The 57182-nt window shown below is 34.4% G+C and carries 63 protein-coding genes and 1 tRNA gene (2 of these 64 only partly in view); 36 read left to right on the top strand and 28 right to left on the bottom strand.

All coding sequences use genetic code 11. The annotated features are described in order from the left end of the window. Positions 1-1211, bottom strand: partial view of a M1 family metallopeptidase gene (locus LB449_RS07040; protein ID WP_224454361.1) — the 5' portion only. Its footprint begins 442 nt before the window's first position; only the first 1211 of its 1653 coding nucleotides appear in the window; its start codon is at positions 1209-1211; the stop codon falls past the left edge of the window. Positions 1212-1243: 32 nt separating this feature from the next. On the opposite strand from LB449_RS07040, the gene LB449_RS07035 reads away from it, so the two are divergent. Next, a complete protein-coding gene (locus LB449_RS07035; protein ID WP_224454360.1) occupies positions 1244-1549 on the top strand; it encodes a carboxypeptidase-like regulatory domain-containing protein in 306 nt (101 codons plus the stop codon). Here the strand turns inward: LB449_RS07035 and LB449_RS07030 are convergent. From LB449_RS07030 to LB449_RS07010, 5 genes are all read right to left on the bottom strand, one after another. Beyond that, positions 1515-2036 (bottom strand): outer membrane beta-barrel protein, encoded by a 522-nt coding sequence (locus LB449_RS07030; protein ID WP_224454359.1) that lies wholly within the window; start codon positions 2034-2036, stop codon positions 1515-1517. The genes LB449_RS07035 and LB449_RS07030 overlap by 35 nt on opposite strands. 36 nt (positions 2037-2072) lie before the next feature. Beyond that, positions 2073-3122, bottom strand: coding sequence for a TlpA disulfide reductase family protein (locus LB449_RS07025; RefSeq protein ID WP_224454358.1), 1050 nt, complete (start codon positions 3120-3122; stop codon positions 2073-2075). Between the two features lie 78 nt (positions 3123-3200). Then, positions 3201-4547 (bottom strand): MBL fold metallo-hydrolase, encoded by a 1347-nt coding sequence (locus tag LB449_RS07020; protein WP_224454357.1) that lies wholly within the window; start codon positions 4545-4547, stop codon positions 3201-3203. A gap of 15 nt (positions 4548-4562) precedes the next feature. Then, positions 4563-4832: a heavy-metal-associated domain-containing protein gene (locus LB449_RS07015; RefSeq protein ID WP_224454356.1), complete on the bottom strand. Its 270-nt coding sequence runs from the start codon at positions 4830-4832 to the stop codon at positions 4563-4565. A 141-nt stretch (positions 4833-4973) separates the two neighbouring features. Further along, positions 4974-5609, bottom strand: coding sequence for a Crp/Fnr family transcriptional regulator (locus tag LB449_RS07010; protein ID WP_224454355.1), 636 nt, complete (start codon positions 5607-5609; stop codon positions 4974-4976). A gap of 48 nt (positions 5610-5657) precedes the next feature. Here LB449_RS07010 and LB449_RS07005 point away from each other — a divergent pair, with 48 nt between their 5' ends. Next, positions 5658-6218 (top strand): pseudouridine synthase, encoded by a 561-nt coding sequence (locus tag LB449_RS07005; protein ID WP_224454354.1) that lies wholly within the window; start codon positions 5658-5660, stop codon positions 6216-6218. Positions 6219-6220: 2 nt separating this feature from the next. Here LB449_RS07005 and LB449_RS07000 read toward each other — a convergent pair whose 3' ends face one another. The 3 genes from LB449_RS07000 to deoC are packed head-to-tail and all read right to left on the bottom strand — an operon-like array spanning position 6221 to position 8425. Then, positions 6221-7066: a DUF1853 family protein gene (locus LB449_RS07000; protein WP_224454353.1), complete on the bottom strand. Its 846-nt coding sequence runs from the start codon at positions 7064-7066 to the stop codon at positions 6221-6223. Further along, entirely contained in the window at positions 7056-7757 is a 702-nt protein-coding gene (gene deoD / locus LB449_RS06995) for a purine-nucleoside phosphorylase (RefSeq protein WP_224454352.1), read from the bottom strand. The genes LB449_RS07000 and deoD overlap by 11 nt, the downstream gene beginning before the upstream one ends. 11 nt (positions 7758-7768) lie before the next feature. Then, complete coding sequence (gene deoC / locus LB449_RS06990; RefSeq protein WP_224454351.1) at positions 7769-8425, bottom strand: deoxyribose-phosphate aldolase; 657 nt, start codon at positions 8423-8425, stop codon at positions 7769-7771. A gap of 140 nt (positions 8426-8565) precedes the next feature. On the opposite strand from deoC, the gene rpsF reads away from it, so the two are divergent. From rpsF to LB449_RS06945, 9 genes are all read left to right on the top strand, one after another. Beyond that, on the top strand, positions 8566-8904 hold the full coding sequence (gene rpsF, locus LB449_RS06985; protein WP_224454350.1) for a 30S ribosomal protein S6: 339 nt from the start codon (positions 8566-8568) through the stop codon (positions 8902-8904). Between the two features lie 2 nt (positions 8905-8906). Then, positions 8907-9203: a 30S ribosomal protein S18 gene (rpsR, locus tag LB449_RS06980; RefSeq protein WP_224454349.1), complete on the top strand. Its 297-nt coding sequence runs from the start codon at positions 8907-8909 to the stop codon at positions 9201-9203. 12 nt (positions 9204-9215) lie between these two features. Continuing rightward, the gene (gene rplI, locus LB449_RS06975; RefSeq protein WP_224454348.1) at positions 9216-9665 is read left to right on the top strand and encodes a 50S ribosomal protein L9; all 450 of its coding nucleotides are present in this window, start codon (positions 9216-9218) and stop codon (positions 9663-9665) included. An 87-nt stretch (positions 9666-9752) separates the two neighbouring features. Further along, the gene (locus LB449_RS06970) at positions 9753-12917 is read left to right on the top strand and encodes a TonB-dependent receptor (RefSeq protein ID WP_224454347.1); all 3165 of its coding nucleotides are present in this window, start codon (positions 9753-9755) and stop codon (positions 12915-12917) included. 66 nt (positions 12918-12983) lie between these two features. Then, the gene (locus LB449_RS06965) at positions 12984-13457 is read left to right on the top strand and encodes a DUF6495 family protein (protein ID WP_224454346.1); all 474 of its coding nucleotides are present in this window, start codon (positions 12984-12986) and stop codon (positions 13455-13457) included. 36 nt (positions 13458-13493) lie between these two features. Next, entirely contained in the window at positions 13494-14867 is a 1374-nt protein-coding gene (gene hisS / locus LB449_RS06960) for a histidine--tRNA ligase (protein ID WP_224454345.1), read from the top strand. A 147-nt stretch (positions 14868-15014) separates the two neighbouring features. Next, positions 15015-15626, top strand: coding sequence for a WG repeat-containing protein (locus LB449_RS06955; RefSeq protein ID WP_224454344.1), 612 nt, complete (start codon positions 15015-15017; stop codon positions 15624-15626). A gap of 183 nt (positions 15627-15809) precedes the next feature. Then, complete coding sequence (locus LB449_RS06950; protein ID WP_224454343.1) at positions 15810-16001, top strand: hypothetical protein; 192 nt, start codon at positions 15810-15812, stop codon at positions 15999-16001. Between the two features lie 134 nt (positions 16002-16135). After that, positions 16136-16972 carry a universal stress protein gene (locus LB449_RS06945; protein ID WP_224454342.1) on the top strand — a complete coding sequence of 279 codons (837 nt, stop codon included), beginning with the start codon at positions 16136-16138 and terminating at the stop codon, positions 16970-16972. A 115-nt stretch (positions 16973-17087) separates the two neighbouring features. On the opposite strand, the gene LB449_RS06940 is transcribed toward LB449_RS06945, so the two are convergent. The 6 genes from LB449_RS06940 to LB449_RS06915 all read right to left on the bottom strand — a co-directional run bounded on the left by LB449_RS06940 (position 17088) and on the right by LB449_RS06915 (position 21846). Continuing rightward, a complete protein-coding gene (locus LB449_RS06940) occupies positions 17088-17537 on the bottom strand; it encodes a hypothetical protein (protein WP_224454341.1) in 450 nt (149 codons plus the stop codon). Between the two features lie 227 nt (positions 17538-17764). Next, complete coding sequence (locus tag LB449_RS06935; RefSeq protein WP_224454340.1) at positions 17765-19138, bottom strand: MBL fold metallo-hydrolase RNA specificity domain-containing protein; 1374 nt, start codon at positions 19136-19138, stop codon at positions 17765-17767. An 11-nt stretch (positions 19139-19149) separates the two neighbouring features. Further along, positions 19150-19989 carry an ATP cone domain-containing protein gene (locus LB449_RS06930; protein ID WP_224454339.1) on the bottom strand — a complete coding sequence of 280 codons (840 nt, stop codon included), beginning with the start codon at positions 19987-19989 and terminating at the stop codon, positions 19150-19152. A gap of 102 nt (positions 19990-20091) precedes the next feature. Further along, positions 20092-20937, bottom strand: a complete 846-nt coding sequence (locus tag LB449_RS06925) for a universal stress protein (RefSeq protein WP_224454338.1) — start codon at positions 20935-20937, stop codon at positions 20092-20094. Positions 20938-21030: 93 nt separating this feature from the next. Further along, on the bottom strand, positions 21031-21333 hold the full coding sequence (hpf, locus tag LB449_RS06920; protein WP_224454337.1) for a ribosome hibernation-promoting factor, HPF/YfiA family: 303 nt from the start codon (positions 21331-21333) through the stop codon (positions 21031-21033). Between the two features lie 126 nt (positions 21334-21459). Then, complete coding sequence (locus LB449_RS06915; RefSeq protein WP_224454336.1) at positions 21460-21846, bottom strand: hypothetical protein; 387 nt, start codon at positions 21844-21846, stop codon at positions 21460-21462. Positions 21847-22219: 373 nt separating this feature from the next. Here LB449_RS06915 and LB449_RS06910 point away from each other — a divergent pair, with 373 nt between their 5' ends. The 6 genes from LB449_RS06910 (at position 22220) to LB449_RS06885 (ending at position 27402) form a co-directional block, all read left to right on the top strand. Beyond that, on the top strand, positions 22220-22828 hold the full coding sequence (locus LB449_RS06910) for a WG repeat-containing protein (protein ID WP_224454335.1): 609 nt from the start codon (positions 22220-22222) through the stop codon (positions 22826-22828). Positions 22829-23008: 180 nt separating this feature from the next. Further along, a complete protein-coding gene (locus LB449_RS06905) occupies positions 23009-24127 on the top strand; it encodes an efflux RND transporter periplasmic adaptor subunit (RefSeq protein WP_224454334.1) in 1119 nt (372 codons plus the stop codon). Next, the gene (locus tag LB449_RS06900; protein WP_224454333.1) at positions 24124-25386 is read left to right on the top strand and encodes an ABC transporter permease; all 1263 of its coding nucleotides are present in this window, start codon (positions 24124-24126) and stop codon (positions 25384-25386) included. The genes LB449_RS06905 and LB449_RS06900 overlap by 4 nt, the downstream gene beginning before the upstream one ends. A gap of 1 nt (position 25387) precedes the next feature. Then, positions 25388-26059, top strand: coding sequence for an ABC transporter ATP-binding protein (locus tag LB449_RS06895; protein ID WP_224454332.1), 672 nt, complete (start codon positions 25388-25390; stop codon positions 26057-26059). A gap of 160 nt (positions 26060-26219) precedes the next feature. After that, positions 26220-27104, top strand: a complete 885-nt coding sequence (locus tag LB449_RS06890; protein WP_224454331.1) for a DnaJ C-terminal domain-containing protein — start codon at positions 26220-26222, stop codon at positions 27102-27104. Position 27105: 1 nt separating this feature from the next. Beyond that, positions 27106-27402: a chaperone modulator CbpM gene (locus tag LB449_RS06885; protein ID WP_224454330.1), complete on the top strand. Its 297-nt coding sequence runs from the start codon at positions 27106-27108 to the stop codon at positions 27400-27402. Positions 27403-27726: 324 nt separating this feature from the next. On the opposite strand, the gene LB449_RS06880 is transcribed toward LB449_RS06885, so the two are convergent. After that, the gene (locus LB449_RS06880) at positions 27727-28593 is read right to left on the bottom strand and encodes a universal stress protein (RefSeq protein ID WP_224454329.1); all 867 of its coding nucleotides are present in this window, start codon (positions 28591-28593) and stop codon (positions 27727-27729) included. Positions 28594-28676: 83 nt separating this feature from the next. Between LB449_RS06880 and LB449_RS06875 the strand changes: the two genes are divergently transcribed. From LB449_RS06875 to LB449_RS06865, 3 genes are all read left to right on the top strand, one after another. Continuing rightward, positions 28677-29207 (top strand): hypothetical protein, encoded by a 531-nt coding sequence (locus LB449_RS06875; protein WP_224454328.1) that lies wholly within the window; start codon positions 28677-28679, stop codon positions 29205-29207. Between the two features lie 31 nt (positions 29208-29238). Further along, entirely contained in the window at positions 29239-29457 is a 219-nt protein-coding gene (locus tag LB449_RS06870; RefSeq protein ID WP_224454327.1) for a hypothetical protein, read from the top strand. A gap of 65 nt (positions 29458-29522) precedes the next feature. Further along, a complete protein-coding gene (locus LB449_RS06865; RefSeq protein WP_224454326.1) occupies positions 29523-32021 on the top strand; it encodes a cation-translocating P-type ATPase in 2499 nt (832 codons plus the stop codon). Positions 32022-32164: 143 nt separating this feature from the next. On the opposite strand, the gene LB449_RS06860 is transcribed toward LB449_RS06865, so the two are convergent. From LB449_RS06860 to LB449_RS06850, 3 genes are all read right to left on the bottom strand, one after another. Beyond that, positions 32165-32524: a hypothetical protein gene (locus tag LB449_RS06860; RefSeq protein ID WP_224454325.1), complete on the bottom strand. Its 360-nt coding sequence runs from the start codon at positions 32522-32524 to the stop codon at positions 32165-32167. An 84-nt stretch (positions 32525-32608) separates the two neighbouring features. Continuing rightward, complete coding sequence (locus tag LB449_RS06855) at positions 32609-33022, bottom strand: hypothetical protein (RefSeq protein WP_224454324.1); 414 nt, start codon at positions 33020-33022, stop codon at positions 32609-32611. A 53-nt stretch (positions 33023-33075) separates the two neighbouring features. Next, positions 33076-33336, bottom strand: coding sequence for a heavy-metal-associated domain-containing protein (locus LB449_RS06850; protein WP_224454323.1), 261 nt, complete (start codon positions 33334-33336; stop codon positions 33076-33078). Positions 33337-33474: 138 nt separating this feature from the next. Here LB449_RS06850 and LB449_RS06845 point away from each other — a divergent pair, with 138 nt between their 5' ends. Together LB449_RS06845 and LB449_RS06840 are read left to right on the top strand one after the other, a co-directional pair. Next, positions 33475-34068: a S24 family peptidase gene (locus tag LB449_RS06845; protein WP_224454322.1), complete on the top strand. Its 594-nt coding sequence runs from the start codon at positions 33475-33477 to the stop codon at positions 34066-34068. Between the two features lie 2 nt (positions 34069-34070). Then, positions 34071-34538: a DUF4468 domain-containing protein gene (locus LB449_RS06840; protein ID WP_224454321.1), complete on the top strand. Its 468-nt coding sequence runs from the start codon at positions 34071-34073 to the stop codon at positions 34536-34538. A gap of 3 nt (positions 34539-34541) precedes the next feature. Here LB449_RS06840 and LB449_RS06835 read toward each other — a convergent pair whose 3' ends face one another. Both LB449_RS06835 and LB449_RS06830 read right to left on the bottom strand, forming a co-directional pair. Continuing rightward, positions 34542-35726, bottom strand: a complete 1185-nt coding sequence (locus LB449_RS06835) for a tyrosine-type recombinase/integrase (protein WP_224454320.1) — start codon at positions 35724-35726, stop codon at positions 34542-34544. 127 nt (positions 35727-35853) lie between these two features. After that, positions 35854-35927 (bottom strand) — tRNA-Met (locus tag LB449_RS06830). 128 nt (positions 35928-36055) lie between these two features. On the opposite strand from LB449_RS06830, the gene LB449_RS06825 reads away from it, so the two are divergent. Together LB449_RS06825 and LB449_RS06820 are read left to right on the top strand one after the other, a co-directional pair. Beyond that, a complete protein-coding gene (locus LB449_RS06825) occupies positions 36056-36448 on the top strand; it encodes an START-like domain-containing protein (RefSeq protein ID WP_224454319.1) in 393 nt (130 codons plus the stop codon). Between the two features lie 13 nt (positions 36449-36461). Next, a complete protein-coding gene (locus LB449_RS06820) occupies positions 36462-37316 on the top strand; it encodes an aminotransferase class IV (RefSeq protein WP_224454318.1) in 855 nt (284 codons plus the stop codon). Here LB449_RS06820 and LB449_RS06815 read toward each other — a convergent pair. From LB449_RS06815 to LB449_RS06795, 5 genes are all read right to left on the bottom strand, one after another. After that, complete coding sequence (locus LB449_RS06815; protein WP_224454317.1) at positions 37313-37876, bottom strand: YqgE/AlgH family protein; 564 nt, start codon at positions 37874-37876, stop codon at positions 37313-37315. The genes LB449_RS06820 and LB449_RS06815 overlap by 4 nt on opposite strands. A 108-nt stretch (positions 37877-37984) precedes the next feature. Continuing rightward, entirely contained in the window at positions 37985-38257 is a 273-nt protein-coding gene (locus tag LB449_RS06810; protein WP_003438613.1) for an HU family DNA-binding protein, read from the bottom strand. 164 nt (positions 38258-38421) lie between these two features. Continuing rightward, the gene (gene fmt, locus LB449_RS06805; RefSeq protein WP_224454316.1) at positions 38422-39375 is read right to left on the bottom strand and encodes a methionyl-tRNA formyltransferase; all 954 of its coding nucleotides are present in this window, start codon (positions 39373-39375) and stop codon (positions 38422-38424) included. Next, the gene (locus LB449_RS06800) at positions 39372-41288 is read right to left on the bottom strand and encodes a RecQ family ATP-dependent DNA helicase (RefSeq protein ID WP_224454315.1); all 1917 of its coding nucleotides are present in this window, start codon (positions 41286-41288) and stop codon (positions 39372-39374) included. The genes fmt and LB449_RS06800 overlap by 4 nt, the downstream gene beginning before the upstream one ends. Then, positions 41285-41836: an AAA family ATPase gene (locus tag LB449_RS06795; RefSeq protein ID WP_224454314.1), complete on the bottom strand. Its 552-nt coding sequence runs from the start codon at positions 41834-41836 to the stop codon at positions 41285-41287. Before LB449_RS06795 ends, LB449_RS06800 begins: the two co-directional genes overlap by 4 nt. A 65-nt stretch (positions 41837-41901) precedes the next feature. Here LB449_RS06795 and LB449_RS06790 point away from each other — a divergent pair, with 65 nt between their 5' ends. The 4 genes from LB449_RS06790 to LB449_RS06775 all read left to right on the top strand — a co-directional run bounded on the left by LB449_RS06790 (position 41902) and on the right by LB449_RS06775 (position 45692). After that, positions 41902-42198, top strand: coding sequence for a DUF493 family protein (locus LB449_RS06790; RefSeq protein ID WP_224454313.1), 297 nt, complete (start codon positions 41902-41904; stop codon positions 42196-42198). A 53-nt stretch (positions 42199-42251) separates the two neighbouring features. Beyond that, positions 42252-42893 (top strand): DUF4290 domain-containing protein, encoded by a 642-nt coding sequence (locus tag LB449_RS06785; protein ID WP_224454312.1) that lies wholly within the window; start codon positions 42252-42254, stop codon positions 42891-42893. Beyond that, positions 42894-44207 (top strand): UDP-N-acetylglucosamine 1-carboxyvinyltransferase, encoded by a 1314-nt coding sequence (gene murA / locus LB449_RS06780; RefSeq protein ID WP_224454311.1) that lies wholly within the window; start codon positions 42894-42896, stop codon positions 44205-44207. 165 nt (positions 44208-44372) lie between these two features. Then, a complete protein-coding gene (locus tag LB449_RS06775; protein ID WP_224454310.1) occupies positions 44373-45692 on the top strand; it encodes a DUF2254 domain-containing protein in 1320 nt (439 codons plus the stop codon). 23 nt (positions 45693-45715) lie between these two features. Here the strand turns inward: LB449_RS06775 and LB449_RS06770 are convergent, their stop codons facing one another. Continuing rightward, positions 45716-46315, bottom strand: coding sequence for a hypothetical protein (locus tag LB449_RS06770; RefSeq protein ID WP_003438632.1), 600 nt, complete (start codon positions 46313-46315; stop codon positions 45716-45718). A gap of 484 nt (positions 46316-46799) precedes the next feature. Here LB449_RS06770 and LB449_RS06765 point away from each other — a divergent pair, with 484 nt between their 5' ends. The 8 genes from LB449_RS06765 to LB449_RS06730 all read left to right on the top strand — a co-directional run bounded on the left by LB449_RS06765 (position 46800) and on the right by LB449_RS06730 (position 56957). Then, complete coding sequence (locus LB449_RS06765; RefSeq protein WP_003438638.1) at positions 46800-47255, top strand: LexA family protein; 456 nt, start codon at positions 46800-46802, stop codon at positions 47253-47255. Next, positions 47255-48559 (top strand): Y-family DNA polymerase, encoded by a 1305-nt coding sequence (locus LB449_RS06760; protein ID WP_224454309.1) that lies wholly within the window; start codon positions 47255-47257, stop codon positions 48557-48559. The genes LB449_RS06765 and LB449_RS06760 overlap by 1 nt, the downstream gene beginning before the upstream one ends. Positions 48560-48715: 156 nt before the next feature. Beyond that, complete coding sequence (locus LB449_RS06755) at positions 48716-49696, top strand: lipoate--protein ligase (protein ID WP_224454308.1); 981 nt, start codon at positions 48716-48718, stop codon at positions 49694-49696. Positions 49697-50319: 623 nt separating this feature from the next. Next, positions 50320-51414, top strand: a complete 1095-nt coding sequence (gene ychF, locus LB449_RS06750) for a redox-regulated ATPase YchF (RefSeq protein WP_224454307.1) — start codon at positions 50320-50322, stop codon at positions 51412-51414. A gap of 232 nt (positions 51415-51646) precedes the next feature. Further along, on the top strand, positions 51647-52975 hold the full coding sequence (locus tag LB449_RS06745; RefSeq protein WP_224454306.1) for a DEAD/DEAH box helicase: 1329 nt from the start codon (positions 51647-51649) through the stop codon (positions 52973-52975). Positions 52976-52981: 6 nt separating this feature from the next. Continuing rightward, positions 52982-54301 (top strand): DEAD/DEAH box helicase, encoded by a 1320-nt coding sequence (locus LB449_RS06740; RefSeq protein ID WP_224454305.1) that lies wholly within the window; start codon positions 52982-52984, stop codon positions 54299-54301. Between the two features lie 306 nt (positions 54302-54607). Continuing rightward, entirely contained in the window at positions 54608-56416 is a 1809-nt protein-coding gene (locus LB449_RS06735) for an ABC transporter ATP-binding protein (RefSeq protein ID WP_224454304.1), read from the top strand. A gap of 94 nt (positions 56417-56510) precedes the next feature. Next, positions 56511-56957 carry a KTSC domain-containing protein gene (locus tag LB449_RS06730; protein ID WP_224454303.1) on the top strand — a complete coding sequence of 149 codons (447 nt, stop codon included), beginning with the start codon at positions 56511-56513 and terminating at the stop codon, positions 56955-56957. Between the two features lie 126 nt (positions 56958-57083). Here LB449_RS06730 and LB449_RS06725 read toward each other — a convergent pair whose 3' ends face one another. After that, positions 57084-57182, bottom strand: partial view of an acyl-CoA desaturase gene (locus tag LB449_RS06725; protein ID WP_224454302.1) — the final stretch only. Its footprint extends 642 nt past the window's final position; 99 of the gene's 741 nt are visible here — the last part of the coding sequence; the start codon falls outside the window, past its right edge; it ends in the stop codon at positions 57084-57086.

Raw genomic sequence — 57182 nt, 5'->3', positions numbered from 1 at the left:
GAACCTTCATGATTTAAGCCATATTCACCTATGATTGGACTGTCATTGGCTATTATTTTTCTTAAGCCGTGTAGATAAGTAATCGCTTCTTTTTTTCCAAATTCACATTCTACAAATACAGACTCTGCATAGGCGGTAAAGCTTTCGTGTATCCACATATCAGCTATGTCTGATGCCGATACTGAATTCCCAAACCATTCATGAGCAGATTCATGGATAATTATAAAATCCCATTTTAATCCAATACCAGTATTTGACAAATCATTTCCCAAATACCCATTTTGATATCCATTTCCATAAGCAACAGCACTTTGGTGTTCCATGCCCAAATAAGGCGTTTCAACTAATTTATAACCGTCTTTTTTAAAAGGATAATCACCGAATTTTTCATAAAAACAATCCATCATAGGTTTTACCTGTTCAAATTGCTCTTTTGCCTTTTCCAAATTTTCTTTTAGGACGTAATAATTTATAGTCAAACCTTTGTAATTGTCTTCAAAATGAGTGTAGTCTGCAACATTCAAAGTGATATTGTAGTTATTGATAGGATGTTCAACTCTCCAGTGCCATTTTGTATAGCCGTTTTCTAGAGGTATTTCATCAATTAGTCTTCCATTGGAAACATTCATTAACCCATTGGGTATGCTTACTTTGATGTCAGCAGAATCGGGCTCATCACTTTGATGGTCTTTATTAGGATACCATAAACTAGCTCCTGTTCCCTGGACTGCAACTGCTATAAAGGGCTTTCCATTTTTATCTTCAGAAAATACAAATCCTCCATCCCATGGAGCATTCTTGGCGACAATTGGATACCCTGAATAGTAAAATTTCAGACTTTCAAGGTTTCCTGCCTTCAGTTGTTCGTTGAATTTAAGAAAAACAGCATTTTCTTCTCTTTCATAAATTAAATTTTTACCATTAAAAATAATAGAATCTATGTTCATATTCTGAAATAAATCAAGCTGAATTTTGGATGTATTTTCAATAACTTTAAAATCAATTTTATTAAAACCGCTTAAAAACTTTGTTTCAGGATCTAGTTTTATATCTAAATCATAAGCGAGAACATCAAAGCTTGTACGTTCTGGTCGTAAACTTCCGCGGAGTGTATCTGCTCTGGTAAATTTCTCTTGATCTCCCGATAATAATTGAGACTGCCCGTTGATTGTAAAGCTAAAGATGAAAAGGAAAATGTATATTCGTTTCATAAATGATCAGTATAATTTATTACTATAAAACTATGAAAAAAGTTATTTTTTTATTGCTCTCTATTGTATTTCTTTCTTGCGGGAAAGATAGTAATCTTATTGATGGTGAAATTAAAAACTCAAATGGTAAAGGCATTGAGGATGTGCTGGTTCAAGTCATGGGTACAGATTTAAATTCAAAAACAAATGCTAAAGGTGTTTTTAGAATCAATACAAAAGATAGGGGAGATGAACTTATTTTCACTCACCCGGAATATGAGATGTTTAGAATAAAATTAGATGATTCAGAGGTATCAGTTATTCTTAAAGAAAAGAATACCCAAGAGCAAGAGAAATAAATCTATTATTTCCCGAAGCTCCTTTAAAAGCATCGGTGAAACCGAAATTGTACCTTGCATCGATTCTTAGTCCGGATCCCAAACTCAATCCAAGTCCGGCAGCACCTGAAATGTCAAGTTTTTCAGATTCAAGAATTTCTGATCCATTAATGAGATAACTGAATTGCGGTCCAAACTGAAGATTGAACACTCTAAGAAAATGTAATTTCAAAATCACAGGCACCAAAGCATAATCTGTTTCAATATCATCTCCATTGAATTCACCTCCTTGCTGAGAAAACAAGACTTCTGTTTGTAAGGCTAAGGCATTGAATCGAACACCAGCAAAAATGCCTCCAGTAAAACCTAATCTTCCTTCGGCATTAATTTCAGAAATAGAGGCATAATTGATACCACCTTTTATACCTAAATCAAAATTTTGTGACTGAGAGTTTAGACTGTAGAGACTTAGAAATGATATAAAAATTAATTTAAATACAAATTTCATAACTATTGTTTTTTCAATAACGTTGATTAATCAAATTTAGTTTAGTAAAGCTGATAATATGATGTCCAATTCGTCAATACTTAGGTTGATCTCTATAATTCTTCCACTCTTATCGACAAGATAATATTGTGGTAAATCTGTGATTCCTAGTTCCGTTGGTAATTTGCCCGTGAAGCCGTTTTTCACTCTCAAGGATTTCCAGGGAATAGATTGCTCGGAGACAGAATTTACCCAGTCTCCTCGATTTGTATCTAAAGAAACACCAATAATTTCAAAACCCTTAAACTTATGTTTTTGATAAACGTTAAGTAATTGCTCCTGTCGTTCTTCACATTCTTTACACCAACTATTCCAAAATTGAATAAGATTATATTTAGAAAAATAAGATTTCAAATCAACTGTTTCAGATGTAATTGAAATCAAATCAAAAGATGGAATTTTACTTCCGATTTGGTATTTTCTCCGTTTGTGCTGATATTTTTCTAGAATATCAACATCTTGAGGATTTAGATTATCAACATCAAGCTTTGATACCAAACTTTTTACATCATTATAGAGTAAGGTTTGATTCATGCTCATCTTAGAAAGTGTTTTACCAAGGTAATCGTGATTGGGATGAGCCTTTATCAAGCTATCCATTTCATCTAAAATCAGATCCCGATTTCTTTTAGATTTTGAAGTTGATTTGAGAAATTCTGCCAAGTAAGCTTTTAGTTCTATAGTTTCCCCTCCACTTAGTTGATTGACCTCAAAGTCTTTAATCACTTCATCTCCAAGTTTTAAATCATCTACTATGATATCAAAAATTAAAGTATCATTTTCTAGATAAAACGCTTCTGAAGAATTAATAGAATCAAATTGAAATTGAAAAGCTGTAGGAGATGTTACTGCGCCTTCAAATAGAAATGCATTATTAGTGACTTGGGCACTATCAAGTTGATTCTTGTACTTGATGTTGATGTAGTCTTTAAATTCACCATTAATAGTTCCTCTGACCACATAATTTTGAGTTGAAGAAGTCTTTTCTAAGGGTTGCATACACGATAGCAACGTGAGACTAAGAATAAAAAAGAAAATTTTGTTCATGAAGTCAAAACTAAGGTAAAATAAAAGACCGATGAATTTTCATCGGTCTTTTAAAAGCTAAATAATTTAATTAGTCAATTAATTGAAATCATTTATTCTTTCGCTTAAGTCATAAATTTTAGCATCTGCTGGTAAAACTTTTTCAATAATGCTGCTTCCAGCTGCACTTCTATAGCCACCTGCACAATGAACTACAATAGGCTTATCTGTAGGAATATCTTTTGCAGAATCTCTTAATTCATTAAGTGGATGATTCTTAGCAGATTCAAATTTTTTCTCTTCATTGAACTCACTGATATTTCTTATATCGATGATTGTATAATGATTTGGATTTTGTTTAAAGTCTGTATAATCAAAGTCATCCGAAGATTCAAATTCAACTTGACCTAAAGTTAACACTGCTTTAATTTGTGACTCATAGCCAATTTTAGCAATTCTTGAAACAACTTCATCATATTCAGAAATCGAATTCAATACCAAATAAAAGTTTTCATTAGGCTTTATAATCGCTCCAATCCATGTCTCAATTTTGTCATTTTCAGACCTTGCCATTATGTTTATACTACCAGGGATATGATTGGCCTTAAAATCAGCTTGAGGTCTTGTATCAACAATCGTAGCATCTGCGTCAAACTTTTCTACGTTTAGGTGAACAAGAATATTGGAAACGGAAGCTCTAAAGTTTTCAGCTCCTGTTTTATTTATATCTACATCATGTCCAAAATAAGCTGGAATGAAAGGTTGTCCATCAAGAATTTCACTTACAAACTCTTCTTCAGTTTGTTCCTGGAAAGCCCAATTACCAATTCGCTCGTTGCCTAGTGTACTTGTTGTATCATCACTCATATTTTTTCCACATAAACTACCAGCACCATGAGCTGGATAGACCCAAACATTATCTGACAAGTGATTGTACTTCGTGGTCATAGTTTTATACATGGCCTGGGCAAGTTCTCTACGTTTAGCGGTCATGTTACCAGCTTTCTCTCTTAAATCGGGTCTTCCTACATCACCTATAAATAAAGTATCACCAGTGAAAATAGCTTCTTTAGTCGTAGCAGCATCTACAGCATGAACAGTAATTCCATCTGGAGAATGTCCAGGGGTGTGGAGACATTTAAAGGTAACGTCTTCCATTTTCAACTCGTCGCCTTCATCAAATGGGTGATGAGGATAGTCAGCACCAACTAGTTTACTTACATAAATAGTAGCTCCTGTTTCTTTATGGATTTGCAAATGACTACTCACAAAATCTGCATGAGGATGTGTTTCGAACACAGCTACAATTTTGGCATTGTTTTCTTCTGCAAATTCATAATAAGGCTGCGGATCCCTTGCAGGATCAACAACTGCCATTTTTCCATTGCTTACGATAGCGTAAGAAAGATGCGATAAAGGTTTGTCGTTATATTGTTTAATTGTCATAGTAATTTCTTTTGATTATTGATTCATTTTTCCGGTGGCACAACTTATGAATGATTTTGCCTTATTTAAATAAGTGTTGGCATTTCCCAGTACCGGATATCCTAATTGTTTTAATTTCTCTTCAACTGTAAATAGTGAGGATTCTTCAGCATAGGTAAATTCTTCAGATGATTCTTCTGCATCAACATTAATATCTGAAATTCCATTAAGAGATATAAGGTTTTTAGAAATTGTATTGGCACAGCCGCCACATTTTAAATTTTGTACTATTATTTTTGTTTGCATTTTATTTAGTTTAAATATCAACACTTGAATTTAATTGTTTTGAATTCAGAATGAAACTGAATTCAAGTCTAAACTAGGTGTCAAATTTTAAACAAAATAAAGGAATTATATGAACTGTGGCAGTAACAAAAGTTACGGATACTAATCAATATCAATTAATTTAATAGAATTTCTATTCAGTTTTATTCGGTTGGTTTTTTCGAGCCTTTTTAGAAGTCTGGAAATCACAACGCGACTGGTGTGAAGGTCGAATGCAATGTCTTGATGTGTAACCTTAATTTCTGAATCATTATAATGTTTGGATTTGTTTCTCAGGTATTCCAACAAACGTTCATCCATTTTTTTGAAGGCAATAGTATCAATAGTTGATACCATTTCCATTAAACGCTGGTGGTAGCTGTCGAAAATAAAATTCCTCCAAGATTTGTATTTTCCTAACCACTCTTCCATTTTTTCAATGGGAATCATCAACAACCTGGATTCTGTTTCAGCAATAGCTCTTATTTCACTTACCGCAGAGCCAGTACAGCAGGATAAAGTCATAGCACAAGTTTCACCTTTTTCTAAATAATAAAGCATAAGCTCAAAGCCATCTTCATCTTCTCTCATCACTTTAATAACCCCGTCTATAAGTAGTGGCATTGCAGATAGATATTGACCAGTTCTGATTAATTCATCACCAGAATTTACCTGCTTAATAACTCCAATGTCATTGATTTCCTGTAGCAATTCTTCTTCAAAAATATGTCCGTAGTTTCTTTTAATTTCTTCTTGCATGTGCTTAATTGTATTTTTGTATAAATATAAAACCCATGACTTATTTAAATGGCAAATTTTAAAATTTTTAAGCCTTATGGCATGTTAAGTCAGTTCATCAATAACCAAAAGCGAAGAAGAAACAAAAGACTTCTTGGTGAACTCGGCAATTTTCCTGAAGGAATTATGTCTGTTGGACGACTGGATCAGGACTCTGAGGGTTTATTGTTTCTTACTACGGATGGAAAATTCAGCCATAAAATTACATCAACAGGTATCGAAAAAGAATACTGGGCTCAGGTAGACGGACAAGCTACAGAAGAGCATGTTGATGAACTTTCAAAGGGCGTCGAAATTAGTATTTACGGGAAACCTTATCAAACTAAATCCTGTGAAGTTCGCTTGATGACTCCACCAGACGATTTGCCTAGACGCGCAAAAGACATCAGAAACGAAAATGAACATGGAAGAACGTCATGGCTTTCGATTACACTCACAGAAGGAAAGTATAGACAGGTACGCAAAATGACTGCTAAAGTGGGTTTGCCAACCTTGAGGTTAATTCGCTACAGAATAGGAGAGGAGACGATTGAAAATATGAAGCCTGAAGAAGTAAGAGCTTTAATTTAAAACTACCACCAAACAACAAAACATTTGCTGGTTTCACCTTTTTGATTTTTTCTGAACAGCATAACAGATTGCTTTTTATCCATAAATTCTTGAAGTTGATATAAAACTTTTGAATAGGAGTGCCAATCAGTATGCTGAGTTTCATCTGTAAACCAATTTATTTTTTTTGGAATATAAAATATATGATGCTTCCACTTTTTATTTAAAAATTCTTCAAGTGTATAAAAATAACCAGCTACGGCTTTTAGATTTGTTTTAAAAAAGCGGGTTCGGCAATTTTCAGGAAGAAAGAGAATCGCCTTAAAACAAACTTCCTGTTTAACTTTCCAGGGATCTATATGATACTTACTTAAAAAACTTCCTGCCATAGGGTGATAAAGCAGTGGGAATTGCTGTGATCTTAATTTTTCAATTTTGTCAATAAATCTATCACGCCTGTTTGGACCAATCCAGCAACAGTCGGGATCTTCATGAAGACTATCATCATAAAGATAAATCTTATTAATTAACTCGGTGTGGATGATCTTATCTTCAGTGGTATCTCGAAAAATGAAATCAAATTCACCAATTGTGGTCTTATTATCAATTACCTGCAAGCTGTAAGCTAATTCTTCAAAATGTTGAGATTGTTCCAAATAGTATTTGAAAAATATTTCAGCTCTTTTTCCTACGAAATTGAAGGTTCTGGCTTCTTCGAACGGAAAACTTTCGATTTGCTTGATTTTTGAAAGTAAATCAAATTCAAAAGTTAAAATGCCTGTGTTAGGAAGTTGATCAATCATCAACTCCGTATTCATAAAGCCTTTAAATTGTTTTAATATTTGAAGATCAGTATCTTTAGTCTGCAAGTTCTAAAGCAATTTTTATCATTTGATTGAATGTGGTTTCTCGCTCTTGAGCAGATGTCTTTTCACCAGTGATCAACGAATCTGATATCGTAAGAATGGCCAGGGCATTGACATCGTGTTTTGCAGCAATGGAATATAAGCCTGCAGCTTCCATTTCTACGCATAAGACATTATAAGCAGCCCACATCTGGTGATCCAATGGATCGTCTGTATAAAATAAGTCTGATGACAGCACATTTCCTGCTTTAAATGAAATATTGAGCTCTCTGGCAGTAGTAATGGCTTTATCAAATAACTTAAAACTAGCCGTAGGTGCAAAATCACCACCATTAAACCTATTTCTATTTAAGGATGAATTGGTGGAAGCGGCCATAGCTATAACTACATCTCTCATTTCTACTTCTTTTTTAATAGCGCCAGCACTACCTACCCGTATTAAGTTTTTGACACCAAATTCAGTAATAAGTTCATGGGCGTAAATACTGATGGATGGGATTCCCATTCCAGTACCCTGAACGGATATGTTATGTCCTTGATAAGTACCCGTATAACCAAGCATTCCACGAACTTCATTATAACAAGTGACATTTTCCAGGAAAGTTTCGGCTATCCATTTTGCTCTTAGCGGATCCCCAGGTAAAAGTATAGTTTCGGCGATATCGCCTTTTTTAGCATCAATATGTATACTCATATTTTTAAAATTTAATAGGTTGAGTTAGATGATTTTCCTTTTACAATAGCAATTCCCGCAGAAGCACCAATTCTAGACACACCAAGGTCGATGTATTTTTTTGCAGTCTCTGAATCTCGAATGCCCCCGGAAGCTTTAATTTTTACTTTATCGGATATATTGTCTTTCATAATTTTTACAGCTTCCAAAGTTGCTCCATGACTACCAAAACCAGTAGAGGTTTTCACATAATCGGCATTTGCTTTTTCTGAAAGCTTACAGGCTACAGCGATTTCTTTATCAGAAAGATTACAAATTTCTAAAATCACTTTTAGAGTGTGTTTTCCTATGGCTTTCTTGACAGCTGAGATATCAGTTTGTACATAATCAAAATCTTTGGCTTTCAATTTCCCTTGGTGGATGACCATATCTATTTCAGAAGCTCCATCTGCTATGGCTTGTTTTGCTTCTTCAACTTTGGCTCTGGTAGTACATGCGCCTAAAGGAAAACCAACTACAGTACAAACTTTAGATTCTGAATCTTTTAATAGTTCACTCGCTTCTTTCACATAGCTTGAATTAATGCAAACCGTTGCAAACTTGTAAGCGATAGCTTCCTCACATATATTATGTACCTGTTTTAAAGTAGCGTCGGCGTTTAGTAAAGTGTGGTCTATATAAGTGTTCATAGTGGGTTGAATGAATTTTTAGTAAATATAAAAGTTTGAAATTGATATTAGTAATAATACCAAAAGAATATTGATATCAAGGGTTTGCAGTATTAAGAATATATTGTACTTTTGCAGGCATTAAAATAAAACAAATATTTATGAATCATTATGAAACTGTTTTCATCTTGAATCCCGTTTTATCTGAAGACCAGATAAAGGAAACAGTAAAGAAATACGAAGATTTTCTTGTTTCGAAAGGTGCAGAGATGGTAAACAAAGAAGATTGGGGCCTAAAAAAATTGGCTTACCCGATCCAGCACAAAAAAAGTGGATTTTACCACTTACTTGAGTACAAAGCAGATGGAACTACCATCGAGCCTTTAGAAGTCATGTTTAGAAGAGACGAGAGAATGATGCGTTATTTGACCGTTAAATTGGACAAACATGCTATTGATTGGGCTAAAGAACGAGTTAAACGAATTAAAACTGGCGCGTAATTATGGCAACAATTGAAGAACAATCGAAAGGAAAGAACGACGGTGAGATAAGATATCTGACTCCGTTAGATATAGAAACTAAAAGTAAAAAGCGTTTTGATCGTTTCAGAAGAGCTGGCATTAAGTATATCGATTACAAAAATGCTGACTTCTTGATGGAATTTGTAAACGAACAAGGTAAAATTTTACCAAGACGTTTAACAGGAACTTCTTTAAAATACCAAAGAAAAGTATCACAAGCTATTAAGCGTTCTCGCCACTTAGCTTTGATGCCATACGTTGGTGATTTATTAAAATAAAAAAGGCAAAAAATGGAAATTATACTAAAAAAAGACGTTGATAATCTTGGTTTTGCCGATGACCTTGTCTCTGTAAAAAATGGATACGGTCGTAACTTTTTAATACCTCAAGGACTTGCTGTATTAGCAACACCCTCAGCTAGAAAAGTTTTGGCAGAAAATCTTAAGCAACGTGCTTATAAAGAAAAGAAAATTGTAGATGAAGCTAAATCATTAGCTGAAAAAGCAAAAGAACTTGATATCAAAATATCTTCCAAAACAGGAGCAGGTGACAAGCTTTTCGGAAGTATTACCGCTGGTAACCTTCAGGACATATTAGCAAAACACGATGTCGATATTGATAAGAAATATATTACCATTCTAGGTGGAAACATCAAACGTTTAGGTCAATATGACGCTAAATTGAGATTCCACAGAGATGTAATTTTAGACTTCACTTTTGAAGTCATCGCTGAAAACTAGCATGATTAATAAAACAACAATTTTTTAATTATAAAGCCGACCTATATGGTCGGCTTTATTTTTTCAAACACTTAAACAATTCATAATATGAAAAAAAGCTACATTTTAATTTTAATGTTTTTTATTGGGCTATCAACTTCTATGGCTCAAGTAACAACATCGACCATGTCTGGTCTTGTAAAAGATGATGCTGGAATTACATTGCCTGGAGCCAATGTTGTAGCAACTCATACACCTACAGGTTCAGTATATGGAGCTATGACCAATATTGATGGAAGGTTTAGACTTAATAATATGAGAATCGGTGGTCCTTACCAAGTAAAGATCTCTTATGTCGGATTTGAAACTAAAACTCTTGAGAATATCAATCTAGATCTTGGTGAAACTTACAATATTGACGTAACTCTTGTAACGACTTCCAATGCTCTGGATGAAGTCTTAATTACAGTTTCAGATAATCCAACGTTTTCAAGTGAAAGGACTGGCGCAGCGACGCAAATTACCAGCAAAGATTTAAAAAGGCTGCCAACTATTTCCAGATCTGCACAGGATTTTACAAGATTGGAGCCTTCTGCAAGTGGAAATTCGTTTGGAGGTAGAAATGACCAGTTCAATAACTTCAGTTTAGATGGTGCTGTTTTCAACAACCCTTTCGGATTGGATTCTCCTACACCAGGAGGTCAAACAGGAGCACAACCAATTTCTTTGGATGCTATTGAACAAATAAAAGTAACAACAGCACCTTATGATGTGACTTTGTCTGGTTTTACTGGAGCTTCTGTAAATGCTGTTACCAAAAGTGGTGATAATACTTTTAAGGGTACGGTGTACTCCTTCTTCAGAAATGAAGATTTGACTGGCGGTAAAATTGAAGGACAAGATGTCCCTAGAAACGATTTGGAGCAAATTCAATATGGTGTAAGTGTAGGTGGACCTATCGTTGAAAACAAATTATTCTTTTTTGCCAACTTCGAAAAAGATGACAGAACAGATCTTGGTGCTCCTTTTGCACCCAATCGAGGAACAGGATCGATCAACGAATCCAGAGTTTTAGCCTCGGATATGATGGCGGTTTCTAATGCTTTAGGACAACTTGGTTACGATACTGGTAGATTTGAAAATTTCAATTATAATTCTGAGTCTACCAAAGGCATTTTAAAATTGGATTGGAACATCAATCAAAACCATAAAGCAGCACTTATTTACAATTTCTTGAGAGCTTCCAAAGACAATGCAGCCAATAGAACAGCTTTAGGCTTTAGAGGACCGAGTCCTTCCGTCATTCAGTTTGAAAATTCTGGTTATGAAATCAACAATAATTTGAATTCAGTTCAATTTGAATTAAATTCTACTTTCGGTAATAAATACTCCAATAAACTTCAAGCTGGATACACTTATTTTGATGACTTCAGAAATCCGTTTTCTACACCGGCACCTCCTATCACTATTCAGGATGGTAGTGGATCAAACTATATCATTGCAGGGCATGAGCCGTTTTCTATAAACAATGAGTTGCAGCAGAAGGTATTTCAAGTCACCAACAACTTCAACATTTTTGTTGGAGATCACTCGGTAACCCTTGGTGCCTCATTTGAACGTTTTGAATTTGATAATTCATTCAATTTAGGGGGGTATGATAATTTTGGAAATCCTAATGGTTACTTTGGTACCTTCAATGCGTATCCATCTGTCGATGCTTTTTTGGCAGATGCAAATGCAGGTAGCCAAAGTGCAATTGCCCAGAATCTAGCTTTTGCTCAAAATGTATTTGACTCCAGGAATGGAAACGGCGTTGGGAATGACGGAGGCTTTAGATTGTCTGAAACCAATGTAGGTCAATTGTCTTTTTATGCTCAGGATGAGTGGAGCATGACTAATAATTTCAAGTTCACTTACGGTTTAAGATTAGACAAGCCATTATACTTTGATACGGATGAAAAAATTCAAGAATTTATTGATATCGATAACGGTGCAACTGTAGACCCTACGACTGTGTATTACGATCCTGAAACCAATTCAGAAACTACACTAAATTCAACACAATTACCGACAGATGAATTTTTGATTTCTCCAAGACTTGGATTTAACTGGGACGTTAGAAACGATAAAACTTTACAGATAAGAGGTGGAACTGGAATATTCACTGGAAGGTTGCCTTTCGTTTGGATTGGTAACCAAGTTAGTGGTGCAGATCAAGGGTTCTTCCAAATTGTTGATCCGGATTTTAAATTTCCACAAGTATGGAGAACCAATGTAGGATTGGATTATAAATTTGATAACGGTATCATCGCTTCTACAGACATTTCTTACACTGAAGACATAAATGCAGCACACGTTCAAAACTGGGGGTTAAGAGAACCAACACAAACTTTGGCTGGAGTAGATAGCAGAGCTGTTTACACTGAATCTGATAAAGGTGAGAATAATGCTTATGTATTTACAAATTCTAACAAAGGAAGAATTTTTAATGCTGTTGGTACTTTAAAGAAAAGTTTTGATAATGGTTTATATGTAAGTACTTCTTATAGTTACTTAAATGCCAAAGACGTCAATTCCATTGAAGCTGAAATTACTGGAGATGCATTTACTTTTAATCCAACAGTTGGTAATGCTAATAATGATGTTTTAGGATTTTCCAAATATGGAGATACTCACCGTTTTATTGCTGTGATCTCTAAAAACTTTCAGTATGGATCGAAAAACCAATGGGAAACAACAGTTTCCAGTTTTGTAGAATATGCTAAAGGAGGTCGATACAATTATACATACGGTGGTGACATCAATAATGATGGATCCAACATTAACGACCTTATTTATATTCCAACCACCGAAGAATTAGCAAGAATGCAATTTTCTGGACCAGGTCAGGCAGATGCTTTCAATGCTTTTATAGAGGATAACGATTACATGAAAGATAACAGAGGAAGTTATTTTGAAAGATATGGAGCTTTAGCGCCATGGAGAAGTACAGTGGACGTAAGAGTTTTACAAGATTATAACTTTAAAGTATCTGGGGGAAGAACCAATACCATACAGTTGAGTTTGGATATCCTTAATTTCGGCAATTTGTTAAATTCAGACTGGGGAATAGTTCAAGAACCATTCAACCAACAACCTATTGGCGTAAACGTCGATACAGTAACCAACGAACCTGTTTACACATTCGATCAAAATAGAACAGATTCTTTTGCTGTAAATACAAGTCTAATTTCACGTTGGAGAATGCAAGTGGGCTTGAGATATATTTTCTAATCAACTTATAAATTACAATCTTAAGATCGGTAGAGCTTCTACCGATCTTTTTTTATTTTTGCACTTATGAAATACGAAAGACTTACACAGGAACAGCTCAAAGAAATGCACAAAGAATTCGTCAATTTTTTGGCAAGTCAATCCATTACCAATGAAGAATGGGAGGACATTAAAACAAATAAACCACAAGTTGCTGAAGATGAACTCGATGTCTTTAGTGATTTGGTATGGGAAAGGGTTCTGAACAACGTAAATTATCTTGAGCATTTTTCTCCACAGCAGTTATTTTTATTTGAGTTTACAGATCAATTTATCAATTTAATTGGTCTAAAAATTGAAAATGAAGCTGTGGATATCAACACCAAACAAGGTTTTCAATGGCTAAGAGATAATCTTTTGAATGATGATGTTCAGATTTATACTTCTAAAAAGCCAATAAGTGAAGACAGAAATAAAGATATTTTTGCACTCATAAAGCAAGGTGCCCACATTACCAAAGGTAAACTTTACGAGTATTTTAATGGAATGGTGGAAAAGTAAAATTATTTTAGTGGTTTTTAATATTTAAAAAATAACATGGCAAGTAAAGCGTCAATACCAAAAGGAACTCGTGATTTTTCACCTTTGGAAGTCAGTAAAAGACAGTATATAATATCTACCATTCAGAAACATTTCAAAACTTTTGGTTTTCAGCCCATAGAAACCCCAACCTTTGAAAATTCAGATACCCTAATGGGAAAGTATGGCGAGGAAGGGGATCGTCTCATCTTTAAGATTTTGAATTCTGGTGATTATCTAAAAAAAGCTAATGCTGAAGCTTATGAAAGTAAAGACAGCGTAAAGCTGTCTTCTTCAATTTCAGAAAAAGCCTTAAAATATGACCTTACAGTACCGTTTGCCAGGTATGTAGTTCAACATCAAAATGAGATTGATTTTCCGTTTAAACGCTACCAAATTCAGAATGTATATAGAGCAGATAGACCACAGAAAGGGCGATTTAGAGAATTTACACAGTGTGACGCCGATGTGATAGGCAGTGACAGTTTATGGCAGGAAGTAGAGTTTATTCAACTCTATGATACTGTGTTTTCAAGCTTAAAACTTGAAGGTGTAACTATAAAGATGAATAACAGGAAAATCCTTTCTGGTCTGGCTGAAGTTATTGGCGAAAGCGACAAACTGATAGATTTTACGGTAGCTCTAGATAAACTTGATAAAATAGGAGAGGAGGGCGTTAAAAAAGAAATGCTCGAAAAAGGTATTTCTGAATCTGCCATAGAAAACATCAAGCCTATATTCAATTTTACAGGTGATTTCTCAAAGAAAATCAATCTTCTCAAATCACTGTTATCCAATTCTGAAATTGGACAAAAAGGAATTGAAGAACTTGAATTTATTCAGAAAGCCTTAGATCAAATGCCTTTACAAACAGCAAGATTGGATCTGGACGTGACGCTTGCCCGTGGTCTCAATTACTATACAGGTGCTATTTTTGAAATTTCAGCCCCTGAAGAAGTGAAAATGGGCTCCATTGGCGGGGGTGGAAGATATGATGACCTTACTGGCATTTTTGGACTCAAAAACATGAGTGGTGTAGGTATTTCATTTGGATTGGATAGAATCTATCTTGTGCTCGAAGAATTGAATCTTTTTCCTCAAGAGATCGAAGAAACTACGAAAGTTCTTTTTATAAATTTTGGAGAAGAAGAAGCACTTTATACGCTAAAGGCAATTTCAAAACTTAGAACTTCATCAATTTCTTCTGAATTATATCCCGACACCGCAAAGATGAAGAAACAGATGACTTATGCTGATAGGAGAAACATACCTTATGTTGTGCTTGCCGGAGGCAGTGAAATGAAGGAAGAAGTCTACAATCTCAAAAACATGAAAACTGGAGAGCAGAATAAATTCAGTTTAAAAGAATTGGTAGCTCACTTTTCTAATTAAATGAGTTAAAATAGATAGACCTATTCATTACATTAAAATTAATTACTTACTAAAGAAGCTATAACTTGCTGAAAACATGACTGATATCATTTTAAAATTTTGAATTGATCATTATATTTAAAGTATAAATCTTAAAATATTTAAATCATGAAAAAACTTAGAATGATAAGTTGTATTATATTAATGTTTCCGTTTATAGGCTTATCTCAAACATTAGAGAATTTAGATTTTGTATCTCCATTTCATGAAGATTTGGCTGCAGTTCAAAAAAATGATCAATGGGCATTCATCGACAGAAATGGAGATATCGTGATAAATTTTAGATCCGACCTTGTTAGTACAAAAACTGAAAATGGTTCTTATCCACTATTTAGTAATGGTAGGTGTTTAATAGAATCCAAAAAAGATGGAATATCTTATTTTGGTTACATCGATGTGTCTGGAAAGAAAAGCATTGAACCCCAATTTCTGAACGCAAAGAATTTTCATAACGGAAAAGCAATTGTTCTTCAATTGATTAAAGAATCAGCAGGGGTAAATACAGCTTTAGGTAAAAATGTAATTTATTACAAGTACTATGAAGTTTTAATCAATGTAGATGGACCTTTGGAGGCTTATTTATCAAAAGAACCTCAAAATGTAGTTTTGGATAAATCTTATTTAATAAATCCACCAGAAATTTCTTTTACACACTTCTCTGAATCTTTATACATCAAAAAAGGTAAATCGAATAAAATAACTTTGGTTAAAATAGATTGATCATGACTAGAACTTAAGTTCTTAGGTAAGTTTTTTATGTTTAATCTTATCATTTACTGAGATAACCAAAGATGATTTTTTAAAAACTATTTATCGATTGATGAGACTTTTGGGATTATCGAATACTTTTAACTTTTGTTGTGAACTATTCATTTCTTTTAATTTTACTTTTAAAGAAAAACTATGGGATCAAATAGAGATATCAAACCTTGGGAAGATGCAAGTAAAAGTGAAGAACAAGTTCATCTATCTGATATGCATGGCGATGGAGTACATTTTAATAGAGAGCTCCAAGCTAAAGCTAAACGCAACAAACAAATCGCTAAAGAAAAGGCGGTAAAAGCTCAAAAAAAGAAAAATAACCTGAAAGGTTAAATTGAAGTACATTTCTTTAAATATTCAAACTCTGCATTTGCAGGGTTTTTTTGTGATTCTAAATTAAATAATCTGACGGACGTCAGTTTTTTCTATTAGCCTTTTTCTTAATTTTAGATTATAATAAATGTATTATGAAAAATATTTTAGCGCTTACCGACTTTTCTCCTAGTTCTATCAATGCTATCAAATATGCATTAAAGCTTTTTGAGGGTGATTCATTAAGCTTTTATATTCTCCACTGTAAAGTTCCAGATTCAACATACTCTACAGCCGAAGTGATAGCTTCAGGTAATGTAAGTTTCTATGATTCCTTGTTGAAAGTTGCTAAAGATAATTTAGATGCTTTAATATTTGATCTCAAACAAAACTTAAGTATTGATTCTATCTCGTTTCATCCCATTGTTGCTTATGATAATTTGATCGATGCAGCTGAAAATGTTATAAAAACAAACAACATTGAATTATCTGTCATGGGAACCAATGGAGTGACCAATGCAAAAGAAGTAGTTTTCGGAAGTAATACTGTAAAAATGATAAGACATATAACTGATCCTATTCTTGCAGTTCCGTTGGATTTTAAGTTTCGTCAACTTAATAACATAGCCTTACCCTTACATGATTTCGATAAATTGAGCGATCAATCTTTCAAAGGCATAGTGGATTTTATAAAGCAATATGGTGAAATGGTACATGTTTTAAGAATTTGTCCTGAACAAGTGGTAACCCAAGAAGCTAAAAACGATTCAAAAGTTTTAAACACTTTACTCAGCCCTGTTAAGTTTCATTATCATACGGTTCAAAATGTACCCTTAAACCATGTTGTGGATTGTTTTATACAAACTCACGACGTAGATTTAATTATGCTTTTAGTAAAGTCTGAAAGTATTTTTGAACGCTTTTTTACAGGCTCATCTACTACTAAAATAGCTAATGACCTAAGAGTTCCCTTATTGGTTTTTCCTAATTAAAACCCAAGAAACATAACAAAAGGGTATTAGTTTAAGAGATGATAAAATTTAGTTGACCATGGTATTTTCTCATTCATAAAAGCTTATACTCGAAAAGTATCTTACTGGACTGATTTTATTTCTTATTTAATAGGTGTCTAGTTTTATTCTCTTTTTTAATACTATTAATGATATCGAAAAGTTGTTTTTTTAGTGTTTTATATTCTTTTAAAACCTCTTTAATTGTAAGGATTAAGCGCTTATGTTCTGTCCTGTAAGCTTTTTCTTCTTGAGGTTGATCAATACCATCCACCATAATTTGCAGACCGTTTTCATGCTCTTTCACCTCTTCTATCAATTCATCATTGCGTTTTTGAGATTTGTAAATGGCATTCATTATTTCTTTGTTATTGGAAAAATGGTTAAAGGCTATTAGTTGAGGTGTAAATTCTGTCACTAAATCCTCAAAAAAAAGATGTTCATCTTTCATAAACTTAAGTTCAGATAACCATTCCTGAGAAGTTAAGTGCATGTCTTCAGCATTTAACTGATTTACAAATTTTAAAAATTTTGGTATAGTTTCCATGATTAATCATTTATTAGAATTTGAATTTCTTCTATTTCCTAAGTTTTACATCTTTTTTACATTCACTGTAGTACTAGGTATATCATTATACAAGCCACCAACTCTTTTATATACTTCAAGCCACAAGAAATATCTATAAATTTGATTTTGAAGGTTATCACTAAGTTATGGCTTTAATGAATTTCAAGAACTGATAAGGATCAGTCAAAGTAATTATTATCAGAGTGTTATATCATGATTTCCTCTACATCATCAATTTTAGGAAGAGTAGAGTCCCAACCATAAGTGACCTTAAGTTTAACCCTCAGGGCATCCAAGCCCGGAGACTCTCCATGGATAAGGAAAACCTGTTCAGGGACATTTTTAATTCTGCCGAGCCAGTTTACAATTTCTTGCTGATCTGCATGCGCAGATAGGCTTTCAATGCTTTTTACGCTTGCCTTCACGGGATAGTATTTACCAAAAAATCGAACTTCATGTGCTCCGTCGAGAAGTTGTCTTCCTCTTGTCCCTTCCGCCTGGTAACCTACAAGTAGCACTGTTGTTGAAGGCTCATCGATAAGCTGTTGCAAATAGGTGAGAACTCTTCCTCCAGTCACCATGCCACTTCCAGCTATTATAATTTTGGAGCGATGATCATCTATTGTTTCCCAGGTTTCTCTAAAGGATTGTACAATCTTAAAATGATGACACATGGCATTATATTCATCCATAGGGAGCTTATGCCATTTTGGAAAACGCTGAAATACTTCTAAAACATTATTTCCCATTGGACTGTCAATAACCATGGGGATATTGGGGATTTTATTCTTTTGATATAACTTCCATAAGATAAACATGAGCGTTTGCAGACGTTCTACTGCAAAACTCGGAATGATGAGGTTTCCTTTTTTTTCTAGGGTTTCTAAAATTAGCTGGGTCAATACCTCTTCAACGTTTTCTTTTGGATGTAATTTGTTCCCATAAGTACTTTCTAAAAATAAGACATCTGCCCATTCTGGTTGTTTTGGCGCATTTAGTAAATAATCTTGTTGACGGCCGATATCCCCTGAAAACACAAATCGCTTCTCATTGATATTCAATTCTATAAATGTAGCTCCAATGATATGACCATTGTACTGAAACCGATAAGAAATATGTTCAGAGAGTTGGATCCATTCATCTTCGATATCTACAACAAAACGCCTAATGGTCTCCTCAGCTTCAACGATTGTATAGAAGGCTAGGGCAGGGCTATGTTTGCTGTAATTTTCTTTATTAGCTTTTTGAGCTTCCTCTTCCTGAATCTTGGCACTATCTTTCAATATAATTTCTGCTATAGCAAGCGTTGGTCCTGTTCCTTTTATTTCCCCCTTAAACCCTTGCTTTACCAATCGAGGTAAATAGCCTACATGGTCCAAGTGACCATGGGTAAGTAAAACCACATCGATCTCTGAGACATCAATTGGTAAGTCTTGCCAATTGAGTTGCCTCAATTCTTTTACCCCTTGAAAAAGTCCACAATCAATGAGGATATTTTTCTCTGAAGTTTCAATTAAAAACTTGGAGCCAGTTACCACTCCAGCTGCACCAAGAAAATGAATTTTTGCAATGTTGTCCATATAACTTACGTTTACTCACATAGTTGAGATATTTCTTTAAAAATCTTTTTTTTCCTGAGTTCAGAAACTCCCAAATGGTCTAAGTAAAACTTATCATTGATCAATTCTCTTAGTAAAACCACAGACCTGCTCAGGAGAAACTGCTTTTCTCGTTGGGTAAGAAGTGTTGAAACCGTAATAGGATAAAGTGCTAAACGGTCTATTCTATCTTTCAATCCATTTTTCAATGGATAATCCCAACTTATTAACGATAACCCGCAGCACCTTCCGTACTGAAGGGCATCTTCTGTAAATCTTGTATTGGTGACCACCCAGCCAGGCTCAAGTAAAGCATCTTTTTTTGAAACCTTACTCCAATTCTCTTTAATGTCTTGGAATCTAGAATTGATATATAATGGAACTTTTACATTGCAATTGTAGCCTTGTTCGCTGTGAAATTTACATTCTATAACCGTAGTTTTAGAATTTTTATGAGCAATCACATCAATCTCATGAGACACACATTTTCCTTTTAGAATAGTACCAACTTCGGTTGTATAGCCTGAATAATTTAAAACAGCACTTATGAACCGTTCAAAAGGGAACCCCGTTGGACCTAATTCGTAGATGGCTTTTTTGAGTTTATATTTAGAGGCAAAAGAGCGTTTATTCTTTTTGAGCAAGCCAAAAGCACGGTTATAGATTTCTTTTGTTGAAATACCTTGGTAGAGTTCATCGCGCACTTTATCTAAAATCTGACTTATAGTCTTATCGTCGGCTCCTGTTCTTTTGAGTGAAGCTCTTAATTTACTTAAAGAAAATCTAACTTTTTCACCAGAAGATTTTATAATGTCTATTTGAGGTGTTTCCATTCGTTTTATATTTATGAAAAAGTCATTTTCTAAACTTTCTTAAGGCTAGAATTATTTGTTGAATAAGTCTTCTTTCTTTTAGACTCACTTAAAGTTTGTACTTTAAGTGAGTGTAGGAATCACTAAAAAGGGAATTTTTAAATGAAAACCGATTTGAGTGATGGTATTCTTAAAAAATATATTTTGAAAAAAAGAGTGTTTGTTATTGATCATGACCAATAGGTTAGTCTTGTTTTTTATTTGAAATTCATTTATAGCTTCCGTTACACTCATAGTTTTTATATTATGAAATAAATAAGCAGAATGCTTGAAAATGTCTTCTAGCAATTGCTGGTTCTGTTTTTGACTATTTGAAAGTTCGTATCCTGAAGAAACATGCATCGCATTTAACCTGGCATGGTGATGAGTTACTATTTCCTTAAGTATGGAAAGCTGAGATGAGTTAAAAGATACATTTAGATCTGTTGGGAATAGAATTTCGTGTGGATTTTCGTATGAAAAATTTGAAGGTATGGCCAAAACAGGACATTTTACAGATTTGAGAACGTGAACTGTAGTAGATCCAAAGAGAACCTCTTTGGCCCCAGTTGCTCCTTGAGTTCCCATAACAATTAGATCTATTTCCAAAGACTTCAAAAACTCACTTATAAGACTAGATATAGACTCAAATCTTGCATAAGTTTTGAAGGTATGCTTGGAAGATTTAGTTTTTACCTTTGAAATCTTGGCAAGTAATTTATCCAGCTCTTCTTTAGATTCATCTTCTGCTTTATCAATATAACCATATTCTGAAGGGTATTCTAAAGCATAATCTACTTTATAGATGGTAGGTGTATAAGCGTTAAAAACGTGAAACGTACACTCATCTCCTTTGAATAAATGCACTGCATAAGAAATTGCATTCCATGAGTTATCTGAAAAATCTGTAGGTAATAGGATCTGTTTCATAATTATTGAATTGAAGATTAATAACCGAGTGTAGTATTCAAAAACTCAAAAAGTAAGCTCATTATATAACCACTTAAAGGCTAAGCCTCTCTTTTACAGATAGGGCTTTATTTTACCTTTTCTTTTTTCAAGCTGATCTTCTAGATCACCAATGGTATTTTTGAGGGCGAGTTCATAATTTTTTTCATTGGAAGAAGCAAAAATTCTTGGTCCAGAGAGACTCAATTCTATGTCACAAATATGACCTAGTCCTTTAGGGTCGTTTTCCTTCTTAATGTATACTTGTGCCCGAATAATACTTTCGTATTTATTGTTTAATTTATTTAATTTCTTTCTAGCGTAAGTATCGAAGCTTTCGCTGGTGTCCATGTTTACAAATTGAATTTCTATATCCATCATTTTAAGTTTATATTATTTATCTAAAATTAAAGAATAGAGTAGCGTCTACAAATGATAAAAATCAGTTTAGAGAAGTTTATACATTTATACTTCAAATGCATAAACTTAAATATTAGTATAAGGTTATACAGGGACTATGTCATAAACAACATTAAGAAGATATAAGCCTACTAAAAATAAAAGGCTATAAATAACTTGTACTAATTTAACGTTGAGTATGATAAGGAACTTTACTGTACGTTGTGGAAAAATAAATAGAGCTAAGCCAAGGAAGAGTGATGACCATCCAATAAGCGTTGCTATGAGTTTATAATTTGGTTCCCAAATATTGTGAATTATGATATTGAGTAACCCAACAGTTATGGCAAAAAAGGCAAAGATGATTAAGAACTTCTCATCTTTTAAATCGTCAAAAATTTGTTTAATTCGTCTTGGATTTAGGCTTAAGATAAAAAAGAAGATGAGTAAATACCAACCCCAAAATTTTGCTAAAAAGAGTGAAATTTCCATGTTGAAAATATTAATATATTAGTATTTAAAATTAAGAGGCTAGTAGAACTTAATAAATGATATAAATCAGATTTAGTAATGTTCTGATAACCAATGACTGATTGTACTTTAGAATTAAGGCCAGTTTTTTATTTGTATTATTATGAAGAGCATTTGAAATGTATATGATGATATACTACTGATTATCGGTTGACATTGAAAAGTGACTGTCTCTAGAGTTATTTTTTCGCTCTGGCTGAGCGATTAATTTAGTTTTTCCTTCAGCTTATAATGATACCTTTCGAAAGCTATAATCCACTGAATGTATGATTAATGTCATTTCATAACATTTGTTTTAGAGTTACTTTTGAGAAGTAACTCTAAAACAAATGTTATGAAAATTGACAAATTATTTTTTTTCTTCTTTCTGATTCCTTTATTAGTGTGTGCTCAGACTCAAGAGAATTTAGATAAAATAGCTCCTTTCCATGAGGGTTTAGCAGCCATTCAAAAAGGGAGTCAATGGGGGTTTATGAATACGGAAGGTGATCTCGTTGTCGACTTTAGGAATGATTTGTTTCCAAGTCCCGAACATAAGAACTATCCTGTATTTATTGATGAACGCTGTTTAGTAACCCAAAAGAAAGATGGTATTACATATTTTGGATACATTAATCCTACAGGTAAAACCGCTATTGAACCTCAATTTTTGAACGCGACCAATTTCAAGGACGGCAAGGCCATTGTCTTAAAATTAATAAAGGAGGTTGCTGGGAAAAACGATGCTCTTGGTAAGAACGTGGTCTATTATAAATACAACGAAGTTGTGATCAGTAATGATGGCAATATTATTAAATACTTAACTCCAGAGGGAAAAAATATAGCTCTAGACAGGTCTGTTTTAAAAAACCCACCTCCTATTACTTATAAACAAATAGCTGCATCTTTATACGCTCAAAAGGATGAGAAAAACAAGTGGACTGTGCTTAAGGTTGATAAATAATTCAAGGCCTAAACCTACTCTTCTAAAAAAAATACAAAATTTAGTTTTGTGATATGCTAGATAAATGCATTACTTAAAGAATTTGATTTCCAAAAATAATAGTATGGATTTCAAAATGGATAGATAAATTTTTGCTTAAACTAAAACCTGGAATTTACATTATAACTAATATATTGATCAATGGGTTTTAAAACAGATAGAATTAGTGGTGTTTGCATACAAAGTTTAGCTTTAGTAGTCTTGTGGATTTCATTGATATCTTGTTCAGAAAAAACTGAAAAAATACAACCAGTAGAACGAGACCTTACGGAATCTGTTTATGCATCGGTAACAGTTCAGCCCGATAGTCTTTATAAAGTTTATGCGTCTGTGTCGGGAATCCTAGATAAGCTTTGGGTGGTTGAAGGAGATTTGGTAGATAATGAAGAACCTATTGCTCAAATTGTAAATAGCACACCTTTATTAAATTCTCAAAATACAAAATTCGCATTGGATCTCGCTAAAGAAAACTACAAAGGACGAGCTGCCATATTATATGGTCTGGAAGACGAAATTGAAGCTGCAAAATTGTCTGTCATAAACGATTCTATCAATTTTTTTAGACAAAAGAGTTTATGGGCTCAAAAGATAGGATCCCATTTTGATTACGAGACTAAAAAATTAAATTATGAACTTGCTACCAACCAGTTAAGTCGCCTTATAAATAAGTATGAGAGGACCAAAAATGAACTTAAAACGGCTATAAGTCAAGCAGAGATTAATCACACTACTGCTACAATTGCTACAAATGACTTTACGGTGACTAGTAAACTTAAAGGAAAAATTTACGCTTTGCTTAAAGAACCTGGAGAAATAATAAATTCTTCAGAACCTATAGCTTCCATAGGAAGTGCAAATCGTTTTGTAATGCAGTTGCTGGTAGATGAAGTTGATATCGTAAGTATTACTTTAAATCAAGAAGTGCTTATTGATCTCGAGGCGTATAGCAACACTATTTTTGAAGGAGAAATTTCAAAGATTTATCCTAAAAAAGACGAACGCAACCAAACTTTCACTGTAGAAGCTGTTTTTAAAACTTCTCCAGAAATATTATATCCTGGACTTTCTGGCGAAGCTAATATTATAATATCTACAAAAGAAGATGTTCTAACCATCCCTAAAGCTTACCTCATAGGCAACAATCAAGTTAAGACCAAAGATGGATTGGTTACCATAAAAAGTGGTTTGCAAAACATGGATTATGTCGAGGTTCTATCTGGAATAGACAAGGAAACTTTTATATACAAACCCAAGCAATGATAAACTGGAACATCATATTAAGCATAGCAAAAACACATTTGGTGACCAAGCTAAGGCAAACACTTGTTGCAACTTTGGGTGTAACTTTTGGTATTGGATCTTATATAACCTTGGTCAGTTTTATGACTGGATTAAATGCTATGCTGGACGACTTGATACTAAATCAAACGCCTCACATTCATATTTACAATGAAATTGAACCTTCAAAAGATCAACCGGTTTCTATTTATGATGATTTTGCAAGCCATTTGAACTTTGTACGTTCTATTAAACCCAAAATAAGTCAGAAGAAAATACATAATGCGTTACCAATTATTGACTACTTAGAAAAAGACAAAGATGTACTTGGGGCCTTACCTCAGGTGGTGACGCAGATTTTTTATATTGCTGGTTCCATAGAATTAGGTGGTAATCTTACGGGCATAAATCCTTTAGAAGAATCTAAATATTTTAATCTTGAAGATTATATTATTGAAGGTTCTGCAGAAACTTTAGAAAATACAGATAACGGAATCATACTAGGAATTGGTATAGCAAAGAAAATGGCTTTAAACGTTGGTGACCGCATTCAAATAAGCCCCATCAGCGGCGACTTTTTTCCATTAAAAATCGTTGGCTTTTACCAAAGTGGTATTTCAGACCTTGATGCTATTCAAAGTTTTACCAATATTTCAACTGTCCAAAGAATATTGGGTGAAGCCAATAATTATATTACAGATATTAATGTGAAGCTTAAGGATCTAGAAAAGGCTTTACCTATGTCTCAACTTATAGAGCAACAGTTTGGTCTCAAGGCAGTCGATATAAAAACAGCCAACGCCCAATTTGATACAGGAACCGATATACGAAACCTTATTACTTATGCCGTCTCTATCACGCTTTTAATAGTGGCTGGCTTTGGAATTTATAATATTTTGAATATGCTTATTTATGAAAAAATGAATGACATAGCTATTCTGAAAGCTACAGGATTTTCAGGTAAAGATGTTCAACTTATATTTATGAGTCAGGCTATGATAATTGGGATCCTTGGAGGTTTGTTAGGCTTACTTATAGGCTTTGGATTGGCTTCCTTTATAGGTACAATACCTTTTGAAACGGAAGCTTTACCAACAGTAGATACATATCCTATTCATTTGCAGCCTTCCTATTTTATCATCGGATTTTCTTTCGCAATGGTATCTACCTTTTTAGCTGGATATCTTCCTTCCAGAAAAGCAAAAAAAATAGATCCCGTAACCATTATAAGAGGACAATAAGATGGATATAGTTTTAGAAGCAAAGCATATCGATAAATATTTTAAAAAACCAGTAAAGTTTCAGGTGCTGAAGGATATTAACTTTCAGATCAAAACAGGAGAATTCACCTCTATTATGGGTAAATCTGGTTGTGGAAAGTCAACATTGCTCTATATATTATCTACTATGGATACCAATTATACCGGAGAATTATACTTACAAAATCAACTTATAACTGGCAAAGATGCTACACATTTATCTTATTTACGAAATAAACACATTGGTTTTGTATTTCAATTCCACTATTTACTTTCGGAATTTACAGTTTTAGAAAATGTAATGCTACCTGCCAAAAAGTTAGCTGAGAAGTCTGTAGTCGATATAAAACAAACGGCACAAAACAAGCTTAAGATGCTTAATATTGAGCATTTAGCACTTAAAAAGGCATCTCAAATTTCTGGAGGAGAAAAGCAAAGAGTAGCCATAGCAAGGGCTTTAATTAATAACCCTTCTATTATTATGGGAGACGAACCCACAGGAAACCTGGATAGTCACAATGCAGAGAATGTGTTTTCGATTTTTAAGCAGTTAAGTGAAGAGCAAGGCTTGTCTTTATTGATTGTAACTCATGATGAAGATTTTGCAAAAAAAACCGATAGGATACTTCTCATGGAAGATGGCAAAATGCTTTGATCACTATAAATATTAATAGAAAAAGGAGTAAATTTATCTAGTTCTTGCTCTTGATTTTATATTACAGCAAGTATGATAATGATCATACTTTATAATTGAAATTACTGCTATTTTAGTTTATTAATGGATTAAACATAGACGTTAACTTTAACATGATCACATGGCTTATATAGACTACTATAAAATATTAGGTCTTTCTAAAAATGCGACGGAAAATGAAATTAAAAAGGCCTACCGCAAACTTGCCAGAAAATATCATCCAGACCTTAATCCTAACGATAAAACCGCTGAGCAGAAATTTAAAGAAATTAATGAGGCAAATGAAGTCTTAAGTCATCCAGAAAACAGAAAAAAATATGATACCTACGGAGAGCACTGGGAGCATGGCGAAGACTATGAAAAGGCAAAACATCAACAGTCTCATCAACAGGCATCAGGGTCTCCATTTGAAAACTACTCTGGAGAAGATTTTTCTGACTTTTTCAACGATATGTTTGGAGGGAGAACTTCTGGACGTTCTGGGAATCAGGTAAAATTTAGAGGACAGGATTTTAATGCTCAATTGCAGTTAGATCTGAAAGAGGTCTATACCACCCATAAACGAACGCTTACGGTCAATAATAAAAAAATACGCATAACTATTCCTGCAGGTGTGCAGAATGGTCAAGTTATTAAGATCAAAGGACATGGAGGAAAAGGAGTAAATGGTGGACCAAATGGCGATTTGCTTATTGAATTTTTAATCACAAACAGTACTTTTTTTAAAAGAGATGGATCTAATTTGTATTTGACCAAAGACCTGGATCTCTACAAAGCATTGCTTGGAGGAGAAATCGTGATCGATACCATGGATGGCAAGGTTAAGTTCAAAGTAAAACCGGAAACCCAAAATGGATCTAAGATCAAGTTGAAAGGAAAGGGGTTTCCCAAGTATAAAAAACAGGGCGAGTTTGGAAATCTGTTTATTATATTCAACATTATTATGCCTACAACACTTTCAGCTAAAGAAAAAGAACTGTTTACTGAATTATCAAAACTTCGATGATATGAAAACAACCCAACTCATTTCAATTAAGCAATTTTGCAGTCATTATGACGTGTCTACAACATTTATAAGCGCCCTACAAGAGCTTGATTTAATTGAGATTGTAATTACTGAAGAGGATGAATACCTTCATGCTAGACAGCTACATGAGGTGGAAAAAATGATGCGTCTGCACTACGATCTCCATATAAACTTGGAAGGAATAGATGCTATTTCCAACCTTTTAAAACAAGTACAAGACTTGAAAAAAGAAAACCAGATATTGAAGAATAAATTAAAAACTTACGATGGGTTATAAACTTTTTTATTAAGATATATCAACAAGAAAGTTGTCACAATACATCGGTAAAATGATAAATACGAAAGCTAAAAATAAGATAGCCCAAATTACCCACATTATGAGAGGAAAAAGTGTGAGTTCAACTTTGTTTTCAATTCGAAACGAATGCGCTATCAATCCATGAACCCCTAAGCTAAAAATCAAAAAATTTAGGCTAGAAAACATAATAAGGAATTCAACATTATAAAATTCTTTTGTTACATAAAGCAGTAGCGCTATAGCTAATGCAATACCTATAATTATCCTAAAAATTTGTCTTGACATAATAGAGCGAATTGAAGTTTAGAAGTGGAAAATTCCATAATTTTTTGCATTAAAACTTAGTAAAGGTGACTTGCCATAAAACTTCATCCTTTTAACTATATCTCTGTGAAATAATTGAGAAGACAAACTTTTATCTTCTCTTTCAAGCACTGCAATCAAATCTGGTTTTTCATTCTTAATATATTTTTTTAAACCTTCAAAAATAATATCGGCCTTAAACAATTCTATCTCTAAGTTTGAATAGTCAACTTGGTCTTCAATTTTCTTTTTCTTGTAATGAGGGTCGTGTTTGCCATTTGATTTTGTTTGTGAAATGTGTACAACCTTGATTTTGGCACCAAATGGTTCGGCGATTTCAATAAGCTTATGGATAACTCCAAGATCTTCTTCTTCAAAATCAGTGAGGTAGACAATAGTTTCAATTTCTTTATAAGCAGCTTGTTTAGGAATGGCTAGAACAGGGCAAGGCGCTTTTTTGAGTAGTTGCTTTGCTGTACTTCCCATAAGTATTTCTTTTAATCGACTACCACCCTTCATTCCTATGATGATCATAGTGGCTTTGATTTCATCTGCCATAGAAGTAATGCCATGGACGATAGACTCATTTTCAACGGCTTCTACTTCCAGCGTTAAATTCTTAAAATGTGGGTCTAAATGTTTAGCACAAAACTCATTGAGTAAAGTTTTATGTTTGTTACTCGCATAAGCACCCATGTTGGGGAAAGGGTCTTCGTGTTTCAAATCTATATCATCCAACATGCTAGGATAATCAAACACATGGATCACTTTTAGCATTGCATTCATTTTTGAACTTATTCCTTGAGCATATTTAAACGCTGCAATGGAATTCTCTGAATAATCGGTACTGTAAAGTAAGGTTTTCATGCTACTGCTTTAAGTTTTTGATTAAGAAACCTAATTTACTTTGTTGTCCTTTATAAATGAATGACTTAGATCATTTATAGAAAATGAACTTAACTGACTTAGGTCAGTCTAGAATTGGTAATCTCCCTTTATTTTTAGAGGAGAAAAAGAAAGAAATGAATGCTTTCGGAAAAAGGCCTAAAGGTAATTTTATAAGCGAAGCTAATTGGCAGGGACTTTATGTCTTGACTGAACACTGGAAATCTGATGTTTCTTTTTATAGTGAAGATTTGAACTTTTTACACCATCTGATTGATAAGTATTTCCTTAAGATTTCTAAACGAGAAAATATTGACAAGGTATTAGAAATTGAAATCAATTTGCTTAAAGTAGATAAACAGTGTGTTTCACTACTAAGTAAAATCAATCAGCACTTACATCATTTAGCAGAACTAATCGACGACTCTTCTACTCTAGATTCTCATCAGTTTAGATTGGAACATGAAGGACTTGAAGATAATTTTGCTCAATTTGTCAAAGATTTTAGAAATCAGCGAAGAGAGGTTTTTAAAATTACAGAATACCTTATTACTGGAGAGGATTTAGTAAAGCAACTAAGCATTAATTCTCAATAACATCTTATTTCAATTCTGAATTACAGTTTTTATGAAAGACTTGCACACCACACTTCAAGAGATTACTCAACTTACTAACCATATAGAAACCAGCTTTCCTGAGCTCTACCGTAGTTTAGATGAAAATCCATTAACCTTACCAAATTCTAGTGAACCTCATATGGACAAAGAGGTCATGCAGAATTATCTTAAAAGTTTACACAGCTTGTTAGAGCATTATATAGAAGAAGAAAAAAGAAAGAATAACTAATTATAAATTATAGGGTGCAGAAGATGATCACTCTTAGGCGACAGCTTTTTAACTTTTAAAACTTCATGATTATTGAAAATTCAGTTATCAAAGGCTTAACTTCTAAGCAAGTACTTGAGTCTAGAGAACAATATGGAAGAAATAGTTTTAAGACCAAAAAGGTTTATGCTAGCCTAAAAGCCTTTAAAAGTCTGCTAAAAGAACCCATGGTGATCTTATTACTAGTTGCATCTGTTATCTATTTTATCAGCGGTAATGTAAATGAAGGTATTTTTTTGGCTGTGGCAATTGTTTTAGTATCAACAATATCTCTATATCAGGAACACCGAAGTAGAAATGCCCTTGCCAAACTTAAAATCTTTTCTCAAACCAGATGTAAAGTTATTCGAAATGGCTGTACACTTGAAATAGAAAGTGAGGAGCTAGTTTTAGGAGATAGTTTAATTATAGAAGAAGGCACCAGTATACCGGCAGATGCAAAAATTGCGCAGTCAAATGACTTTTCTGTCAACGAATCCCTTCTTACTGGAGAGTCGCTTTCAGTTTTTAAAAGTTCAACTACAGACAATCGTATTATTTATAAAGGGACTACTGTAGTAAGTGGTCTTGCTATTGCCACGGTAACTGCCATAGGTAGCGAAACTCGACTAGGAGAGATAGGTAAGAGTCTGGAAGACATTAGAGAAGAAAAGACCCCTCTTGAGCAACAAATCCATGATTTTGTAAAGAAAATGGTAGTAATTGGTGCTATTATTTTTGTTGTAGTCTGGGGAATCAATTATTATAATTCATCCCAAATTTGGGATAGTTTGCTTCAAGCACTTACACTGGCTATGTCCATTCTTCCTGAAGAAATTCCAGTGGCATTTACAACTTTTATGGCTTTAGGTTCCTATAGGTTGATGAAAAAGGGAATCATTGTAAAGCAAATCAAAACGGTTGAGACTCTTGGAGGTGCTACAGTGATTTGTTCCGATAAAACGGGTACCATAACCCAGAATAAAATGGCATTGGCTAAAGTATATTCACTTTCTTCACATAAGATCTGCAGTGAAAATGAGTTTAAAAACGCAGAAAAAGACCTTATACGTTTGTCGATGTGGGCTAGTGAACCCATTCCATTTGATCCTATGGAAATAGCTTTGCACAAGTCTTATGAAAATACTTTTAAACGAGACGAAAGGCAAGACTATAAAATCATTCATGAATATCCTTTAGAGGGTAAACCACCAATGATGACTCATATTTTTGAGAGTAAAACTGGAAATCGAATCATTGCGGCCAAAGGAGCACCAGAGGCGTTATTGAATGTGTCTACTCTTAGTGATAAAGAATTACAAAAGGTAAACAATGCTATAGATGCTCTTACTGGAGAAGGATATCGGGTTCTAGGTGTAGGGGAGTCACATTTTAATGGAAATAATTTCCCAAAACATCAACAAGAGTTTCTCTTTGACTTTAAAGGTATAGTAGCTTTTAATGACCCTCCAAAAGAAAACATCAAATCTGTGTTTGAAGCCTTTTATAAAGCAGGAATCAAAGTAAATATTATCACAGGTGATAATGCTGCTACAACTAAAGCTATTGCTGAAGACATTGATTTCCATGGATATAAGAATAGTATTTCTGGTGAAGAACTGATGTTGCTAAGTGAAGACGAACTCAAAGAGAAGGTAAATACATGTTCTGTTTTTACAAGGATGTATCCAGAGGCTAAATTGAAAATTATTAATGCCTTAAAAGCAAATCATGAAATTGTTGCTATGACTGGGGACGGCGTTAACGATGCACCTGCATTAAAAGCATCCCATATAGGAATTGCTATGGGACAGAAGGGGACAGAAATCGCTAAAGAAGCTGCTTCGATAATCCTATTGGAAGACGATCTTTCAGGGATGGTCGAAGCTGTAGCTATGGGTAGGCGTATATACACTAATTTAAAAAAAGCAATTCGGTATATCATATCTATACATATTCCAATTATAATGATGGTTTTTATCCCACTCATTTTAGGCTGGACCTACCCCAATATTTTCACTCCTGTTCATATTATTTTCTTAGAATTGATAATGGGGCCTACCTGCAGTATTATCTATGAGAATGAACCACTTGAAAAAGACATGATGTCACAAAAGCCCCGCCTGGTTACTGATACCTTTTTTAATCAAAAAGAGTTAATAACAAGCATTATTCAAGGTTTAATGATCACCTTAGGATGCTTGTTTGTCTATCGATATGGGGTATATAGTGAATTAAGTGAAGACGCAACTCGCACTATTGTTTTCGTTACACTAATCTCTGCTAACTTATTTTTAACCCTAGTTAATCGTTCTTTTCATTACTCCATTTTGACTACACTAACTTACAAGAATAACATGTTACCAATTATAATTCTGATTACTTTAGTCTTAACTGTACTGCTTTTGGCCGTTCCAGAATTTAATCATTTTTTCAATTTTGAGATTTTGAAATTTAGCTTAATCATCTATGCTATAGCTATTGGTTTTTTATCTGTGATTTGGTACGAACTAATCAAATGCTACAATCGTTATCAGACAAAATAATGGTAAAGATTATTTAAAATTGATTTATAAGTTTACCCAAAACTTATTTAATGAAAATAAAAAAAATAAAGTGGAGGCTTAATCTCTAAATAGCAAAGGAATTTGGTTTACAGAATTTATAAGTAAATTTTTACTAGCAATTCCTATAAAGACTTTTCAAAATAAGTACTCAAAACTTCTACTTGAAATCTACTTATCGAGGATAGGCTAGAATCTGCATTCATGACCACTAATCCGAAGCCTAAATGCGAAAGCTTGCAGTCTTGAATTATTGAATTGTTGATCCCGCTATAAACTAGCATAAAATGCTTGTGGATCTCAATGTTTGACGCTTTTGCTGCTTTTATAGCTGTTGAAACTGCTTTACTAATTTGATCTGGTAATAGCCCTTCGTGCAGAAGATCACTGGCCAAATATGTCATCGTTGACGCATAATAAAAATCCAAAAAGTTTTGAATAGAGTCTTCTAAACTATAACTTTTTCTATACAAAAGTAATTTCATAAGTATCTAAAATTAAAATTATTAGTGTAGGTATGCTACTGTACTAATTGAAGATTAATCAATATAATTTCAGGTTCCTTAAACTTATTTCAAAAGCTTTTTTTCGTGCTTAAAAACAAGCTTTTTAAACGCTTTGAGATCACTTTCAAATGAGCTCATTAGATTTTGAATTTCTCTGTGTTTTTCACGATAAGACTCATCAGAAATCATATTTTCAGACTTTTCTATATCAGATAGTACTTTTTCATGAGAAGTTATTCTGCGTTTTAACTCTTCAAAAGAATCAGTTTGAATGTTATCAAGCATGATAAGCATGTCTTCGTAAATATTATTTTTTTCTTTTGAAGACTTGTTTTTTAGTAATAGATTATTAAAAAATCTTAATTCATCTTTCCAGAATTCAATCTTACTCAACCACTCACGACTTTCAAAATGTAAGACATTTAGTCCAGCCGCGAGTAGTAATTCTTTTTTAGGATTCATTTCATTTTCAGACATGATATTATGTTTAAGAATTTTCAATTATTTATTTAAGGTCTCCTGACTTCAATTTATAGCTTGAAGGTTTCCTTTGGTATAGAATGAAAACCAACAGCATTTACTTGCTTTTCAACAGCATCTACCTTGACCATCTTAGAAGTCTGAACTGTAAATTCTCTCGGAAATATTTCAAAATTGATACTTACCTCTTTGATTCCTTCCAATTCCAAAATTCTTTCTTTGATGTTTTCTAAATCTTTAATACTTTCAGCATTGGTCCCAAAGATTTTACCATGATTTCCAGGTATTATCGTCTCGTTTAAAAAACTCATTACTATAATTTTTTATATGAATAAATTGCTCTTATAAATTATATAAAACAACGAATCCAAAGTTTTAAGTAGAGGAACTCAGCTTGCAGGATATCTATTGAAGAGGCTGTAAATTTTATAAAAGTAAAGTGTGCTGAAATGGATATTACTGCTTACAAAATCAATAAAGCAACAGGTATTTCAGCATTGGGAATTCAAAATATACTAGATGGAAAGACAAAAAAACCAAGAAGGAAAACTTTAGATTCTATTTTAAGCTACCTAGAAAACCTTGTTTTAGGCTCAGAGTTAAGCGAAGTTAACGAACCTTATGCTACACCTCTTAAGACTAAAAACAAAGGCGTGCCTTACTACAATGTAGATTTTACATCTGGTTTTGATATGCTAATAAATTCAGATCAGCAAAAAGCAGACTTCTTTATCGATTACCAACCTTATAACGATGCAGATTTCTGGGTAAATAACATAGGAAACTCCATGTCACCAAAGATCGAAAATGGGGATTTACTGGCCTTAAAACTTAAAACAGACATACAGCAAATTATATATGGTGAAATTTATGCTATAGTTATGCCCGAGATGCGAACAATTAAGTATTTAAGAAAATCTAAACTGGAAGGTCATATTGAATTTGTTCCAGAAAACTTAGTAGATTACGATGCACAGGACATGCCCATAGAATTAATTGATAAATTTTTCATAGTTTTAGAGTCCATTAAAAAATTCTTTTGATTATGAAAAAAGTTACACTTATTCTTGCCATTTTGATGATATCATGCGGTCCTATGATGGAAGTTAAAATTTCTAAAACTGAAAAGGTTATTGAAACTAATTTAACAAAGAATGAAATATTTGTCAAATCCAACCAATGGATGGTTAAAACCTTTAATAATGCAGAATCAGTTATTCAATTTTCAGACAAAGAAAGTGGCACTATAACAGGGAAATATATGCTTAAGCAAACATTTACAATAGGTAATAATTATCAAACGATTCCAAATGGTGGTATTTTCGCTATCATAAATGTAGATATTAAGGATAACAAAGCTAGAATTACGATAACTCCAGAAGAATACCATACACGAGGGAAAGGTGGTAATCCTCAATTTATTTATCCTGAAGAAACTGCCAGACAGGATATAGAGGATCTTTTAAATGATTTTGAAACTTATATGAATATTAAAGAAAATAAGAATTGGTAAAAATTACTTCAGACTGGTAACATCTTCTTGCATTGCATCTCTTTCAGCTTCTGGATACTTGTCTTTGTAGATGGTATCGATATCATTTCTTTCATGGCCCATCAATTCTCTAATTAAGTCCTGGTCATAATGCTTAAATTTTGCCAAAGTCGCAAAAGTATGTCTCATCACTTTTGTAGTTAGGTTACCATTTTTTGGCATAAGCTTAATATTGTAGAGCTTTTGGACTCGTTTGATGTTCCGGTTATGGTTATTTCTAAAGGTGATGTAAGCTTCAAATGATTTTCGCCAGGGGAATATATACTCTTTGTCTCCAGTGTACTTTGAAATCAAGTTTTCAGCTTTGGCAGTCAGCTTTACATCATAAATGTAAGCGCGCTCACCGTTTTTTCTACGTTTCAAAAACACCCTACCATTTTCAATATCCGTTTTCTTAAGATAAAAAATATCGATAAGATCTGCACCACCAAGATAAAATTGAATGAGCGCAAGATCTAAACATCGTTGATGAGATACGTGCACAGTTTTTATAGTTTCAATTCTCAAAATTTCATCTGCGCCCAAATAATAATTTTTAGCACGTCTTTTAATGATTGGTAGATCAGTGAATAAACCCAAAAAGGGGTTAAAATTTTTAATATGCCCGTCTTTTATAGCCGAATTATAGACAGCTCTTATGGTGACCAGATTCTTTTTTATGCTGGTATTTTTAAGACCTTGATCCTTTTTATGTAATTTGTAGCTATTCAAAAACTGCATTGTAATGTCTTTAAACGTAAGAGGATCTTTAAATTTTTTCAAATCCACCAAAGTTTCAGCATATACTTTTGCATTCCCTTTCCTGTTTTGCTGCTCCATAAAATCAATTCGCTTTTCGAAGTAGGAATAAAACGAAGTTATTTTAGCATCTTCATTTTTGAATAAATAATTTAAGGCTATTTCAAAATCAGTTATATTTTTAAATTCTAGGTCTTGCAATTTAGATTTGATGGAAAGTATATAATCATATTTATTTTCAAAATCGTCAGCAGTCGGTTTTGGAAGTTGCCTCAGATGGTTCCAGTCAGCCTCAAAACTAGAAAAAAGCTTCTTTCTTTTTACTTTTCTATCATGCGACAGGATCAATTTAACGGGATAGCCATTTTTTGTAAGGCCATCATTTTTCAAAAGCATTATTTTTCCAGTCATAATTCGTCAACTTTTCGTAAACAATTTACGCAAAAATACCACATAATACCCTAAATGGATAAGTTTTTGTAAAAGTAGGAAAGTACATAAAATGCAAAAAGCCCTTGTATAAAGGGCTTTAAGGGTGTAGCGTGGACGAGAGTTGAACTCGTGACCTCCGGGTTATGAATCCGACGCTCTAACCAACTGAGCTACCACGCCTTTTTAAAAGATTGCAAAGATAATATTATCTTTTGCTTAAGCAAATTTGTTTCGATAATTATTTCAACTAAAGTTTTTATACTTCAATCAATTATCCATATATTGCTTTCAATCTAAATTTGAAAATAATGAGTGATAAAGTTAAATACGAATTGGAATTTCCTATACAGGTTTCACCATCCTTACTTTACCAATATATTTCTACTCCTTCTGGTTTGAGCGAATGGTTTGCTGATAATGTAAATTCAAGAGGTGAATTATTTACATTCATTTGGGAAGGAAGTGAAGAACAGGCAAAATTATTATCCAAAAAAGCGGATGAGCGCATGAAATTGAGATGGACTGCAGATGATGAAGACGGTCTAAATTATTATTTCGAGATGAAAATTCAAGTTGATGAAATCACAAAAGATGTATCGCTTATGATCACAGACTTTTCCGAGGAAGACGAGGTAGATGAAGGGAAAATGCTGTGGGAAAATATGGTATCTGATCTAAAGCAAATTTTGGGATCCTCATAAATTTTAAATGTCTATGAACGTTTTTATAAACGGTGAAATACAATCTGTCGAGAGTTCATCACTAAAGCTTACCAACAGAGGTTATAACTATGGTGACGGGTTGTTTGAAACATTGAGAGTTATCAATTCTAAAATCATGTTTTGGGAAGCTCATTATTTTAGACTAATGTCTTCTATGAGAATTTTGAGAATGAAGATTCCAATGGATTTTTCTCCAGAATATTTAGAAGAAAAAATAGTTGAGCTCGTTAAGGCCAATCATTTAGAAAAAGCTTCCGTTCGAGTTAAAATCAATATTCACAGAAATGAAGGTGGATATTATACTCCGGAAGATAATTCTGTTGGTTATGTTATTTCTACAAAGGAATTGGAAACTGCATTTTTTACTTTAAAGGAAGAGCCTTACGAAGTAGAATTATTTAAAGATCATTACGTTCAATCTGGAATGCTTTCTACAATTAAATCCAACAACAAGTTGGTTAATATTTTAGCAGGAGTTTATGCTAAAGAAAATGACTTCGACAATTGTTTTCTCATTAATGAAAAGAAATCTGTCCTAGAAGTGACCAATGGAAATATATTTGTGGTTAAAGGTGAAGAAATCAAAACACCACCACTTTCAGATGGCTGCCTTAACGGAATTATCAGAAAACAATTGATAGAAATTTTAGGAAAATCTGAGGACTATACATTGAAAGAAGAATCTATTTCTCCATTTGAACTTCAAAAAGCGGATGAAATTTTTTACACCAATGCTATACAAGGTGTACAGTCCATAACGAAATACAGGAAAAAAACTTATGCAAATACTGTAGCTAAAAGCTTAGTTGGTAAACTTAATGCAAAAGCAAGATTGGTAGATGTTTAATTATAATTAGGATTATCTGGAGCATTAGACCACAATAGGTATTCTCCTCCAAGATCTTTCATTTTTTCTTGCCAGTATTCTCCATCCTTAAGTGAATTAAGAATGTCGTTGGATTTGGTTTCAGAATCGATTATCCAGGTTCTTAGATCAATCTCGGTCTCCAATTGGTCGGGATCCCAACCTGAATAGCCAAGAAAAAATTTAATATTCTTAGGTGTAATTTGTTTGGTATTAATAAGATTAACGATCATCTCAAAAGAGCCTCCCCAATAAATCCCGTCTTTTATTTCTACACTATCTGTTATAAGATGTGGCACATCGTGAATGAAATAAAGATTCTCTTGTTCTACGGGGCCTCCATTGAAAATTTTAAAATTCTCTTCAATTTCTGGAATCAATTCCTCAAGATTAAAATCAAGAGGCTTGTTGATGATAAATCCTACAGCACCTTCTTTGTCTAAGTGGGCAAGTAATATGACAGAGCGATTAAATGTGATATCACCAATTGTAGATGGTTCCGACACCAATACATCTCCTCGGTTAGGTAGAAGTCTTTCCATAATTAAAGTTTACATTTAACAATTTAACAAAAAAAATCAAAAAAGACAATAAAAAAAGACCTTTTACAAAAAGGTCTTTAAATTTTAAAGAAATGTAAGTTGTTAAGCTTAGTTGACTGCTTTTTGCAAATCTGACCCAGCTTTGAACTTTACTACATTTTTAGCAGCGATTTTGATAGTTTTTCCAGTTTGTGGATTTCTACCTTCACGTGCAGCTCTTTTAGATACAGACCAAGATCCAAATCCAACTAAAGAGACACGGTCTCCTTTTTTAAGAGCGCCTTCAACGTTTTCTAGAAAAGACTCAAGAGCTTTTTTTGCTTCTGCTTTAGTTACACCAGCATCTTCTGCCATGGCATCGATTAAATTCGTTTTGTTCATAATGTAAAATTTAGATTTTGTTGATTAAACATTTTATTAACACATTACAAATTTATATGGAAAATATTACTATGCAAGAAAATAGCCATAAAATCCTTGTAGAATGGGCAAAAATCAGGTTTTTGAGCCTTTAAATCTTGATTTTCAAAAATGAGTTCACTTATTTAGACAAAATTATATTCATTTTCCCAACCCATACCATTTACTAATGCTTGAGCCGGCATTCTTTTCTTACCAGGAAATTGTAGCTCTTTTATTAAGATAAGCCCATCTTCTACAGCAACACAAATGCTTTTCTTTTCCTTATCGTAATATGAACTCCCAACTTTATTTGAGCGATGATGAAACTTTGCTTCAACTTTGAGAATTTTGATTTTCAAAATTTCACCATTCATTTCCAATTCAGTCCACGCTGTGGGGAATGGGGTAAGACCTCTTACGAAATTTACGATATCTTGAGCGGATTGTTGCCAGTCTATTTTAGTGTTAGCTTTAGTAAGTTTTGGAGCAGGCTTAAAAGATTTTTCGTGTGTTTGAGAAACAGCTTCAGTTTCGCCATTCTGAATGGATTTTACTGTCTCATGTACCAATTTAGCTCCAAGTACCATCAGTTTGTCGTGGAGGCTTTCAACGTCATCATTAGCTTCAATTGGAATGCGTTTGGAGTCGATAATTTTCCCTGTATCTATTTCTTCATCTATAAAGAAGGTTGTAACCCCCGTTTCCTTTTCTCCATTGATAATTGCCCAATTGATGGGCGCTGCACCTCGATACTTTGGTAATAAAGATGCATGTAGATTAAACGTACCAAATTCTGGATAATCCCAGACCATTTTTGGTAACATCCTAAATGCAACTACTATAATAAGATTGGGATCAAGCCGTTTTAAATCAGCTTGAAATTCTTCAGATTTTAAATTTGTGGGTTGTAAAACTTCAATACTGTGTTTTTCAGCATAAAGCTTCACAGCAGACGAATGAAGTTTCTTTCCCCTTCCTGCAGGTTTGTCTGGAGCCGTTACAACTCCTACGATATTTGGATTAGACTTGACCAAGTGATCCAAAATCCCAACCGCAAAATCCGGAGTTCCCATAAAAAGTATTCTTAATGTATTCATAGAACTATCGTGTAAGTGTTTTTTGTTGTGAGTTTTATTTTATTCTTTTCTAGTAGAAATTGCAATGTCGTAAGCATTGCATGCTTCGGATAATTGCTTTTTTGTATAATTTCTTTTGAATTTAATTCTGACTGATCTAAAAGCTTTAAGACTTGGGTTTCAATTTTTTTGTAATATTTAGAATCTTGGCCTTTTATGGCGTTCATTTTATTATTCAAACAATTACTGCACTTTCCACAAGGACTGAAGTCTTTTTCGCCAAAATAATTTAGGATAAAATTTTGCAAACATTGAGAGTCTGCTTCTATATAATTTAGAACAGTTTTTGCTTTCTCAAGCTTATTTTCTTGATATTGAATTATGTATTTTCTAAGAGGGTTTAAGGTGTAGTTGTCTTCACGTGGAGGAATCAATGTAATGCTAAGGTCTTGTTTGATGAATTCTGCTTCAAGTAAACCATGTTTTTCAAGAGTTTCCAGCTGTGAGTAAATTTCTTTATCACTAAAACCGGTTTTCTTTTTCAAAAGATGAGTATTAACAGTTAATTCTTGTTCAAAAATACCTCCGTAAGTTCTTAATAATGTCCTTACAAGCAGAGCAAATTGCGTGTTGTTATCTATGAAACGAATAAGTCGTTCGCTAGATACTTGAAATTTTAATTTGGTTTTTTTCTGAAAAGACTTGTCTAAACTTAAAATGCTCAACCTGTCCAAAAGATTTAAGGCATTGTATGAAAGTATAGTATGTAATTTGTAGCGAGAACAAAAATCATGGAAATTGAAATCGAAGCTTTTATTTCCGCCCTCACCATAAGCCACCCTAAAGTAACTCATGATCGCTTTATAAACCGCTTGAACAGCTTCAAATGTTGGAATAGTCTTAACAAACTGATTATTTAACCGTTGTTTATCGCTTTCATTATACAAAATGATTGCTTTAGATGGCATCCCATCTCTTCCAGCTCTTCCGGCTTCCTGGTAATAACTTTCCATGCTTTCTGGCAGATGATAATGAACAACTTGCCTTACATTGGCTTTATCGATGCCCATTCCAAAGGCATTTGTAGCAATCATAATGTGCTGTTCTTCTGCAAGCCAAGATGCGAGTCTCTTCTGTTTTTCGGTTTGAGAAATCCCTCCATGAAAAAAAGTAGACTTCAATCCTTTCTTATTTAAAAAATTAGATAATTCCATACAAGCTGATCGATTTCGAACATATACAATAGTACTTGGTTCAGAACTTTGTAATAAGTCAAATAAATCATTCATCTTGTCGTTCGAGAACTCATTCAGAAAAGAAATGTTAGCCCTTTGGAAACTTTCTTCAACAATTGTGGGTTGATCCAGTTCTAGCTCTTCCGCAATATCTTTTTTAACCTGAATTGTTGCGGTAGCGGTAAGTGCTATGACCGGAACTTTAGGGTGTAAATCTCTCAAAATTTGAATTTGACTATAAGCCGGTCTAAAGTCATGTCCCCATTGTGAAATACAATGTACCTCATCTACAGCTATAAAGTTCACATTCATCTTTTTTATACGCTGTTGAACAAGATCTTGCTGAAGCCGTTCTGGAGATAAGTATAGGAATTTATAATTCCCATACACACAATTATCAAGTTTTTGATCTACTTCTCTGTAAGGCATGCCACTTCTCAGGAACTGAGCTTTAATTCCTCTGGATTTGAGATTCTCAACTTGGTCCTGCATTAGCGCAATCAAAGGAGATATTACAATGCAAATCCCATCTTCTAAAAGTGCTGGAACCTGAAAACAAATGGATTTACCTCCACCTGTTGGTAAAAATACACAAGTATCTTTTCCTTCAATAGCAGATTCAATCGCAAGTAATTGTGAAGGTTTAAAACTTTCATATCCCCAGTAGGTTTTTAGTATGTCACGGGGAGAAGTTTTCATCTTGATTTTATAGTATTCAATATAAACTCTATTCTGTCATGAATTCTAGATTTTGGTACTTCTATAAGTTTATAATCGAGGTCTTCATAAGTTTTTATTAAAGCGTCCTGAAGGTTCCTTGCTAGTTCAAGGTCCTCGAAGCGTTCGTTGTCTTGTGTGTAAATCTCATTCCAAACCGGAAATAAAAACACATGGTCATATCTGTAATTTCTATTGGCCTTTACAAATTCGTTTGGATAATCTTCATTGAAATGATCCATATAAGCAGTGACATCTGGAATACCTCTGTCGATAAAAACTTGGTGAGTATTTAGAATCTCAGCTTTTTCAAATTGTTTTATTCTGCCTTTTAAAAGCATTTCACTAAATTTTAATGGCTCATCCAGAAAGAGGTGTTCAATACCAAGTTGTCTTGCTTCCAAAGTGACTTCTCTGGACACCTCTGGAAAACACCAATAGCCCATGTCAGACAAAGCCTCAAGAACGGTTGACTTTCCAGTACTTGGACCACCAATAAGTAAATTTTTAACGGGTTTTAATTTGGTCATAGATTAATGCGACTAGAATTTATAAAAATAGGTAATAACAGTATATTTGCATAAAACAATTGAGCATGAAGTCCGATAAATCTTCTGATGAATTTTACAAAACGCTGCGCAAAAGACTCAAAAAAACGAGCGACTGGCCAGCGCCATATCTCTACAAATTTATAGTTCCCTCATCAGATCAAAAAAATTTAGATCAGCTTATAGCTATATTTGATAATCTTGGAGCTGTTATTTCAACTAAAAAATCTTCAAAAGGCAAATATACCAGCGTTTCTATAAATGTCACCCTCAAATCGCCAGATATTGTTATAGAAAAGTATAAACAAGTCGGTGAAGAAATTGAGAATGTGATTTCTTTATAACCAGAGTAAAATTAATTCCTTATTTTGCAATCCTTACAAAAAAACAAAGACCATTGATAACTTACCTTGAGTATAATTCTGAAAGAAACGAATTAAAGATCCCAGAATACGGAAGACATATCCAAAAGATGGTAGAATATGCCAAAACTATTGAGGATAATGAAAAACGAAACAATACAGCTAAAGGTATTGTTGATGTGATGGGAAACATGAATCCGCACTTAAGAGATGTCCCCGATTTTCAACATAAATTGTGGGATCAGCTTTTCATCATCAGTAATTTTGAGCTGGATGTAGAGTCACCGTTCCCAATGCCTTCTCGAGAAGAGCTATATGCTCGACCAGAGCCATTGCCATATCCACAAAACTTTCCTAAATATAGATTTTACGGTAATAACATCAAACGGATGATTGATGAAGCTATTAAAATTGAGGATGGAGAAATGAAAGATGGTTTGATGTTTAACATCGCCAATCACATGAAAAAATGTTATTTGAACTGGAACAAAGATTCCGTGTCTGATAAAATTATTTTCGATCATTTGAGGGATTTAAGTGAAGGTCAACTCGATTTAAAAAGTGATAACGAAGAGCTTAGTGATGCCAATTCTTTGGTACGCCAAGCCAATAAACGCTCAAAACCACAAAAGAAAAACTTCAAGAACAACAACCGCAATAGAAAACGCAAATACTAAATGGCAACTTTCCAAATAGAAGGAGGTCACCAGTTAAAGGGTGAAATCCAACCTCAAGGCGCAAAAAATGAAGCTTTACAAATTCTTTGCGCAGTTCTACTTACTCCAGACGAAATAAAAATTCATAATATTCCAGACATCAGGGATGTCAATAAATTAATTGAAATTCTTGGAAATCTTGGGGTAAAAATACAAAAGCTTGGCAAGGGTAGTTTCTCATTTAAGTCCGATGAATTAAATCTAGATTATCTGGAAAGTCAGAAGTTTAAAGAGGAGGGAAGTAGTCTTCGAGGTTCTATTATGATTGTAGGTCCACTTTTGGGTCGTTTTGGTAAAGGCTATATTCCTAGACCTGGCGGTGATAAAATTGGAAGAAGACGTTTAGATACTCATTTTGGCGGGTTTATAAAATTGGGTGCAAAATTCAGATACAATAAAGAAGAACGTTTCTATGGCGTAGAAGCTCCGAAAGGTTTAAAAGGTGCAGACATGCTTCTCGAAGAAGCATCGGTAACTGGTACAGCCAATATTTTGATGGCCGCAGTTCTCGCAGAAGGAACTACAACAATTTATAACGCAGCTTGCGAACCTTATATCCAGCAATTGTCCAAAATGCTGGTGTCTATGGGCGCTCAAATTGAAGGAATAGGTTCCAATTTATTGAAGATAAAAGGTGTAGAAGCATTGTCTGGCTGCACTCATAGAGTTCTACCAGATATGGTTGAAATTGGGTCTTGGATCGGACTGGCGGCAATGACCAAAAGCGAAATCACTATCAAGAATGTAAGTTGGGAAAATCTTGGAATTATCCCGGTAACGTTCAGAAAACTTGGAATTCAGTTAGAAAAAAGAGGAGACGATATCTATATTCCTGCGCATACGAACGGTTATGAAGTCGCTTCATTTATAGATGGGTCTATCATGAACATTAGTGATTCGCCATGGCCAGGATTTACACCAGATTTGCTCAGTATCATTTTGGTAGTAGCCACTCAAGCTAGAGGGAGTGTGTTAATTCATCAAAAAATGTTTGAAAGTCGACTTTTTTTCGTTGATAAATTAATCGATATGGGTGCTAAGATCATTCTTTGTGATCCTCACCGGGCGACAGTTATAGGTCACGATTTTGAATCAGAACTCAAAGCGACAACGATGACCAGCCCAGATATAAGAGCTGGTATTTCCCTTTTAATTGCGGCTTTGTCTGCAAAAGGCACCTCCACTATCCACAACATAGAACAGATCGATCGAGGATATGAAGATATCGACGGCAGGCTTAAAGCTATTGGAGCAAAAATAAACCGATATGAGTAGAACAAGCTGCTTGTTAATCTGACATAACTCTTTGAGTAAAAAGATCAATACAAAATGTTGGTCTTTCTTTATCTTTAAACTAGACTAGTTTAATTAAAATCTACAAAGGCTTAGGTTTTAGTATGAATCAAAAACTTTACATTTAGAATTTAAATTTTAGAATTTATGGGTAAATTAAGGTTTTTATGGGAGGAGCTTATGGGAAGCTTTTGGTTTATTCCCATTCTTATTATCTTATTTTCCATCGGATTAGCCTCTATGCTCATCTATTTCGACAGAACTGTGGATATTGAATCTATGGGCATACTCAGAAATATACTCACAGAAAGTGCGGACTCTGCCAGAAGTGTTCTGTCTACAATTTCTGGCGCCATGATAGGCGTTGCCGGAACAGTCTTCTCCATTACTCTGGTTGCTTTAACCTTGGCTTCTTCTCAATTTGGTTCTCGATTACTAAAAAACTTTATGCACGAGCGCCTTAATCAAGTGGTTTTAGGTACCTATGTTTCCACTTATGTCTATTGTCTTATCATATTGAATGTTGTTAAAGATAACGACAATGAAGTCTTTATTCCTACCTTATCTATTCTAGTCGCTATTTTGGCTGCCATTGGCAATATTATTCTGCTCATTGTTTTTATACACCATATTTCCATCAGCATTCAAGCCAGTAAAGTCATTTCTGATATTTCTTCTTCTCTAATGAAAAACATAGAATCTATTTTTTCTGAAGAACTTGATGAGGAAAATCCTACAAGAACTTCTAATACTGAAAGCTTAGACCACTACACCAAGGAATTCCCCCATTCAAAAGAATTAAAGTCCCCCAAAAGTGGATACTTGCAATACCTCTATAACGAATCTCTCTTTAAAGTAGCCAAAAAACATGAGTACATTATCGTTACACTCCACCGTATAGGGAGCTACATTGTTAAGAATCAACCCATCATCACTCTCTATTCCAAAACAGAATTTACCGAGGAGTCTGTTATTAATTTCGAAGATCATATGATTCTTGGTAACTCGAGAACGACACAACGAGATGCTGAACATTCTATCCATCAAATGGTAGAAATTGCTTGTAGAGCCCTCTCTCCGGGAATCAATGATCCCTTTACAGCCATCAGTTGTATCGATAATCTTACCTCCACTTTATGTTATCTCACTGAAGTGAAATTTCCTTCCAAATACAAGTTCGATGAGGAGGACCAACTTAGGTATGTACATGAGCCTTTAACTTATCAAGGTGCTCTGGATGCCGCTTTTTTACAAATTCGTCAATTTTCAAAAGGAAGTCCTTCTGTAGTGATTCGGCTTATGGAAGCGATGATCACTATTTATAACTACACACATCACAGCATTCATAAAAAAGCAGTGAGAGAACATGCCGAGATGATCATGAAAGTAGCTGAAAACTCTTTTGAAGAAAGCCATGATCTAGAAGATATACGCAAGCGAAGTGAAGCTATTCTAGAAAATAGCTAATCCAATTGTCTAATAATCAATATTTAATCTAATAAAACGGGTTCACCAACTGTTTTCCTAGACTTTCTATTCGTGGCTACCCAACCAAACGTAAAATTGAATAAAGGTCCATAACCACTAGGGACACCAAAACCATCGTAATAGCCAAATCCAAATTCTAAGGTTGTATTAAATCCCTTTTCGTTGGTTCTTTGTAACCCGTACAATAAACCAAAAAAAGCAAGCGAGAAATTTTTCTGCCCATCCAAGTTATTGCTAATTTGTAAAGGTTGCCAAAATACACTTCTTGCTGGGGCGATGTAATTAGCAGAATTACCTATTACTTTTTTATTCATATCATAGCGCGTTTTAAAATTATGATAATACCTCACTCGAGTGTGCCAGACGAACCCAAAAGTATATCCTTCTTGGTAATAGGCGAGTCCGGGAGAAAAACTAGTTGAAACACTAACATTCTTAAACAAGCCTAATTCATATCGTATTCCTGGAACAAAAAAATTGAAGGTAACTTGGTGTCGCTCTAAGTTGGGTGTGCCATCCCAACTTTCAATAAATTGTTGCGCTTTGGACGGTAAACTGAAAAGGAAAAATAATCCTAAAGTGATATGGTATTTTTTATGCATGAGTTTTTTATAAAGGATATTTAAAAGTAAGTGAAATTGAATACGTTTTCAGATTTTTTCATAAAATAGTTTACCCTGAATAATCCATGAACTAAAAATTGAAAAAAGAGGTATATAGGGGTCTGATTGATGTTTAATGCCTTTTAGTTTTAAGTCAATAAAATAGTCTAAAGGTCTTTTGTGAAAATTATCATCTCCCTGAATGGATAGGATAGTTAAAAAGTCCTTTGCTCTTAACATGCTAAACCTATTTTGAACAAAACTTCAACTGTCCACAAGCACAGCGAGGTAAACCATTTGCATGAGGCAAACAAAGCACCAGAAAATTATGGATAGCATAAGTATAAAATAGTTTATCGTCTGATTATCAATGTTTTATTTTGACTTGAAATTGCTCATAAGTCTTTATAAAGTTGACAAACGTTAATTAAGGCGGATATATTCCGAATATTCGGAATATATCCTAAATTTGTAGAAAAAGCCTATGTTACATGTGGTCCACCACCACGGGCAGCCTGCCCTTGAAATTTTTCCACCAGATCTCTCCAGAAATCTGGATTTACCCTTTGTAAACCAGGGAATTAGTGCAGGATTTCCCAGTCCTGCAGATGATTTCTTGGACATCAAAATCGATCTGAATCGGGAGTTCATTAAAAACCCTAACTCCACTTTTTATGCCCGCGTCCGAGGACGAAGTATGGTAGGAGCAGGGCTCAACGATGGAGATTTGCTTATTATTGATAAAAGCTTAGAGCCTGAAAATAATAAGATAGCGGTGTGTTTTGTCGATGGAGAATTCACTGTAAAGCGCATCAAAAAAGAAAAAGATACCGTTTGGCTCATCCCAGAAAACGAAGAGTATCCGCCTATAAAGCTTACTGCCGATAACGAGTTTGTAATTTGGGGTATGGTGACAACTGTTATTAAAAACGTAGAGTAATGTTTGGACTAGTCGACTGTAATAATTTCTATGCCTCTTGTGAGCGTGTGTTCAACCCCAATCTGCGTGATAAGCCTGTGGTGATTTTATCCAACAACGATGGCTGTGTTATCGCGAGAAGCAATGAAGCAAAAGCTTTGGGCATCCCGATGGGCGCTCCCACCTATAAGTTTGAAAAAATATTTAAGCAGCATAATATTCAAGTCTTTTCATCCAATTATGCGCTTTATGGGGATATGAGTTCGCGGGTGATGAACATCTTAAGCAACTTTACCCCAGATGTGGAAATCTATAGTATCGATGAGTCGTTTTTAGAATTTACAGGATTTGAAGATTATGATATGCAGGCCTACTGTGAAAAGATAAAATATGTGGTTGAAAAGTCGACTGGTATTCCTATTAGTATTGGGTTAGCGCCCACAAAAGCTTTGAGCAAAATTGCCAATAGAATTGCTAAAAAGTTTTCTGATCGCACCAAAGGCATCTTTATTATGAAAGACGATGCCGCCAGAATAAAAGCTTTAAAATGGTTGAAAATTGAAGATGTTTGGGGAATTGGTCGTCAACATGCCTTACGTCTGAAAAAGCACAATATCCACACGGCTTATGACTTTTCTGAACTACCAGACGAATGGGTAAGAAAACAGATGAGCGTGGTTGGCTTGCGGCTTAAAAAAGAATTGCAAGGTCGCCGAACCCTGGAACTGGAGACACAAGCCAATAAAAAAGCGATTGCGACCACGCGTTCTTTTGACAAGCAGTATAAAGAGTTCGATTATGTGCGTGAGCGCGTGAGTAGCTTTGCTATCAAGTCAGCGGAAAAGTTGCGGAAGCAAGGGAGTTGTTGCCAAATGGTGTATGTGTTTTTAAAAACCAATAAGTTTCGCCAAGACTTGCCGCAGTACCAAAATAGCATTGTAGTACAAACGGGGTATCCCACCAACTCTAGCATAGATTTAGTCAAATTTGCAGTGGAAGGACTTAAGAAAATATACCATCCTGACTTTTATTACAAAAAAGCAGGTGTGATTGTGATGGGACTTGTTCCTGAAAATGAGCGGCAACTCGCTTTTTTCACTGCGGAAAATCCAAAACACAAACAACTGATGCAAAAAATTGACCGGCTTAATGGCGTTTATGGGACAGGCTCAGTGCGTTTTGGAAGTCAAGATTTGGGCAGAGTCTGGAAAATGCGTCGGGAACATTTATCCAAACCTTACACGACAAATCTGGATGAGGTGATTGAAGTAAACTGTAAAAATGATGAAGAAAAAGAAGAAGCCGAATTGAAAGTGAGTGTTTGAAACAATGAGAATAATTAGCAATCGGATCCTTATAAAAATATAAAGATGAGAAAGCAAATAAATCCTCATATTAAGATCAACAGAAGAAAAGATAAGTGAAATAAATTCAAGCCTATGACGTGAATTTATTTCTTTATTTTTGAAAAAATCAAAAGTATGCTTTGTATAAAACATCAATCCACAGACCCGTATTTTAACATTGCTACAGATGAGTATATTTTCAAGCATATTGAAGAAGATTGCTTCATGCTGTGGCGTAATGACAATGCCATAATCGTGGGAAAACATCAGAATACATTAGCAGAAATCAATTATGAGTATGTCAAAGAGAAGGATATAAAAATAGTAAGGCGCCTTTCTGGTGGAGGCGCGGTGTACCACGACTTAGGAAATTTGAATTATAGCTTCACGCGGACGGGTGAAAATTATGAAATGATTGATTTTGAACGTTATACAGAACCTATTATAGAGGTTTTAAAAGAGCTAGGGGTCTATGCAAAATTTGAAGGTCGAAACGATCTGACCATAAATGGGAAGAAATTTTCAGGTAATGCAGAGCATGTCTTCAGAAATAAAGTTTTACATCATGGAACTTTACTTTTTTCATCAGAAATGAAAGATATAAGTGGAGCGCTAAAGGTAAAACCTCTTAAGTATAAAGACAGAGCAACTAAGTCAATTCCAAATAGAGTTACCAATATAAGTGATCATCTTGAAGAAGATATTACAGTAGATCAATTTACAGACAAAGTAATGAATCACATTACAAGTCGCTTTGAAAACGCTAGACTTTACGAGTTTACTGAAGAAGATATTGAAAACATTCGAAAAATAAGAGATGAAAAATACGCTACTTGGGAGTGGAATTATGGTTATTTTCCAAATTATGACTTCAGGCAAGGAGCAAGAACTGAAGGTGGTACTGTCGAAGTAAATATGAATGTTGCTGAAGGTAAAATCAAAAACCTACGAATTACAGGAGACTTTTTTCACATAAAAGATATTTCGAAAATTGAAAAAGCTTTGGAAAATACAAAGCATGAAGAGAGTGAAATAAGAAAAGTATTAAGTCAGTTTGATTTGAAAAATTACTTTGAAAAAGTAACTGAAAATGATTTGGTTTCGATAATGTTTTAAAATAAGTAATTAAATACTGATCTTCATAAAAGGTTATTTACATGTCACGTTTTGTATGAAGCTAACCAAAGTAAAGATATTAACGCTAGGGGAGCAGAGCCCTTAAATCTTCTTAATAAAACAATGGCTAGCGGTATTGAGGGGCAGAGCCCTGACATCTTAGCCTGAAAACAGACAAAAGTAGATCATAGCAATCACCATTTAAAAAATATCTTAAAGACCTTTATTCGAGACTGAACACATGTGATATTTAATACGATTCTCAGGACAAGTTGTATCCAGAATGTCGAGATTTAAAATACCCACCTGAGCTCTCGGAAGCCCCGTCTGACTAAATAGGCAAGTGCATCGGCATTATTAAACCTGGATAAATAAATTACGGTATTATGTGCTGAAGTTAATTTAAGATAACGTAAAACCTTCAGTTGGAACTTTACAGCCAAGCGAGGGGAATAGACGAACGCTAAAGCTTAAAGCTAACAGGCAATTCACATTAAATTTAACGGTATCAAAATCAGAAGAAAAGAAAAATATGATCTGCTGAATTTGATAAAAGTAAAGCTAATGCGAAGTGACCAAAAAACCTTAGCTTTGCAACTTCAAAAATCTGAAGATTACACACTATGAAAGCAGGAATTGTAGGCCTACCCAACGTTGGAAAATCCACTTTATTTAACTCATTGTCCAATGCAAAAGCGCAAAGCGCGAACTTTCCGTTTTGTACGATAGAGCCCAACATTGGAGTGGTAAACGTGCCAGATCCGAGATTGGAAAAGTTGGAGTCATTGGTGAATCCAGAGCGGGTTGTGCCAGCTACAGTGGAAATTGTAGACATTGCTGGCTTGGTAAAAGGGGCAAGCAAAGGCGAGGGGCTTGGCAATCAATTTCTTGGAAATATAAGAGAAACCGATGCGATTTTGCACGTATTGCGTTGTTTTGATGACGATAATGTCGTGCATGTGGATGGAAATATTGACCCGATTAGGGATAAAGAAACCATCGATATTGAATTGCAGTTAAAAGACTTGGAATCGGTTGAGAAAAAAATGGAAAAGACCAAGCGTGCTGCTAAAACTGGTAACAAAGAGGCACAACGTGAAATGGGTGTTTTGGAAGCTTTAAAAACCGGATTGGAAAGCGGAACATCTGTTAGAGCACTAGATATTTTGGAAGAAGATAGAGCTGATTACGTGAGGCCGATGCAATTGATTACAGATAAGCCTGTGATGTATGTGTGTAATGTGGATGAAGGTTCTGCTGTTAGCGGTAATGCTCACGTAGAACGGGTAAGAGAAGCTGTAAAAGACGAGAATGCGGAAGTCCTGGTCTTGGCTGTTGGCATAGAAGCCGATATCGCTGAATTGGATGATTATGAAGAACGTACCATGTTTCTGGAAGATATAGGTCTAGGAGAAGCTGGTGCGGGAAAATTGATTCGTTCGGCGTATAAATTATTAAATCAGCAAACTTATTTTACTGCTGGAAAAAAAGAAGTGAGAGCCTGGACTGTAAAAGTTGGTGCGACCGCACCACAAGCGGCGGGTGTGATTCATACGGATTTTGAACGTGGGTTTATACGTGCGGAAGTCATAAAATATGATGATTTTGTAAGCTATGGCAGCGAAGCTAAAGTCCGTGATGCAGGAAAACTAAATGTGGAAGGCAAAGAATATATTGTGAAGGACGGGGATGTGATGAACTTTAGGTTTAATGTTTAAGTAGGTCGTAGGTGTTGGGCAGTAGGAATGATGACTTTCCCTAAATCACGTTGACCGTTAGGAACTATGAATTGGTACTATTAGATTCTAGACTATTTGATTTTTGCATTATTTCTATCTCAAGTTTACGAATACATTGTTGAACCGTAATCTGTGAACTGAAAACTGGCTAACTTCATTACCGACCTGAAAGTTTTAGGCTTTCAAAGTTATACCTTTGCAAAAAAAATTCATGCCAAAGCAGTTTTCAGAATTAGGAATAAATGAGTCATTACAAAAAAGCTTAGCAGACTTACAGATTACTATACCTACTGAGGTTCAAGAGAAAACCCTCCCTCATATTTTAAATCAAAAAGAAGACCTCGTAGTTTTATCCAAAACAGGGACAGGAAAAACAGCCGCTTTTGGGTTACCTTTACTTCAGTTGCTGAATTTAAAAACTACTGAGATGCAGGTGCTTATTTTGGCTCCTACAAGAGAACTTGCTCAACAAATTTATAATCAGTTAGTGTCATTTGCTAAGTATTCTGACTCACTTCATACAGTTTCTTTGACTGGCGGAACGCCTATAAAACCTCAAATAGAAGAATTAAAACAGGTTCCTTCACTTATTGTGGCCACACCTGGCCGCTTATTGGATCTTGTAGAACGAAAAGCTATAAATCTAAGTCAGATTACGCATTTGGTCTTAGATGAAGCAGACGAAATGCTGGTTGCTCTGAAAACAGAAGTAGATTCGATTATAAAGACTCTTCCTAAATCCAGAAGAACCTTCCTGTTTACAGCTACTCTTTCAGGAACCATTAAGCAAGTGGTACAGAATTTTATGTCTTCGAATGTATTGCAAATCGAAATAGGGATGTCCACGAAAGGTCATCAAGGCATTGAACACCAATTTGTGGTTGTTGAGCCAATTGAAAAATTAGAGGTGTTGATGTATTTTTTAAATTCCAGAGCACGGCAGCGCGGTATTATTTTTTGTAAAACTAAAGCGGCGGTGAACAAACTGGCGAAGAAATTAGCTATAAACAAGTTCTCATCAGGAGCCATTCACGGAAGCCTAACTCAAGGAATAAGGGATCGTATTTTAGGACAATTTAGAGAAGGACATATTGACATCTTGATTGCTACCGATCTCGCTGCTCGAGGCATTGATATCAAAGCAGTGTCTTTTGTGGTCAATTATCACTTGCCAGATACTTACGAAGCTTATGTTCATAGAAGCGGACGTACTGCCAGAGCAGGAGCAGAAGGACTTTCATTTACTGTTTTACAGCAAGATGAAGTCGAAGAAGTAGCTGAATTTGAAAAGGAACTAGGAATAAAGTTCAATGAAATAAAAAAAGCAGATTCTCAAAGTCTTGAGGAAAACAATACTTTATTATGGGCGAAAAAAATATTTAAGACCAAACCAAATCGGGAAGTTTCTACTGAATTTAAAGAAAAGATCCATACAGTATTTCATCATTTGACCAAAGAAGAACTCATCGATAAAGTACTTGCTTATCAACTGGGTCAATCTAAGACTGAGCATACAAAAACAGAACCTTCTAAAAAATAATATTCAATGGCAAATCCAATAAAGTCGCAAGAAGAGATTCTGCAAAAACTAAATATTCAGGGGTTAAACCCTATGCAAACTGAAGCTATCCCTTTAATTGAAAATAAGGGAAATACTTTGCTTTTATCTCCAACAGGAACTGGAAAGACTTTAGCGTTTTCACTGCCTTTATTGAGTATTTTGAATCCGGAATCTCAAGACGTTCAGGCTCTAATATTGGTGCCTTCCAGAGAGCTCGCCATTCAAATTGAACAAGTGATTCGCTCAATGGGTTCAGGTTATAAAGTCAACGCGGTTTATGGTGGTAGACCTGTATCGAAAGATAAAATTGAAATCAAACACAATCCCGCAATTCTTATTGGAACACCGGGAAGAATTCTGGATCATTTTAATCGCGATCAATTTTCTAAAGAAGGTATTGAAACGCTTATTCTGGATGAATTTGATAAATCTCTGGAAGTGGGTTTTGAAGAAGATATGAAGTCGATCATAAGTCAGTTGCCAAACCTAAACAGACGAGTATTGACCTCCGCTACCCAAGGGGTTAAGATTCCAAATTTCGTTGGTTTGGGTAAACCGAATACCGTTAACTATTTAGATAAAAAAACTAATTCTAAATTGAGCCTTAAAACTGTAGTCTCACCTTCTCAGAATAAGCTAAAAACTTTGGTGGAGTTGGTTCAACATCTAGGCAACAGTCAAGGTATAGTCTTCTGTAATTTGAGAGACAGCATTGAGGGAGTGAGTAGCTATTTAAGTCAGAATAATATTAGTTATACTTGTTTTTCTGGGGTAATGGAGCAAAAAGACCGGGAGCGAGCATTGATTAAATTCAGGAATGGGAGCTCACAGCTTTTAGTAGCTACCGATCTTGCTGCCCGGGGAATTGATATTCCAGAGATGCAATTTATTATTCACTATGAACTCCCACGTCACAAGGAAGAATTCATTCATAGAAACGGTAGAACAGCAAGAGTAAATGCTAAAGGAACGGCTTATATCCTAAAATGGGAACGCGAGTCTTTACCTGACTTTATTGGTGAAGTTGAAAAAGCCGATATTTCTAAAAAAACAACTCTAAGACCTAGGCATTGGGAAACTTTATTTATTTCCGGAGGGAGAAGGGATAAGATTTCAAAAGGAGATATTGCTGGATTATTTTTTAAGCAAGGTGGGCTCAATAAAGATCAACTTGGGACTATAGAGTTAAAACCAGATTGTGCCTTTGTAGGTGTTCCCTCAAGTTTAGCCGAGGCGTTAGTGGATAAATTGAACAACTCCAGATTGAAAACAAAAAAAGTACGCATCAGGATTCTTGACTCTTAACTGTTTTTAAGAATCAAGTCCATTAGAAATTAGATTTAAAATATTAGATACAAGACATAAGAAAGCTGTTAAGCTAAATATAAAAAGGTAAAGAATACATTGAGAAGGGTGAAGATGTGATGAACTTCACTAAGTAGCCATTAAGTCAGTAAGTTTGTGAGTCAATGAGTTTAATTTATAAAAATTCATTTCATTAGAGATGTATCAAAGCATAAAGTAAAGTTGAAATGCTTATGACTTTAATACCTTTGCAGTAAGCTTTGCGTTCTTTGCGTGAAATTTCTCAATACAATTGATAATCCATTTATGGCTAAGACTCGCAAAAAAAAAAGTAATTTTTCGTCCCTAAAGTTTGTCCCTAGATTTTTAGGAAAAGTCTACAGAACCCATCCATGGTTTTTCATTGCTAATGTGATTTTGAGATTGCTCAAATCTTTAATTCCAATTGCCTTGCTATGGGTGGGGAAGGAGATCATCGATGAAGTGATCTTTCAGGTCGATTTGGATACTAAAGACTTGAACCGCCTCTATTGGCTAATTGGTATTGAATTGTTTCTTGCCATCATCAGTGACGTGTTTAACCGGTTAATTGCTTTAACTGATGGTCTTTTAGGCGATTTGTATTCCAACTCTTCGTCCATAGAACTCATTCAAAAAACTGCCAAAGTGGAATTAGCAAGCCTGGAAGACTCCGAGTTTTACGATAAACTGGAAAGAGCAAGACAGCAAACGACAAGCAGAGTGTCTTTAATGTCTAATGTTTTGGCACAAATTCAAGATATTATTACCATCATTTCTTTGATTTCGGGACTGATTTATTTTTATCCTATTCTGATTTTGCTGCTAGTAATCTCCATCATTCCGTCATTTATCAATGAGTTGAAATACAGTCAGTCGACCTATTCTCTCCAAAAAAGCTGGACGCCAGAACGCCGTGAGTTAGATTATATGCGGATGATTGGTGCCAGTGACATCACTGCCAAAGAAATCAAGTTGTTTGGTTTAGCCGATTTTATCAGTAATACGTTTAAACGTATATCCGATAAATATTATGTAGCCAACCGAAAGCTGGCCATCAAAAAAAGCTTGTGGGGAGGAACCTTTCATATTTTAGGAGATCTAGCCTATTACGGGGCTTACGTATTTATTGTCTTAAAAGCAGTCGCTGGTTTTGTCACCATTGGTGATTTGACCTTTTTGGCTGGATCTTTTAGCCGACTTAGAGGACAATTACAAACTGTGTTTTCCCGATTTTCGAATATCACACAAAGTGCCATGTATTTGCAGGATTACTTTGAATTTATAGATATGGACTTTAGTAATACTAATTCAGATTCTTACAGAGAAGCTCCTACCGAATTTAAAGACCGTATCCGTTTTGAAAACGTGAGTTTTCGCTACCCGCAATCTGAAAAAAATGTACTTAACAATATTTCTTTTGATTTGATTAAAGGGGAGAAATTAGCTTTGGTAGGGGAGAATGGTGCTGGAAAGACGACTTTAATCAAATTGCTTCTTAGATTATATGAACCCACGGGAGGCCGAATTTTGATGGATGGCATTCCTGTGCAGGAGTATAGTAAGCAAGATTATCAAAAGATGTTGGGTGCTATTTTTCAGGATTTTGTCAAATATTACCTCACGGCAAAAATCAATATTGCTGTCGGTAATATTGATGAAGAACACAATACTGAAAAAATCAAAAATGCTGCTGTGCAAAGTCTGGCCAATGATGTGATTGAGAGTTTACCCGAGGGCTACGAACAAGGTTTAGGACGCCGATTCAAAAAAGGAGCAGAGCTTTCCGGTGGGCAATGGCAGAAAATTGCTTTGGCAAGAGCTTATATGTCGGATGCGCCGATTATTATTTTAGACGAACCCACTTCAGCACTAGATGCCAGGGCAGAATCTGAAGTCTTTCAGCGGTTTATTGCCTTAACTGAAGATCGAACCAGCATTATTATTTCTCATCGTTTTTCTACAGTAAGAATGGCAGATCGGATTTTAGTCCTTCAAGGTGGTGAAATTTTGGAACTAGGGACACATGAGGAGCTTTTGGCTACTCCTCAATTGTATGCTGAATTGTATGAGTTGCAAGCTGAAGGCTATCGATGATAACAAGGGGTAAGATTATATTTTTAAGACTTCAAAATAGATGTATTTTAGGCGTTTTTTAGTCGTAGTTTTGCAGACTTAAATATGTTTAATAATGAAGCGAATTAATGAATACAAAAAACTCTTTGGAGTTGAGAATACAATTGAGTTAAAACCATTGAAAAAGACTTACAGAGATCTAGTAAAAGAATGGCATCCCGATAAATTTCAAGCTGGCGACGATCGTCAAGCTGAAGCTGAAATACAAAGTAGAAGAATCATCGACGGATATCACTTTCTCGTTAGTATTGCTCCGGAAACGATTTCAGCCAATTCAGAGCAATATGAAGAATCAATTAATTCTGGTATTGCAGACTTCCAACATAAAGGCATGCTCTTGGAAATTACGTTTATGGATGGCGTGACTTACGAATACTTTGGAGTTTCAAAACCTATTTTTATAAAAATGATCAACAGCAATAAGCTAAACCGTTTTGCAAAACGATCTATTTATCCAAATTACACTTTTAGAATGGCCAAACGTGAAAATGTAGAAGCATAATCTAATAACTTAGTTATACTTACTTAATAATTAAAAAAATCACTAGTGTTTATCTAGTGATTTTTTTAATTATAGACCTCAAACCTTTAAAACTATTCGACTATGAAAAGATTTTAAAAGCGAATTTTAATTTTTAATCTTAATTGGTTTCAATTGGATCAATCCCAGAAAATCCAAAACACGTATAATCACATAAGTAATGTCGATTTCATGCCACTTTTCACC

Source organism: Psychroflexus lacisalsi, from assembly GCF_020164495.1.
GTDB lineage: Bacteria > Bacteroidota > Bacteroidia > Flavobacteriales > Flavobacteriaceae > Psychroflexus > Psychroflexus lacisalsi.
This window is presented reverse-complemented; position numbering and strand designations above follow the sequence as displayed.

Bases quoted from the DNA above. Each gene is read 5' to 3' on its own strand.
- LB449_RS07035 (WP_224454360.1), top strand. From the start codon at position 1,244: ATGAAAAAAGTTATTTTTTTATTGCTCTCTATTGTATTTCTTTCTTGC.
- LB449_RS07030 (WP_224454359.1), bottom strand. From the start codon at position 2,036: ATGAAATTTGTATTTAAATTAATTTTTATATCATTTCTAAGTCTCTAC.
- LB449_RS07025 (WP_224454358.1), bottom strand. From the start codon at position 3,122: ATGAACAAAATTTTCTTTTTTATTCTTAGTCTCACGTTGCTATCGTGT.
- LB449_RS07020 (WP_224454357.1), bottom strand. From the start codon at position 4,547: ATGACAATTAAACAATATAACGACAAACCTTTATCGCATCTTTCTTAC.
- LB449_RS07015 (WP_224454356.1), bottom strand. From the start codon at position 4,832: ATGCAAACAAAAATAATAGTACAAAATTTAAAATGTGGCGGCTGTGCC.
- LB449_RS07010 (WP_224454355.1), bottom strand. From the start codon at position 5,609: ATGCAAGAAGAAATTAAAAGAAACTACGGACATATTTTTGAAGAAGAA.
- LB449_RS07005 (WP_224454354.1), top strand. From the start codon at position 5,658: ATGGCAAATTTTAAAATTTTTAAGCCTTATGGCATGTTAAGTCAGTTC.
- deoD (WP_224454352.1), bottom strand. From the start codon at position 7,757: ATGAGTATACATATTGATGCTAAAAAAGGCGATATCGCCGAAACTATA.
- deoC (WP_224454351.1), bottom strand. From the start codon at position 8,425: ATGAACACTTATATAGACCACACTTTACTAAACGCCGACGCTACTTTA.
- rpsF (WP_224454350.1), top strand. From the start codon at position 8,566: ATGAATCATTATGAAACTGTTTTCATCTTGAATCCCGTTTTATCTGAA.
- rpsR (WP_224454349.1), top strand. From the start codon at position 8,907: ATGGCAACAATTGAAGAACAATCGAAAGGAAAGAACGACGGTGAGATA.
- rplI (WP_224454348.1), top strand. From the start codon at position 9,216: ATGGAAATTATACTAAAAAAAGACGTTGATAATCTTGGTTTTGCCGAT.
- LB449_RS06970 (WP_224454347.1), top strand. From the start codon at position 9,753: ATGAAAAAAAGCTACATTTTAATTTTAATGTTTTTTATTGGGCTATCA.
- LB449_RS06965 (WP_224454346.1), top strand. From the start codon at position 12,984: ATGAAATACGAAAGACTTACACAGGAACAGCTCAAAGAAATGCACAAA.
- hisS (WP_224454345.1), top strand. From the start codon at position 13,494: ATGGCAAGTAAAGCGTCAATACCAAAAGGAACTCGTGATTTTTCACCT.
- LB449_RS06955 (WP_224454344.1), top strand. From the start codon at position 15,015: ATGAAAAAACTTAGAATGATAAGTTGTATTATATTAATGTTTCCGTTT.
- LB449_RS06950 (WP_224454343.1), top strand. From the start codon at position 15,810: ATGGGATCAAATAGAGATATCAAACCTTGGGAAGATGCAAGTAAAAGT.
- LB449_RS06945 (WP_224454342.1), top strand. From the start codon at position 16,136: ATGAAAAATATTTTAGCGCTTACCGACTTTTCTCCTAGTTCTATCAAT.
- LB449_RS06940 (WP_224454341.1), bottom strand. From the start codon at position 17,537: ATGGAAACTATACCAAAATTTTTAAAATTTGTAAATCAGTTAAATGCT.
- LB449_RS06935 (WP_224454340.1), bottom strand. From the start codon at position 19,138: ATGGACAACATTGCAAAAATTCATTTTCTTGGTGCAGCTGGAGTGGTA.
- LB449_RS06930 (WP_224454339.1), bottom strand. From the start codon at position 19,989: ATGGAAACACCTCAAATAGACATTATAAAATCTTCTGGTGAAAAAGTT.
- LB449_RS06925 (WP_224454338.1), bottom strand. From the start codon at position 20,937: ATGAAACAGATCCTATTACCTACAGATTTTTCAGATAACTCATGGAAT.
- hpf (WP_224454337.1), bottom strand. From the start codon at position 21,333: ATGGATATAGAAATTCAATTTGTAAACATGGACACCAGCGAAAGCTTC.
- LB449_RS06915 (WP_224454336.1), bottom strand. From the start codon at position 21,846: ATGGAAATTTCACTCTTTTTAGCAAAATTTTGGGGTTGGTATTTACTC.
- LB449_RS06910 (WP_224454335.1), top strand. From the start codon at position 22,220: ATGAAAATTGACAAATTATTTTTTTTCTTCTTTCTGATTCCTTTATTA.
- LB449_RS06905 (WP_224454334.1), top strand. From the start codon at position 23,009: ATGGGTTTTAAAACAGATAGAATTAGTGGTGTTTGCATACAAAGTTTA.
- LB449_RS06900 (WP_224454333.1), top strand. From the start codon at position 24,124: ATGATAAACTGGAACATCATATTAAGCATAGCAAAAACACATTTGGTG.
- LB449_RS06895 (WP_224454332.1), top strand. From the start codon at position 25,388: ATGGATATAGTTTTAGAAGCAAAGCATATCGATAAATATTTTAAAAAA.
- LB449_RS06890 (WP_224454331.1), top strand. From the start codon at position 26,220: ATGGCTTATATAGACTACTATAAAATATTAGGTCTTTCTAAAAATGCG.
- LB449_RS06885 (WP_224454330.1), top strand. From the start codon at position 27,106: ATGAAAACAACCCAACTCATTTCAATTAAGCAATTTTGCAGTCATTAT.
- LB449_RS06880 (WP_224454329.1), bottom strand. From the start codon at position 28,593: ATGAAAACCTTACTTTACAGTACCGATTATTCAGAGAATTCCATTGCA.
- LB449_RS06875 (WP_224454328.1), top strand. From the start codon at position 28,677: ATGAACTTAACTGACTTAGGTCAGTCTAGAATTGGTAATCTCCCTTTA.
- LB449_RS06870 (WP_224454327.1), top strand. From the start codon at position 29,239: ATGAAAGACTTGCACACCACACTTCAAGAGATTACTCAACTTACTAAC.
- LB449_RS06865 (WP_224454326.1), top strand. From the start codon at position 29,523: ATGATTATTGAAAATTCAGTTATCAAAGGCTTAACTTCTAAGCAAGTA.
- LB449_RS06860 (WP_224454325.1), bottom strand. From the start codon at position 32,524: ATGAAATTACTTTTGTATAGAAAAAGTTATAGTTTAGAAGACTCTATT.
- LB449_RS06855 (WP_224454324.1), bottom strand. From the start codon at position 33,022: ATGTCTGAAAATGAAATGAATCCTAAAAAAGAATTACTACTCGCGGCT.
- LB449_RS06850 (WP_224454323.1), bottom strand. From the start codon at position 33,336: ATGAGTTTTTTAAACGAGACGATAATACCTGGAAATCATGGTAAAATC.
- LB449_RS06845 (WP_224454322.1), top strand. From the start codon at position 33,475: ATGGATATTACTGCTTACAAAATCAATAAAGCAACAGGTATTTCAGCA.
- LB449_RS06840 (WP_224454321.1), top strand. From the start codon at position 34,071: ATGAAAAAAGTTACACTTATTCTTGCCATTTTGATGATATCATGCGGT.
- LB449_RS06835 (WP_224454320.1), bottom strand. From the start codon at position 35,726: ATGACTGGAAAAATAATGCTTTTGAAAAATGATGGCCTTACAAAAAAT.
- LB449_RS06825 (WP_224454319.1), top strand. From the start codon at position 36,056: ATGAGTGATAAAGTTAAATACGAATTGGAATTTCCTATACAGGTTTCA.
- LB449_RS06820 (WP_224454318.1), top strand. From the start codon at position 36,462: ATGAACGTTTTTATAAACGGTGAAATACAATCTGTCGAGAGTTCATCA.
- LB449_RS06815 (WP_224454317.1), bottom strand. From the start codon at position 37,876: ATGGAAAGACTTCTACCTAACCGAGGAGATGTATTGGTGTCGGAACCA.
- LB449_RS06810 (WP_003438613.1), bottom strand. From the start codon at position 38,257: ATGAACAAAACGAATTTAATCGATGCCATGGCAGAAGATGCTGGTGTA.
- fmt (WP_224454316.1), bottom strand. From the start codon at position 39,375: ATGAATACATTAAGAATACTTTTTATGGGAACTCCGGATTTTGCGGTT.
- LB449_RS06800 (WP_224454315.1), bottom strand. From the start codon at position 41,288: ATGAAAACTTCTCCCCGTGACATACTAAAAACCTACTGGGGATATGAA.
- LB449_RS06795 (WP_224454314.1), bottom strand. From the start codon at position 41,836: ATGACCAAATTAAAACCCGTTAAAAATTTACTTATTGGTGGTCCAAGT.
- LB449_RS06790 (WP_224454313.1), top strand. From the start codon at position 41,902: ATGAAGTCCGATAAATCTTCTGATGAATTTTACAAAACGCTGCGCAAA.
- murA (WP_224454311.1), top strand. From the start codon at position 42,894: ATGGCAACTTTCCAAATAGAAGGAGGTCACCAGTTAAAGGGTGAAATC.
- LB449_RS06775 (WP_224454310.1), top strand. From the start codon at position 44,373: ATGGGTAAATTAAGGTTTTTATGGGAGGAGCTTATGGGAAGCTTTTGG.
- LB449_RS06770 (WP_003438632.1), bottom strand. From the start codon at position 46,315: ATGCATAAAAAATACCATATCACTTTAGGATTATTTTTCCTTTTCAGT.
- LB449_RS06765 (WP_003438638.1), top strand. From the start codon at position 46,800: ATGTTACATGTGGTCCACCACCACGGGCAGCCTGCCCTTGAAATTTTT.
- LB449_RS06760 (WP_224454309.1), top strand. From the start codon at position 47,255: ATGTTTGGACTAGTCGACTGTAATAATTTCTATGCCTCTTGTGAGCGT.
- LB449_RS06755 (WP_224454308.1), top strand. From the start codon at position 48,716: ATGCTTTGTATAAAACATCAATCCACAGACCCGTATTTTAACATTGCT.
- ychF (WP_224454307.1), top strand. From the start codon at position 50,320: ATGAAAGCAGGAATTGTAGGCCTACCCAACGTTGGAAAATCCACTTTA.
- LB449_RS06745 (WP_224454306.1), top strand. From the start codon at position 51,647: ATGCCAAAGCAGTTTTCAGAATTAGGAATAAATGAGTCATTACAAAAA.
- LB449_RS06740 (WP_224454305.1), top strand. From the start codon at position 52,982: ATGGCAAATCCAATAAAGTCGCAAGAAGAGATTCTGCAAAAACTAAAT.
- LB449_RS06735 (WP_224454304.1), top strand. From the start codon at position 54,608: ATGGCTAAGACTCGCAAAAAAAAAAGTAATTTTTCGTCCCTAAAGTTT.
- LB449_RS06730 (WP_224454303.1), top strand. From the start codon at position 56,511: ATGAAGCGAATTAATGAATACAAAAAACTCTTTGGAGTTGAGAATACA.